This is a genomic window from Hungatella sp. L36 (assembly GCF_014288035.1).
Genome location: NZ_JACOPC010000015.1, coordinates 1 through 57,671, shown reverse-complemented (window position 1 = coordinate 57,671; position 57,671 = coordinate 1). Strand labels below are relative to the sequence as shown.

At 49.2% G+C, this 57,671-nt stretch carries 47 protein-coding genes, 1 pseudogene and 1 riboswitch (1 of these 49 running past the window's edge); of the genes and pseudogenes, 35 read left to right on the top strand and 13 right to left on the bottom strand.

Going from position 1 to position 57,671, the window contains the following annotated elements:
• Both H8S80_RS26645 and H8S80_RS26640 read right to left on the bottom strand, forming a co-directional pair.
• Positions 1 to 666 carry the beginning of a putative ABC transporter permease gene (locus H8S80_RS26645; RefSeq protein WP_117632978.1) on the bottom strand. The gene continues 678 nt to the left of window position 1, outside the view, so 666 of the gene's 1,344 nt are visible here — the first part of the coding sequence; the start codon lies at positions 664 to 666; its stop codon lies off the left edge, out of view.
• A gap of 93 nt (positions 667 to 759) precedes the next feature.
• Entirely contained in the window at positions 760 to 1,884 is a 1,125-nt protein-coding gene (locus H8S80_RS26640) for a glycoside hydrolase family 88/105 protein (RefSeq protein WP_117632979.1), read from the bottom strand.
• 331 nt (positions 1,885 to 2,215) lie between these two features.
• On the opposite strand from H8S80_RS26640, the gene H8S80_RS26635 reads away from it, so the two are divergent.
• From H8S80_RS26635 to H8S80_RS26585, 11 genes are all read left to right on the top strand, one after another.
• A complete protein-coding gene (locus H8S80_RS26635) occupies positions 2,216 to 3,622 on the top strand; it encodes an ABC transporter substrate-binding protein (protein WP_025529756.1) in 1,407 nt (468 codons plus the stop codon).
• 62 nt (positions 3,623 to 3,684) lie between these two features.
• A complete protein-coding gene (locus tag H8S80_RS26630; RefSeq protein ID WP_025529755.1) occupies positions 3,685 to 4,614 on the top strand; it encodes a carbohydrate ABC transporter permease in 930 nt (309 codons plus the stop codon).
• Positions 4,615 to 4,619: 5 nt separating this feature from the next.
• The gene (locus H8S80_RS26625) at positions 4,620 to 5,477 is read left to right on the top strand and encodes a carbohydrate ABC transporter permease (RefSeq protein WP_002605267.1); all 858 of its coding nucleotides are present in this window, start codon (positions 4,620 to 4,622) and stop codon (positions 5,475 to 5,477) included.
• Between the two features lie 200 nt (positions 5,478 to 5,677).
• Positions 5,678 to 6,670: a LacI family DNA-binding transcriptional regulator gene (locus tag H8S80_RS26620; RefSeq protein ID WP_002605266.1), complete on the top strand. Its 993-nt coding sequence runs from the start codon at positions 5,678 to 5,680 to the stop codon at positions 6,668 to 6,670.
• A 166-nt stretch (positions 6,671 to 6,836) separates the two neighbouring features.
• Positions 6,837 to 7,256 carry a MarR family winged helix-turn-helix transcriptional regulator gene (locus H8S80_RS26615; protein WP_117632980.1) on the top strand — a complete coding sequence of 140 codons (420 nt, stop codon included), beginning with the start codon at positions 6,837 to 6,839 and terminating at the stop codon, positions 7,254 to 7,256.
• Between the two features lie 13 nt (positions 7,257 to 7,269).
• Positions 7,270 to 8,622, top strand: a complete 1,353-nt coding sequence (locus H8S80_RS26610) for an MATE family efflux transporter (protein WP_117632981.1) — start codon at positions 7,270 to 7,272, stop codon at positions 8,620 to 8,622.
• A gap of 81 nt (positions 8,623 to 8,703) precedes the next feature.
• Positions 8,704 to 9,504, top strand: a complete 801-nt coding sequence (gene cbiQ, locus H8S80_RS26605; protein ID WP_243007976.1) for a cobalt ECF transporter T component CbiQ — start codon at positions 8,704 to 8,706, stop codon at positions 9,502 to 9,504.
• 49 nt (positions 9,505 to 9,553) lie between these two features.
• Complete coding sequence (locus H8S80_RS26600) at positions 9,554 to 10,441, top strand: energy-coupling factor ABC transporter ATP-binding protein (RefSeq protein ID WP_117632982.1); 888 nt, start codon at positions 9,554 to 9,556, stop codon at positions 10,439 to 10,441.
• Positions 10,442 to 10,468: 27 nt separating this feature from the next.
• A riboswitch (cobalamin riboswitch) is annotated at positions 10,469 to 10,653 on the top strand.
• Positions 10,654 to 10,823: 170 nt separating this feature from the next.
• On the top strand, positions 10,824 to 11,573 hold the full coding sequence (locus H8S80_RS26595) for an energy-coupling factor ABC transporter permease (RefSeq protein ID WP_117632983.1): 750 nt from the start codon (positions 10,824 to 10,826) through the stop codon (positions 11,571 to 11,573).
• Between the two features lies 1 nt (position 11,574).
• Complete coding sequence (locus tag H8S80_RS26590) at positions 11,575 to 11,898, top strand: energy-coupling factor ABC transporter substrate-binding protein (protein ID WP_002605259.1); 324 nt, start codon at positions 11,575 to 11,577, stop codon at positions 11,896 to 11,898.
• A 220-nt stretch (positions 11,899 to 12,118) separates the two neighbouring features.
• Positions 12,119 to 13,090: an AraC family transcriptional regulator gene (locus H8S80_RS26585; protein WP_347562430.1), complete on the top strand. Its 972-nt coding sequence runs from the start codon at positions 12,119 to 12,121 to the stop codon at positions 13,088 to 13,090.
• A gap of 89 nt (positions 13,091 to 13,179) precedes the next feature.
• Here H8S80_RS26585 and H8S80_RS26580 read toward each other — a convergent pair whose 3' ends face one another.
• On the bottom strand, positions 13,180 to 13,761 hold the full coding sequence (locus tag H8S80_RS26580; RefSeq protein ID WP_117632985.1) for a hypothetical protein: 582 nt from the start codon (positions 13,759 to 13,761) through the stop codon (positions 13,180 to 13,182).
• A 193-nt stretch (positions 13,762 to 13,954) separates the two neighbouring features.
• Between H8S80_RS26580 and H8S80_RS26575 the strand changes: the two genes are divergently transcribed.
• The 3 genes from H8S80_RS26575 to H8S80_RS26565 all read left to right on the top strand — a co-directional run bounded on the left by H8S80_RS26575 (position 13,955) and on the right by H8S80_RS26565 (position 18,518).
• Positions 13,955 to 14,710: an exodeoxyribonuclease III gene (locus H8S80_RS26575; protein WP_029467044.1), complete on the top strand. Its 756-nt coding sequence runs from the start codon at positions 13,955 to 13,957 to the stop codon at positions 14,708 to 14,710.
• 53 nt (positions 14,711 to 14,763) lie between these two features.
• A complete protein-coding gene (locus H8S80_RS26570) occupies positions 14,764 to 16,584 on the top strand; it encodes an ABC-F family ATP-binding cassette domain-containing protein (protein ID WP_025529747.1) in 1,821 nt (606 codons plus the stop codon).
• A 65-nt stretch (positions 16,585 to 16,649) separates the two neighbouring features.
• Positions 16,650 to 18,518: an alpha amylase C-terminal domain-containing protein gene (locus H8S80_RS26565; protein WP_117632986.1), complete on the top strand. Its 1,869-nt coding sequence runs from the start codon at positions 16,650 to 16,652 to the stop codon at positions 18,516 to 18,518.
• A 91-nt stretch (positions 18,519 to 18,609) separates the two neighbouring features.
• Here H8S80_RS26565 and H8S80_RS26560 read toward each other — a convergent pair whose 3' ends face one another.
• The gene (locus H8S80_RS26560; RefSeq protein ID WP_055660138.1) at positions 18,610 to 19,092 is read right to left on the bottom strand and encodes an S-ribosylhomocysteine lyase; all 483 of its coding nucleotides are present in this window, start codon (positions 19,090 to 19,092) and stop codon (positions 18,610 to 18,612) included.
• 160 nt (positions 19,093 to 19,252) lie between these two features.
• Between H8S80_RS26560 and H8S80_RS26555 the strand changes: the two genes are divergently transcribed.
• The 17 genes from H8S80_RS26555 (at position 19,253) to H8S80_RS26475 (ending at position 41,029) form a co-directional block, all read left to right on the top strand.
• The gene (locus H8S80_RS26555) at positions 19,253 to 21,859 is read left to right on the top strand and encodes a cation-translocating P-type ATPase (protein ID WP_117632987.1); all 2,607 of its coding nucleotides are present in this window, start codon (positions 19,253 to 19,255) and stop codon (positions 21,857 to 21,859) included.
• 349 nt (positions 21,860 to 22,208) lie between these two features.
• Positions 22,209 to 23,165 carry an ABC transporter permease gene (locus H8S80_RS26550; protein WP_002605251.1) on the top strand — a complete coding sequence of 319 codons (957 nt, stop codon included), beginning with the start codon at positions 22,209 to 22,211 and terminating at the stop codon, positions 23,163 to 23,165.
• 12 nt (positions 23,166 to 23,177) lie between these two features.
• Positions 23,178 to 24,041, top strand: coding sequence for an ABC transporter permease (locus tag H8S80_RS26545; protein WP_002605250.1), 864 nt, complete (start codon positions 23,178 to 23,180; stop codon positions 24,039 to 24,041).
• A gap of 37 nt (positions 24,042 to 24,078) precedes the next feature.
• The gene (locus H8S80_RS26540; protein ID WP_117632988.1) at positions 24,079 to 25,749 is read left to right on the top strand and encodes an ABC transporter substrate-binding protein; all 1,671 of its coding nucleotides are present in this window, start codon (positions 24,079 to 24,081) and stop codon (positions 25,747 to 25,749) included.
• Between the two features lie 34 nt (positions 25,750 to 25,783).
• Complete coding sequence (locus H8S80_RS26535) at positions 25,784 to 26,761, top strand: ABC transporter ATP-binding protein (RefSeq protein ID WP_002605248.1); 978 nt, start codon at positions 25,784 to 25,786, stop codon at positions 26,759 to 26,761.
• The gene (locus H8S80_RS26530) at positions 26,751 to 27,743 is read left to right on the top strand and encodes an ABC transporter ATP-binding protein (protein WP_025529743.1); all 993 of its coding nucleotides are present in this window, start codon (positions 26,751 to 26,753) and stop codon (positions 27,741 to 27,743) included. The genes H8S80_RS26535 and H8S80_RS26530 overlap by 11 nt, the downstream gene beginning before the upstream one ends.
• Positions 27,744 to 28,083: 340 nt before the next feature.
• Positions 28,084 to 29,580, top strand: coding sequence for a glycerol kinase GlpK (gene glpK / locus H8S80_RS26525; RefSeq protein ID WP_117632989.1), 1,497 nt, complete (start codon positions 28,084 to 28,086; stop codon positions 29,578 to 29,580).
• 203 nt (positions 29,581 to 29,783) lie between these two features.
• Complete coding sequence (locus H8S80_RS26520; protein ID WP_117632990.1) at positions 29,784 to 31,220, top strand: NAD(P)/FAD-dependent oxidoreductase; 1,437 nt, start codon at positions 29,784 to 29,786, stop codon at positions 31,218 to 31,220.
• 13 nt (positions 31,221 to 31,233) lie between these two features.
• Complete coding sequence (locus H8S80_RS26515) at positions 31,234 to 32,499, top strand: NAD(P)/FAD-dependent oxidoreductase (RefSeq protein WP_117632991.1); 1,266 nt, start codon at positions 31,234 to 31,236, stop codon at positions 32,497 to 32,499.
• Position 32,500: 1 nt separating this feature from the next.
• Entirely contained in the window at positions 32,501 to 32,869 is a 369-nt protein-coding gene (locus H8S80_RS26510; protein ID WP_117632992.1) for a DUF1667 domain-containing protein, read from the top strand.
• Positions 32,870 to 32,901: 32 nt separating this feature from the next.
• Entirely contained in the window at positions 32,902 to 33,531 is a 630-nt protein-coding gene (locus H8S80_RS26505) for a YesL family protein (protein ID WP_117632993.1), read from the top strand.
• 314 nt (positions 33,532 to 33,845) lie between these two features.
• A complete protein-coding gene (locus H8S80_RS26500) occupies positions 33,846 to 35,198 on the top strand; it encodes an ABC transporter substrate-binding protein (protein ID WP_025529741.1) in 1,353 nt (450 codons plus the stop codon).
• A gap of 22 nt (positions 35,199 to 35,220) precedes the next feature.
• On the top strand, positions 35,221 to 36,129 hold the full coding sequence (locus tag H8S80_RS26495) for a carbohydrate ABC transporter permease (protein WP_002605240.1): 909 nt from the start codon (positions 35,221 to 35,223) through the stop codon (positions 36,127 to 36,129).
• 11 nt (positions 36,130 to 36,140) lie between these two features.
• Positions 36,141 to 37,022, top strand: coding sequence for a carbohydrate ABC transporter permease (locus H8S80_RS26490; protein WP_002605239.1), 882 nt, complete (start codon positions 36,141 to 36,143; stop codon positions 37,020 to 37,022).
• A gap of 18 nt (positions 37,023 to 37,040) precedes the next feature.
• On the top strand, positions 37,041 to 37,769 hold the full coding sequence (locus H8S80_RS26485; protein ID WP_025529740.1) for a glycerophosphodiester phosphodiesterase: 729 nt from the start codon (positions 37,041 to 37,043) through the stop codon (positions 37,767 to 37,769).
• A 307-nt stretch (positions 37,770 to 38,076) separates the two neighbouring features.
• Complete coding sequence (locus H8S80_RS26480) at positions 38,077 to 38,973, top strand: fumarylacetoacetate hydrolase family protein (protein ID WP_002605237.1); 897 nt, start codon at positions 38,077 to 38,079, stop codon at positions 38,971 to 38,973.
• Positions 38,974 to 39,181: 208 nt separating this feature from the next.
• On the top strand, positions 39,182 to 41,029 hold the full coding sequence (locus H8S80_RS26475; protein ID WP_117632994.1) for a cation:proton antiporter: 1,848 nt from the start codon (positions 39,182 to 39,184) through the stop codon (positions 41,027 to 41,029).
• A 281-nt stretch (positions 41,030 to 41,310) separates the two neighbouring features.
• Here H8S80_RS26475 and H8S80_RS26470 read toward each other — a convergent pair whose 3' ends face one another.
• Positions 41,311 to 41,853: a DUF4368 domain-containing protein gene (locus tag H8S80_RS26470; protein WP_117632995.1), complete on the bottom strand. Its 543-nt coding sequence runs from the start codon at positions 41,851 to 41,853 to the stop codon at positions 41,311 to 41,313.
• Between the two features lie 75 nt (positions 41,854 to 41,928).
• A pseudogene (locus tag H8S80_RS35185) lies at positions 41,929 to 42,045 on the bottom strand (DUF6075 family protein); the annotation flags it as partial.
• Between the two features lie 234 nt (positions 42,046 to 42,279).
• Between H8S80_RS35185 and H8S80_RS26465 the strand changes: the two are divergent.
• A complete protein-coding gene (locus H8S80_RS26465) occupies positions 42,280 to 42,864 on the top strand; it encodes a DUF6609 family protein (protein WP_117632996.1) in 585 nt (194 codons plus the stop codon).
• Positions 42,865 to 43,108: 244 nt separating this feature from the next.
• On the opposite strand, the gene H8S80_RS26460 is transcribed toward H8S80_RS26465, so the two are convergent.
• From H8S80_RS26460 to H8S80_RS26430, 7 genes are all read right to left on the bottom strand, one after another.
• On the bottom strand, positions 43,109 to 45,679 hold the full coding sequence (locus H8S80_RS26460) for a PSP family protein (protein ID WP_117632997.1): 2,571 nt from the start codon (positions 45,677 to 45,679) through the stop codon (positions 43,109 to 43,111).
• Between the two features lie 99 nt (positions 45,680 to 45,778).
• Positions 45,779 to 45,955: a DUF6774 domain-containing protein gene (locus tag H8S80_RS26455; protein WP_002605224.1), complete on the bottom strand. Its 177-nt coding sequence runs from the start codon at positions 45,953 to 45,955 to the stop codon at positions 45,779 to 45,781.
• 209 nt (positions 45,956 to 46,164) lie between these two features.
• A complete protein-coding gene (gene rbr, locus H8S80_RS26450) occupies positions 46,165 to 46,701 on the bottom strand; it encodes a rubrerythrin (protein ID WP_002605223.1) in 537 nt (178 codons plus the stop codon).
• Positions 46,702 to 46,859: 158 nt separating this feature from the next.
• The gene (locus H8S80_RS26445; protein WP_002605222.1) at positions 46,860 to 47,402 is read right to left on the bottom strand and encodes an NADH peroxidase; all 543 of its coding nucleotides are present in this window, start codon (positions 47,400 to 47,402) and stop codon (positions 46,860 to 46,862) included.
• Between the two features lie 118 nt (positions 47,403 to 47,520).
• Positions 47,521 to 47,916: a Fur family transcriptional regulator gene (locus tag H8S80_RS26440; RefSeq protein WP_002605221.1), complete on the bottom strand. Its 396-nt coding sequence runs from the start codon at positions 47,914 to 47,916 to the stop codon at positions 47,521 to 47,523.
• Between the two features lie 139 nt (positions 47,917 to 48,055).
• Positions 48,056 to 48,994 (bottom strand): LysR family transcriptional regulator, encoded by a 939-nt coding sequence (locus H8S80_RS26435; RefSeq protein WP_117632999.1) that lies wholly within the window; start codon positions 48,992 to 48,994, stop codon positions 48,056 to 48,058.
• Positions 48,991 to 49,716 carry a phosphatase gene (locus tag H8S80_RS26430; RefSeq protein ID WP_038259048.1) on the bottom strand — a complete coding sequence of 242 codons (726 nt, stop codon included), beginning with the start codon at positions 49,714 to 49,716 and terminating at the stop codon, positions 48,991 to 48,993. The genes H8S80_RS26435 and H8S80_RS26430 overlap by 4 nt, the downstream gene beginning before the upstream one ends.
• 331 nt (positions 49,717 to 50,047) lie before the next feature.
• On the opposite strand from H8S80_RS26430, the gene H8S80_RS26425 reads away from it, so the two are divergent.
• The 3 genes from H8S80_RS26425 to H8S80_RS26415 form a co-directional block, all read left to right on the top strand.
• Entirely contained in the window at positions 50,048 to 51,238 is a 1,191-nt protein-coding gene (locus H8S80_RS26425) for a phosphopentomutase (protein ID WP_117633000.1), read from the top strand.
• Positions 51,239 to 51,568: 330 nt separating this feature from the next.
• Positions 51,569 to 52,462 (top strand): hypothetical protein, encoded by an 894-nt coding sequence (locus H8S80_RS26420; RefSeq protein WP_029467060.1) that lies wholly within the window; start codon positions 51,569 to 51,571, stop codon positions 52,460 to 52,462.
• 13 nt (positions 52,463 to 52,475) lie between these two features.
• A partial coding sequence (locus H8S80_RS26415; RefSeq protein ID WP_187049078.1) for an InlB B-repeat-containing protein occupies positions 52,476 to 57,671 on the top strand: 5,196 nt, incomplete at its 3' end.

The following is a 57,671-nucleotide window of genomic DNA, read 5'->3' as shown; positions in this document are numbered from 1 at the left end:
GACGGAGTCGGTCTCAGCCGCAGTGCTTTCCGGCGCTGCTCCGGGATGGGCCTTAGCCATTCGTCGTTCAATTCGGGTAAAAATGGAGCGCGCCAGTCTGTTGGAAATCTGCTGCATTCCCTCAGCCAGCTCTTCCACGCGGGTGTTGTATTTCTGTACCTGGAAGACCACACCGAGTACGCTGATAAAATCCATGGCCAGGATGACGAGACCGGCGATGAGGATAATCTGTCCGGCCAGCGCTGGAACCCGGCTGATGACCATATGGATCAATGGATGAATAAAACGGAGAGTAAGCGCCGCTCCCACGCCCCAAAGGGCTGAAAATGGGATACAGACGTAACCGCCCAGATTGTATTTATAATCAGAATAGTCCCACCACCGCTTCTTAAACAGCTTTTCCATCAGCGCCCCGGTGAAGAACTCCAGGATCGTGGCGATGACGGCGCTTCCGATGGCCAGGAAGACGAGACTCTCTCTCAGAGAACTGAAAAAGGTCAGAATCAGAATCATGCCGATGCCGTAAACCGGGCAGAGAGGGCCATTTAAAACGCCGCGGTTATAGAAATGCTTTTTTTTCAGAGCCGCATAGGCAATTTCCATGCACCAGCCCAGAAATGAATAGATGAAAAAATAAGAGATCAGTTGAAAAAGTGCTTCATTCATATGTACAGATCCTTTCCGCAAACCAAAGTATGGGGCTTATGGCATATGATACCATAAGCCCCATACCGTTGCAAGGGAAATGAAACCTGTAACCTACTTCCGCATCAAGATTTCAATATAAGCAAGAATGAGCGGTGCGATGCCCTTCGCTTCGTTTTTCACAATAGGCTCCCGCATATAATATTCAAAGGTGCCTTCCCGGTTCTCGGTGTTGCCGAGGCCGGCTACGAGGCAGATGCCATCCAGCTGTAATTCGCCGTTTTCTTCGGAGAGATACTTGTCACAGATGCCCTGGAATGCCTTCTCGCCAAATGGAAGATACGTGTCCGGCAGATAGCCCAGGCGGACGCTCTTCATAATTGCATAGGCGAAGATGGCGGAACCGGAGGTCTCTAAGTAATTGGGGCTGATGCCGCCGCGGTTCACGACCTGATACCACATGCCGGCCGCTTCGTCCTGGTAAGGAAGCATGGCGTCAATCAGTTCCCGATATATGGTGTTTAATTCGGTGCGCTGTTCCATTAAGGAATCCGGCATGATTTCCATGGTGTCGATGAGCGCCATGGAGAACCAGCCCAGCGCGCGGAGCCAGAAGTTATCGGAGAGTCCGGTCACCCTGTCGCACCAGAACATCTTCCGGGAGTCATCATAGGCGTGGTAGTAAAGGCCATTCAGCGGTTCCCGCATCAGCTGCCGGACATTTTTAAACTGATCAATAATGTCCATGCAGTTTTTGCAGCCATTGTATTCCACTTCATACTGCATATAGAAGGGAAGCGCCATGTAGAGCCCGTCCAGCCAGATCTGGTTGGGGTAGATCAGCTTGTGCCAGAAGTTGCCGGTAGAGGTGCGGGGCTGGCCGAGGATCTGGCTGTGCACGGTGTCGATTCCCTTCCGGTATTTCTCTTTTCCGGTCAGCTTATATAAATCGAACAGGGTCTTGCCTGCATTTACATTGTCCAGATTATATTCTTCCGGGTCGTAGGAAACAATGGAGCCGTCCTCGCGGACGAAGTGATCGATGAAGTGATCGGCGAATTCTAAGTATCTGCTGTTTTCTGTAATGTGGTAGAGTTCGAGAATGGCCTTGATCATGCAGCCATCCATATAGTTCCATTTGGCCGGAGCCGATGCATCGCTCTCTTCCTTATACCAGATCGGTGATTCAGGGGTACTCTGATCTAATAATTGATGAATATAGCGGTCCAGTATTTCCATATTGAATACTCCTTTTCTGTATATGAAAAAAATAAAAGATTGAAAATTCAAACGTTTGCAGTTTCTATTATAATATCATATATTTTAAAAAATAAAATTAGTAAATATATATAAAAAGTTGATGAAATGATATGCATAATACACAATTGACATGGGAAAAGAATGGTGATAAGATAAAAACATCAACGAGACAATGTATATTTGCTGGCAAAAAGACACAAACGAGGGGCTGGAATGTAGCAGATATGCATATTTTTAAGAAACAGGTTGCAAACCTTTGCAAAATTAAAGCAATGAGAAAAGCGCCTAAGAAAGAAAGGGAGACTGTCTTATGAGAAAGAACTGGAAAAAAGCTTTAACACTGGTAATGGCGGCTGCGATGGCAGCAGGACTGGCAGGCTGCGGCAACGGAGCAAAGCAGGCAGAGGAGACGACCGCTGCTCAGACAGAGGCTGCAAAAACAGAAGCTGCAAAAACGGAGGCGGAGACCACGGCGGAACCGGCGGAGGCGGAAGGCCTGACGGTGAACACCACAGATCCCATCGAGATTTCCTTCAGCTGGTGGGGCGGCGATTCAAGGCACGAAGCCACTCTGGCCGCGGTCGATGCGTTTATGAAGAAGTATCCGAACATTACGGTAAAGACTTCTTATTCCGCATGGGATGGCTGGGAAGATAAGATGTCCTCACAGTTTGCCACAGGCACAGCACCCGATGTAAACCAAATTAACTGGAACTGGATTACTTCCTTCAGCTCAGACGGAAGCGCATTCTATGATCTGAATAAGCTATCCGATATTCTCGATCTGTCCCAGTTCTCGGAAGATTACCTGGCACAGTGTACGGTAGCAGACAAACTGCAGGGCGTTCCGATCTCCATGACAGGCAGAATCTTCTACTGGAACAAGACTACATACGACCAGGCCGGAATTGAGACACCGAAGACCTTAGCCGACTTAAGAGCAGCAGGAAAGGTATTCCAGGAAAAGCTTGGCGACGAATACTATCCGCTGGCTATGAACGAGTATGACAGAACAATCTTCATGGTTTACTACTTAGAGTCCAAGTACGGAAAAGCCTGGGTAGAGAATAATGAGCTTCAGTACTCTGAAGATGAGATTAAGGACGGTCTGGAATTTATCCAGTCTCTGGAAGCGGATCATGTAATTCCGTCCATCGCCACCATCGCAGGCGACGGCGCGGCTTCCTTCGACAAGAATCCGAAGTGGATGGAAGGCAAATACGCAGGCATCTTCGAATGGGATTCCGCAGCTACCAAGCAGCAGGGCGCGTTAAATGAAGGCCAGGAATTCGTAGTAGGCGAGGAATTTGCCGACATGGGCGACCATAAGGGCGGTTTTGCGAAGGTTTCCATGTGCTTTGGTATTTCTGAAAACACAAAGCATCCGGCTGAGTGTGCAGCTTTAGTAAACTTCCTGTTAAATGAGGAGGAGGGCGTCAAGATTCTTGCTTCCGAGAGAGGAATTCCGTGCTCCGCAGAAGGCCTTAAGATCTGTAAGGACAACGGTCTGTTAAATGAATTAGTGGCAGAAGCAAACTCCAAGGTATTAAGCTATGTCTCCTTCCCGCTGGATCCAAAGTTTGAGGCGAGTGCGTTAAAGGCAACAAACGAGGGCGTTTACTGGGATGTAATGGCAGGCTTAAGCTACGGCGATTACGATCTTGATGAAGCAACCGAAGTACTGATTGACGGTGTCAATAAAGTTTTAAGCAAATAGTGAGTGACAATCAGCGGCCGCCGGCAACGGGGGCCGCTGCGTAAGAAAGAGGAGGTAACGGTATGAAGCAACCAGCGGCTCAGAGTACAACCGCAGAAAGAAGGAGCTTTAAGAAGATCGTAAAAGAAAACAAAGGCTTTTTCTTCATACTGCCATGGCTGATCGGATTTCTTATTTTTAAGGTATATCCGTTTGGATCATCACTTGTATACAGTTTTACGGACTATCATTTGTTTGACGGAGTTTCCAAAGTTGGCCTGATGAACTATGACGAGATTATCCATACTAAGAAGATTGTAAAAGCCTTTGTGGTTACGATGAAATACGCTTTCATGACCGTACCGCTGAAACTGGTTTTTGCGTTATTTATTGCATATATTCTGAACTTTAAGTTAAAGGGAGTCAATCTCTTCCGTACGGCTTACTATATTCCGTCGATTCTGGGCGGCTCCATCGCCATCGCCGTGCTGTGGAAAGCGGTATTTAAGGATGACGGTATTATCAACATGCTGCTGAGCTACATGGGCATCGAGGGACCGAACTGGCTGGCCAGTCCGTCTCACGCGCTGTTTGTAATCTGCCTGCTGAGAGTCTGGCAGTTTGGTTCTGCCATGGTGATCTTCCTGGCGGCCTTAAAGGGTGTCTCGGAGGATTTATATGAGGCGGCAGCCATCGATGGCGCCGGGAAATGGAGACAGTTCTTCAGCATTACGGTTCCGCTTATTACCCCGGTTATTTTCTACAACCTGGTTACCCAGCTGTGTCAGGCGTTCCAGGAATTCAACGGACCGTTCATCATTACCCAGGGCGGACCGCGTAATTCGACCATGCTGATCTCCATGCTGATTTATAACAATGCGTTCAAGAGCTACGAGATGGGTCTGGCGAGCGCTCAGGCATGGCTGCTGTTCCTGATTGTTATGACGTTTACAGGCATTGCATTCTTCAGCCAGAAGCACTGGGTCTACTATTCAGATGAGGACGGGAGGTAAAAAAGATGACGAGAGAGACAAGAAAGACTGTCAATACGATCGTGCGCTACGTAGTGCTGATCGTAGTGGGCTTCATCATGATTTATCCGCTGATCTGGATGGTTGGGGCTACCTTTAAAACGAATAATGAGATATTCAGCGGGATTGGTTTCATACCGAAGAATCCGACGCTGGACGGTTATAAGAACGCGTTGAAAAGCTATGGCGGTGATATTGATATCTTTAAAGCCATGATTAATACGTATTCCATCGTTTTGCCGAAGGTGGTATTCACGATTGTATCCGCCACCATAACGGCATACGGCTTCGCCAGGTTTGAATTCAGGGGCAAAAAGCTGCTCTTTGCAGTTCTGATGTCCACACTGTTCCTTCCCCAGGTCGTGTTAAATGTGCCGCAGTTCGTCCTGTTCAATAAGTTTGGCTGGATCGATTCCCCGATTTATCTGGCGCTGATCGTACCGACAATGTTTGCGACGGATACCTATTTCGTATTCATGCTGATTCAGTTTTTAAGAAATATTCCCAAGGAGCTGGAGGAAGCGGCTACCATCGACGGATGCGGTTCTGTCAAGACCTTATGGTATGTGATCGTGCCGATGCTAAAGCCATCAATTGTATCGTGTGCATTATTTCAGTTTATGTGGTCTTCCAATGACTTTATGGGACCATTGCTTTATGTCAACACACCGGCCCGCTACCCGGCGTCCATCTTTGTTAAGATGTCCATGGACGCAGATACCGGCTTTGAGTGGAATCGTGTGCTGGCCATGTCCCTGATTTCCATTATTCCGTCTCTGATCGTGTTCCTGCTGGCTCAGGATCAGTTTATCGACGGTATCGCGGCAGGCGGCGTAAAGGGTTAAGTGAATGGGCGGAGGCTGCTGTACCTCCGTCCTTCTTTGTTTGGTGCAGTTCACAGCCGGGCAGACCGGGAAGCAGAGACCGACCGGGCTGTAACCTCTGCCTCCCTTTAAAGTAAAACTCAGAGAATTAAGGTGTTGCAATCTTCGGACGTCAAAGGTATACTAAATCTATTACGTATTTGTGGCAGGGAGTGTGGGATATGGCAGTTACGATCAAGGATGTGGCAAAAAAAGCGGGAGTGTCTTACTCTACGGTATCCAGAGCCTTAAATGATCCGAATGCGGACAAGTCCGATAAAAAGAAACGTATTTTGAAAATCGCGGAAGAGATGGGATACGTGCCGAATCAGGCGGCGATTCAGCTGAAGATGTCACGGTCCTACGTGATTGGTCTTTACTTCTCCACCATCAGCAAGATGAGTTCCCCCTTCGTTCTGCACGATGTGCTGACCGGGGTCTACAGCGTGGTGGGGAGCAAATATAATGTCATTGTCAAAGGTATTGATATGCATGAGCCGGGAACGCTGAATCCCTCCTTTTTGGATGGAATTATCGTGCTTACGCAGAAGGACGATGATCTGGAATTCATGGATGAAGTCCTGAATAAGGGGATTCCCATGGTAGCCATCTGCCGGACGGTATTTCTGGATGTGCCTAACGTTACCACCGATGAGGCCGGAGCCATGGAAAAAGCCATGGATTGCCTTCTGGAAAACGGGCATCGGAGAATCGGCATTATCGAAGGGAATTCGAATCTGGATTCCACCAGGCTGCGTCACCGCGGCTGGCGCGCCTCCATGACAAAACACGGTCTGGATCCCGACAGTCTGCCGGTGGAACACGGTACATACCGCTATGCCAGCGGATATCAGGCGGCCAAGCGGCTTCTGGAACAGGATCTGACGGCAATTTTAAGCTTTAACGATGAGATGGCATTCGGCGCCCGGGAGGCAGTCACCGAGGTCGGCCTAAAGGTGCCGGACGACGTGTCGCTGGTGGGCTTCGACAACTGGGATCTGTCGGGCTATGCGAATATGAAGCTGACTACTGTGGAGCGGAACATGGGCGAGATCGCCCGGGAAGGGACGCGGATTCTGCTGCGCCGTCTGGAGGACGGAATCATCGATAACCGGCGGGTCTATCTGGAAAACAGACTGATAATACGGGAAACTGTGAAGAATTTAAATGCTTAGGTGCTTCGCATTGTGTGCGCCTCTCCGGCGCGGGCCTGACTCGCGGGAGAGGCGCTTTTTTTGAATCAATCTTGCACTTGACATTTACTGAAAATGTGTTATAACCTAATAGTTAGGAACCGAACTATATAGATTCCAAATTCAGCCAAGCACAGGGGGAAGCACAATGGATACAGGAAAACTGATCAATAAAATTTCCATACGCCTAAGGCGCAGATCGGAAAAGATGGGGAAAAATCTCGGAATTACAGAGGTTCAGGGGCGGATTCTGGATTTTATCCTGGTTGACGGCAGAGACCGGCCGCTGTATCAGAAAGACATTGAGAAAGAGTTCGGGCTGCGGCCATCGACGGCTACGGAGCTTCTGAAGACGCTGGAGAGCAGAAAGATGATACAGCGGGTCAGCAGTGAAGAGGATGGGAGATATAAGAAAATTCAGTTTACGGAGGCGGCTGAGGACATCCGGTTGGCGCTGCAGCAGGAGATCCAGAAGACGGAGGGACTGCTCGTTGAGGGAATCTCCCAGGAAGATTTAAATACATTTATGAAGGTTGCAGAGAAAATGCTGGAGAACCTGGAACGTTAGGAAGGAGAGAAGTATGTCAAAGCATAACACATTATCGGACGATTTTACTCAGGGAAGTATCGTGGGGAAACTTGTCAAATTTATGGTACCGGTGCTGGGAGCGTTGATCCTGCAGGCGATGTACGGCGCAGTGGATTTACTCGTCGTGGGGCAGTTTGGAACCGATGCGGGTATCTCGGCGGTGGCGACGGGGAGCAACATCATCAATCTGGTTACATTTGTGATTACCGCTCTTGTGATGGGCGTGACGGTTTTAATCAGCCGTTACCTCGGAGAGAAGCGGAACGAACGGATCGGCGGTGTAATTGGAGGAACGGTTTGTTTTTTTGTGATTTTTACGGCAGTCATCATGGCCCTGCTTCTGTTTCTGGCTCCTGTCTTTGCATCACTGCTCAATGCCCCGGAACAGGCCTACGACCTGACGGTGCAGTATGTGAGAATCTGCGGTGTGGGGATTGTATTCGTGGTAGCTTATAATGTGATCAGCGGCATCTTCCGCGGACTGGGAAATTCGAAGCTGCCGCTGATTTTTGTCCTGATCGCCTGTATCGTAAATGTTATTGGAGATCTGCTTTTCGTGGCAGTTTTTCACATGAATGTGGCGGGCGCCGCGCTGGCCACGATTCTGGCCCAGGCCGTCAGCGTGGTCCTGTCTCTGCTTATCATCCGCAGGCAGAAGCTTCCGTTCACCATTAAGAAAAGTGATATCCGCTTTAACCGTGAAATTCTGGTATTTTTAAAGCTGGGAATACCGCTGGCGCTTCAGGAAATGCTGACAAATATATCATTCTTAATTCTCTGTGCGATTGTAAATGGAATCGGCCTTGAGGCGTCCTCCGGGTATGGAATCGCCCAGAAGGTCATTTCCTTTGTCATGCTGATCCCTTCTGCGCTGATGCAGTCCATGTCGGCCTTTGTGGCTCAGAATGTGGGGGCCGGCAAAGAGGAACGGGCCAGGAAGGCAATGCTCACGGGAATGGGGCTCGGCGTCTGCGTCGGCGTGTTTATCTTTGCGGTTACGTTTTTCAGAGGGGATATCCCGGCGTCGCTGTTTACCTCCAATGAGGCTTATATTGTGCGGGGCGCGGAGTACTTAAAGGGATTCAGCCCGGAGGCCATACTTACCTGTATTGTATTCAGTTATATCGGCTACTTTAACGGCCATGGCATGTCGCTTCCCGTTATGCTGCAGGGAATAACGGCGTCGTTTCTCGTGAGGGTGCCGCTGTCGTATGTGTTCAGCCTGAAGGATGGGGCCAGCCTGTTTGATATCGGACTGGCGGTGCCGCTGGCTTCGGTGTATGGGATTGTGTTCTTTACGGTGTGGTATGGATGGTATCGGAAGCGTGAAGGGAAGAAGGGATAAATTACCATTTTATTTGCCATACGCCTCCTCCCGTTATATAATGGGTCATATCGGCCAATGCCGGTAAATAGATCAAGGGAGGTGAAACCAATTCACAGAGGTCATAAACACGATGCGGCGCATTCGATTGATTTCTATGCCTATGAGTCGCGGCTCAGAAGCTGGAATGCGGGGCTTAAGATGGCGGTGGGCATGGCGGCGCTCTGTCTGTGCATCGCGGCGGACAAGCTGTCGGTGTCGGTATTTGTAATCTTTACCATGGCCTGCATTACGGTTATGGCGGGAGGCTTATCGCCTGCACGGTATTTAAAGCTGCTTACGATTCCTCTCGCCTTTCTTTTTATGGGGACCGTGGCGATTGCCGCAGGTATTTCGCGCAGGCCCTACGGCGACTGGTATATAAGCGTTCCATGGTTTTCGCTTTATGTGACGAAGGCCGGGCTTTTGCAGGCTGTACTGCTGTTTACCAGAGCGCTGGGGGCGGTCAGTGCCATGTACATGATGACGCTTGCCACGCCGGCCAGTGAGATGATCGGAGTCTTAAAGCGCATACACGTACCGAAAATGATTGTGGAACTGATGTATCTGATTTACCGCTTTATTTTCGTTTTGAGCGACACCCACAGTCAGATGAAACAGGCCGCTGTTTCCCGGCTGGGAACCTGCGATTTTAGGACATCCTGCCGTACCTTCGGAAGCACTGCCGGCAATCTGCTGGTGGCATCGTTAAAAAGGGCGGACACGTATTATGACTCTCTATTATCCCGGTGCTACGACGGGGATCTCTGTTTCCTGGAGGAAGAGAAGCGGATCAGGGGAAGCCAGGCGGCAGCGGCAGCAGGATACTTACTGCTGATTGCGGCGGTGTGGATCTTACTGTAGTCCGACATCGGAGTGATACAGAGAAAATGAGAGAAAAGGTGGTGAGTATGTGGACGAGAACAAAGGAGATGTGATTCTGGAGACAGAGCATCTCTGCTATTCCTATGACAGCAGGAAAACGGCCCTGCAGGATGTGAACTTATCGGTCAGAAAGGGCGAGCGGATCGCGGTACTGGGTTCCAACGGAGCAGGAAAATCCACGTGTTTTCTGAATCTGAACGGCGTGCTGTCACCGGATTCCGGGAAAATCTTATACCGGGGTACCGAAATTACAAAAAAGAACCGGAATGAGCTGCGAAAGCACGTTGGAATTGTGTTTCAGGAGGCGGATAATCAGATTATCGCATCAACGGTGGCCGCGGAGGTTTCATTCGGGCCCATGAATTTAAAGCTTCCGGCCGCGGAGGTGAAACGGCGCGTGGATGAGGCCCTTGCTTGTATGAACTTAGTAGAAATGAAAGACAGGCCGCCTCACTATCTCAGCGGCGGTGAGAAGAAACGGGTCTGTATCGCGGATATTGTCGCGATGGAGTCGGAACTCTTCCTGTTTGATGAGCCGACGGCTTCGCTGGACCCTCTGAATACGGCAATATTCGAGGCAGTTCTGGATAAGCTGTGGAATATGGGGAAAACTCTTTTGATTTCTACCCATGATGTGGATTTTGCCTGGAGATGGGCGGACCGGGCGTTGGTATTTGCCGGAGGCCGTCTGATTGCGGATGACTCGCCGCGCCGCATTTTCCAGGATGAAAGCGTGGTATCGCAGGCGAACTTAAGAAAGCCGGTCCTGATGGATGTGTGCAGCCGGCTGGCGGCCCATGGGCTTGTGCCTGACGGTTCATATGCAAAAGATGCAGAGGAACTGGAACGGCTGCTGTGCCAGCAGCAGGAAGCCGGCAGTTTGAAAATGAGAGCAGACGGCGTTAAATGTATTTGACAGCCGGAGCCGTTTTCGTGTACAATACAATAGAATTACGCAAGAGGTGCCTGTGAAATTCTCCGCAGGATAATAGGGAAAAGGGTGAAAATCCCTTACGGTCCCGCCGCTGTAAAAGAGGAGCAGGGCTCGATAAATCACTGGGTAACCGGGAAGATGAGCTGCTGTGATGAACCTTGAGTCAGAAGACCTGCCTGTTGCGATACGATGCGTCCGGTTACGAGCGATGACCGGAGGCCGAAGCCTTTTTTTGCGTCCGGAAAACCGGAGATCTCTGTGAAGACAGGGGATAAGAGCGAAGAAGAGGCTGTCGTCAAAGTACCGGTCTGATGAGTGGGAATCATCGGATGAGGTGCTTATTTTTTTTGAAGGGAGAATAGAGATGATGAAGAAAGAAAAAAGAATCATGACACTTGCAGTCGCATTTGCATTTACGTTCGGCGTTATGCCGGTCTCATATGCGATGCACATTATGGAGGGGTATCTGCCTTTGGGCTACTGCCTGGTATGGGGAGCTGTCTGTGTGCCGTTCCTGGCCGCCGGATTTTTTTCCATACGCCGTACACTGGGTGAAAACAGAAAGAACATCACCGTGCTTGCCATGGCCGGGGCGTTTATTTTTGTGATTTCGTCCCTGAAGATTCCGTCTGTTACGGGCAGTTGCTCCCACATGACCGGAACCGGTCTCGGGGCGATCCTGTTTGGGCCGTCGGCAGTGAGCATCCTTGGAATTATCGTATTGATTTTCCAGGCAGTTTTACTGGCACATGGGGGACTCACCACGCTGGGTGCCAATACCTTCTCTATGGCGATTGCTGGTCCGTTCGTGGCTTTTGGGATCTATAAATTATGCGGAAAGTTAAAGGTAAACCGCTACGTATCCGTATTTCTTGCGGCTACCCTTGGCGATCTGTTTACATACTGCGTAACCAGCCTTCAGCTGGCGTTGGCCTATCCTGCAGAGCAGGGCGGTGTGGCTCTGTCTGCGGCGAAGTTTTTAGGCGTGTTTGCGCCGACACAGCTGCCGCTGGCCATCATTGAGGGACTTCTCACCACTGTTATCATCATAGCGCTGGAATCCTACGCCGGGCCGGAGCTTTCCAGTATCGGATTTGCAAAGGAGGCAAAATAAGATGGATAAGAATAAAAAAATGATTGTAACCGTTTTACTGGTCATTGCCTGCCTGATCGCAATTATTCCGCTGTTCGCGTTAAAAGGCGCAGAATTCGGCGGATCCGACGATGCGGGAAGCCAGATGGTGGCGGAGATCCGTGGAGAAGAGTATGAGCCGTGGTTCACCCCGGTAATGGAAACCCTGATTCAGGGCGAACTCCCGGGCGAGGTGGAAAGCCTGCTGTTCTGCATTCAGACCGGAATCGGCGTCGGCATCATGGCCTTTGTCATGGGACGTTTCGTAGAGCGGAAGAAATGGATGACAAAAAAAGAAAATAAATAAAACAAGCAGTTTTATAGAGCCGGGAAATTCCTTCTGATGGAATTTCCCGGCTTATTTTCTGCCTGTGGCTGCAAGCCTGACAGCCAGAATGCGAGAACGGGAGATAAAAGGAAGGAGAATGGAAAAAACTGGACTGTCGGAAAGCATGCAGGCAGCAAGAAATGTGACAAAAATGTTCTTGTTTTCTGGTATGATAGAGAAAAGACAGGAGGCGGGGATTATGGCGAGTGAATTGGAGGCTGCGAATTACGATGAGGCGGCCGATAGGAATGGTAAGATGGGGAGCAGAATGGATGACAAATGGAGTGACAAGATGAATCACACACCAACTAATATAGAAGAAATAGCTGCAGTCATTGACTATATCGAAGAACATCTGATGGAGGAGCGGCTGGATTTAGAAAGTATTGCTGTGGCTTTCAACTATTCCAGATACCATTTGCACCGCATGTTTGCATCTGTTACCGGTTTTCCCATGCATACCTATCTTATGAGGCGCAGGCTGACTGAGGCGGCCCGTATGCTGGTGTTTTCGGAACAGCCTGTTTTGGAAATTGCGCTGGCTTCCGGATACGAAACGCAGCGCTCATTTTCGAGGGCGTTTCAGAAGTATTTTAAACACAGTCCATCCCAATACCGGAAGAAGGGTGATTTCTTCCCGCTGCAGCTGAAATACGATGCCTCCCGCCGGGAAAAACTGCGGGGGGACAGGATACTTGAGGTGGCCATGACGGAGGCAAAGACGATATCCATCGTCGGCTGCTGCGGTTCCACAAAGGGCGGTTTCTCTGTAATCGGTAGGTGCTGGAGGCGGCTTCATGCGAAAAAGGACCGGATCTCCGGCCGCACGGACGAGGAATTTCTGATTGGGGTAAATGACTACTCTTATTATCCCTGCCAGGGAATGGATAAGGTGTTCCGGTATGTTGCGGGAGCAGAGGTCGCCGAAGAACACACGGTTCCCAGGGGAATGCAGGAATTTACATTCCCGGCCGGCCGTTATGCTGTGTTTTCCTTCCGCGGAAGGAATGAGGACAGCCTCCAGCCAGTGGTGGAATACATCTATGGGGAGTGGTTTCCTGAATCCACCTGTCGGTTTGACGACGGCAGACGGTATGATTTTGCAAGGTATGGGGAACGGTTGGACGAAAAGGGGGAAAGTGATATTCAGTTATGGGTGCCGGTTATCTGAGCACCCATTATTTCATCCATAGGAAAGTTTGTCCTATGAATGAAATAAACTCCGGGGGACAGCGTGCCCCCGCTCTGTTCCTCCTCAGATCAGTCAGACAAATTGATTCCCGTAATCATCATCGTTCCATTTACATCATTGAACACAACCGCCCCGTTTTCGCCCATCATCACGCCAGCGCCGTAGGAGTCAAGCTGCGATTCCTGTACTGCCGCGATGGTGTCCTTCATCTTCTGGGTAAACAGAGTATCTGAGCCGAGGGCGATCAGGTCATCCCGTGTCTCAAGCTCGCGGCCGTCCCCTGATTCCAGGGATATGTAGACCGGATAGCCGCAGAGATCTGCAAAACCTTCCAGATCAGACGATGCAACGGCCTTTTTTATTTTTAAAGCAAATGCGGCCGCTCTCCCGGATTCTGTTTCTGAAGCGTTTTCTTCCTCCGTTTCAATGGACTGCTCCGAAGGCGAAAGGGAAGCTTCCCCGGTATCATCAATTGAAGTTTCCTCGCTATCTGCTGATTCGGCGGAGATGGTTTCTCCGTTATCCGTATCTTTTTCATATGTAGAAGAGACTGTCTCGGAAGAAGCGGATGACGCCGGTGCAAACGCGCAGCCGGAAATACCCATGGATACTGACAGCGCGAGCGCGGCCAGCCTGTTTAAATGCTTCATATAGATAAGTCCTCCTTTTCATGTATTCAGTGGCAGTATATCATTCCGACAGAGCGGAATCAACTTGAGAATGAATCTTATGGATCAGATCTTATGGATTTTTCATCTGAAAATTTCCACCAAGATTAATCTTTTCTATTGTCCTGGAAAATGCTATACTAACATTATGTATTGTCTAAGGAGAGACTGTTAAATGAAAAAATTGATATCATGGAATGTTAATGGCCTGCGCGCCTGCGTAGGTAAAGGTTTTTTAGATTATTTTCACGAAGTGAAGGCGGATATTTTCTGCATACAGGAGAGCAAGCTTTCAGAGGGACAGATCGAACTGGATCTGCCGGGCTACCATCAGTACTGGAATTACGCGGAGAAGAAAGGCTATTCGGGAACCGCCATGTTTACGAAGGAGGCGCCGCTATCGGTTGCGTACGGCATCGGAATAGAGGAACACGATCATGAGGGCCGTGTAATAACGGCGGAATTTCCCGAATATTACGTTGTCACCTGCTACACCCCCAATTCCAAGGACGGGCTGGCGCGCCTGCCATACCGTATGACGTGGGAGGATGCATTTCTTCAGTATCTAAAAGGGCTGGAAGAGAAGAAGCCGGTTATTTTCTGCGGTGATTTGAATGTGGCACATAAGGAGATCGACTTGAAGAATCCGAAGACAAACCGGAAGAACGCGGGCTTCACAGACGAAGAGCGCGGCAAGTTTACAGATCTTCTGGAGGCCGGATTCATCGACACCTTCCGCTGGTTCTATCCGGACAGAGAGGAGATTTACTCCTGGTGGTCCTACCGGTTTAGTGCCAGATCCAAGAACGCAGGCTGGAGAATTGACTATTTCTGTGTATCGGAATCGTTAAAGGACAGGCTGGTCAGTGCGGATATCCATACGGAGATACTCGGATCTGACCATTGCCCGGTGGAACTGGTGATTGAATAGAAGCGTGGATTCTATACGGCGATGAATAAGGAACGGAGAGACGAATTACAAAGATGAATTTATTAACGATAGAACATTTGACAAAATCATACACCGAGCGGCTGCTCTTTGACGATGCCAGCTTCAGCATCAATGAGGGAGAGAAGATCGGCCTTATCGGGATCAACGGAACGGGGAAATCGACGCTTTTAAAGATTGTGGCAGGGCTGGAGGAACCGGACGACGGAAGCGTGGTGCGCGGACGTAATCTGGATATCCGGTTTTTGTCTCAGAATCCGAAGTTTCATGACGGCGATACGATCCTGGAAAGCATTGTCCGTGAAAATGAGGGACACGCTCATGTGTGGGACTTAGAGAGCCAGGCGAAGATGATGCTCACAAAGCTGGGCTTCACGGATTTTGACGACCGCGTGGAGACCCTTTCGGGCGGCCAGAGAAAACGGGTGGCGCTGGTAAGCGTCCTTCTTTCCACGGCGGATTTACTGGTATTGGACGAGCCGACCAACCATCTGGACAGCGCCATGGCGGACTGGCTGGAGACGTATCTGCGCCGGTTTAACGGAGCGCTCTTAATGGTAACCCATGACCGGTATTTCCTGGACAGTGTGACGAACCGGATCGTGGAGCTGGACAAGGGCAAACTATACAGCTATCAGGCCAATTACGAGGGCTATCTGGAACTGAAGGCCCAGCGCCTCGATATGGAACAGGCCACGGAACGCAAACGCCAGTCCCTCTTAAGGGTGGAGCTGGAATGGATGCAGCGCGGCGCACGGGCCAGGTCAACCAAGCAGAAGGCCCATATTGAGCGGTTTGAGACACTGAGAGACCAGAAGGGGCCGGAGGCGGATCAGAACGTGGAGCTGGACTCCGTTTCCAGCCGGCTGGGCCGCACGACAGTGGAGCTGGAGGACATCAGCAAGGCCTTTGGCGACAAGGTTTTGATGAAGGATTTCACCTATATTTTCCTGAAAAATGATCGCATCGGCATCATCGGTCCCAATGGAAGCGGAAAATCCACGCTGATGAAGATTATAGCCGGATGGCTGGAGCCGGACGCGGGTAATGTGACCGTCGGACAGACCGTCAAGATGGGATATTTCTCCCAGGAAAATGAAGCTATGGACGGAAGTGTCAAGGTAATCGACTATATTCGCGGGGCCGCAGAGTATGTGAAGACAAAGGACGGCAGCATCAGCGCGTCTCAGATGCTGGAGCGCTTTCTCTTCCCATCCAGTGTGCAGTATACGGTGATCGACAAACTTTCGGGAGGAGAGAAACGGCGGTTATACCTGCTTCGCATCCTGATGGAAGCGCCGAATATCCTGCTTCTGGATGAGCCGACCAATGACCTGGACATTCAGACGCTGACGATTCTCGAGGATTATTTGGACAGCTTTCAGGGAATTGTTATCACGGTCTCCCATGACCGGTATTTCTTGGACCGTGTGGTACGGCGGATTTTCGCATTCGAGGGCGAGGGCCGGGTGACTCAGTATGAGGGCGGCTACACGGATTATCAGGCGGCTTTCGCGGAGAAGTATCCGGAGGGGATGCTGCCGGCGGGAATAGGGGCCGGCAAGAAGTCTTCCGATGGAAAAGAGGGGAAGAAGACCACCGAAAAGCCCAAGGGAGAGAAGAAACTCCGATTCTCATTTAAAGAACAGAGAGAATGGGACACAATAGAGGATACCATAGCAGCTGTGGAAGAAAAGATCGCCGATCTGGATGCACAGATAGAAAAAAGTGCCAGCAATTATACGAAATTGAATGAATTGATGGAAGAAAAGAGAATACAGGAACAGCTTCTTGAAGAAAAGATGGAACGCTGGATGATTCTTAACGACCTGGCGGAACAGATAGAGAAGCAGTAACTCGTCTTATGGCGGACCGCCGGAACGAGAAATGAGACCACCGGCAGATAGAGGAGATAAGCGGTATGGAAGGATATAGAATTGCTAAGCAGGACAACAGAATTTATTCCATGGGACTTACCGGAGTTGATGGCGGGATTCATATGTGTGTAGCCGCACAGGGAGAGGTGTGTGATCTTCTTTTATACCGCAGCGGGGAGGAGACAGAATATGCACGGCTGCATTTCCCGCAGGAGGGAAAGCGCGGAGATGTCTGGAACATGACCGTTCTTGGCGATTTTTCAGGACTGGAGTACTGCTTCGAGCTTGATGGAAAGCCGCTTGCCGACCCTTACGGAAAACAGTTTACCGGAAGAGAGGTCTGGGGTGATTTATCTGCGGCAGAGCGTCCCATGAGATCGCCGGTCGTTGCGGAGGACTTCGACTGGGAGGGAGATAAGCCTTTAAAGATTCCATATGAAGAGATGATTCTTTACCGGGCGCATGTGAGGGGATTTACTAAAAATCCCGCTTCCAAAGCGAAAGACAAGGGGACTTTCCGCGCGCTGATTGAGAAGATCCCGTATCTAAAAGAGCTGGGCGTCACGAGTCTGGAGCTTCTCCCTGTAAATGAATTTTCGGAGCTGATGATGCCGGAGCATGTGGATGGAAATCCCTACGCTGTGGATAAACCCACTGGAAAATTGAATTATTGGGGATATACCACCGGTTATTATTTTGCACCGAAGGCTTCCTATTGTTCGGGAAAAGAAAAACATCCGGTAACGGAGTTCAAAAACCTTGTGAAGTCGTTTCATAAAGAGGGCCTGGAACTGATTATAGAGCTTTACTTTACCGGAAAGGAAAATCCTGCGTTTGTCCTCGATGCGGTCCGTTACTGGACGGAGGAATTTCATGTAGATGGAGTTCATCTGGTGGGATTTACCCCCAATGATCTGATTGGACGCGACCCGTATCTGAGCGGCACAAAGCTGTTTGCCACCTCCTGGCTTGGTGTTCCGGGCGGGCATGAGAAGCATCTGGCAGAGTATAACGATGGTTTTCTGGTAGACATGCGCCGGGCCTTAAAGGGCGATGAGGATGAGATGAATCATCTGATTTTCCGAAGCAGGCGTAATCCTGCGGAGTTCGGTGTGGTCAATTATATGGCCAATACCAACGGATTTACGATGATGGACATGGTGTCGTATGATACGAAGCATAATGAGGCTAACGGCGAGGGCAATCAGGACGGCAATCCCTATAATTACTCCTGGAACTGCGGTGTGGAAGGGCACACAAGGCGAAAGAAGATTGTGGAGCTGCGGAAGAAGCAGATCAGGAATGCACTCCTGATGCTGTTCTTAAGCCAGGGAACGCCGCTTCTGCTGGCCGGAGACGAGTTCGGCAATTCCAAGGACGGCAACAACAATTCCTACTGCCAGGATAATGAGGTCTCGTGGCTGAACTGGAATCTTCTGAAAACCAACCGGGATATCTATGAATTTACGAAGGCGGTGATCGCCTTCCGGAAAAGCCATCCGGTATTCCATATGGCCACAGAGCCGAAGGTTATGGATTACTTATCCTGCGGCAGGCCGGATGTTTCCTACCATGGCGTAAAGGCGTGGCGGCCGGAATTTGAGAATTTCCGGAGGCAGATCGGCATTATGTACTGCGGGGAATATGGAAAGAGACCGGATGGGACCGCGGACGACAGCTTCTTTGTCGCATATAATATGCACTGGGAGCCCCATGCGTTTGATTTGCCCAATCTGCCTAAGAAGCAGAAATGGCATATTGTGTTTAATACCGACGAAAAAGACAGCAATGGAATGTATTCGGAGGGATCAGTGTCTGCGGATGGCGGTGAGCTGGACGGTGGAATGCCGGTGATGGAGACCAGACAGTTTGAGGTTCCGCCGAGGACGATTGTGGTGTTTGTGGGTAGATGATGGCGGTAAACGCTTAACAAAGAAGAGCAGGCTTAAGTCTGGACAGATACCAATCTGTCGGGAGCTCAGCCTGCTCTTCTTTCTGACTTTTTTAGTCTTCCGGATACACAAGATGCTTCTCATCAATGCCATATAAAACCTGATCCAGGTATTTCCCCGCGATATACTTCGCCATCCCCAGATTCATATCGAGGTAGTTTCCGCAGTCTCTGGCAGCGGCCCCGGGGACCTCGCCTTCAAAATCGCGGATGAACTCGAAAAGCTCTGTCATGAGCGGGACGATGTCCTTTGACTCATAATCCCCGGACAGGAGCAGGTAGAAACCGGTGCGGCAGCCCATGGGGCCGAAATAGAGGACACGGGAGCTGTACTCCGCGTGATTCCTTAAAAATGTTGCGCCCAAATGTTCTATGGTATGAATTTCAGCGGTATTGATAACCGGCTCGTAATTCGGCCGGGTCATGCGTAGATCAAAGGTCGTGACGGTATGGCCGCCGACGGTATCTTTCCTCGAGACATAGATGCCCGGAAGAAGTTTTAAATGATTGATGGTAAAGCTCGTTATTTTATCCATAAAACGTCTCCTTTCAGCAGTTCATAAATACTTGCCTGTATCAGTATAACGGATGGAAACGGGAAATGGAAGGGCAGCTGTCCGCTTTTATTAAATTTCATGCATGAAAAGCAATTTTTGACTCATACCATAGTAGGAGAGATGGGGAAGGAGCGTCAGCATGGAAGAATGGTTTCATTTATCAGAAGAAGAAGCACTGGGGCGCTTAGAGGCGGCGAGATCCGGGCTTTCTTCCCGGGAAGCGGCAGTGCGGAAGGAGGAATTTGGGCCGAATGCCCTTCGGGCGGGGGAAAAACGGAGTGCCCTCCAGGTATTTCTGGACCAGTTTAAGGATCTTCTGGTCATCATTTTAATCATAGCGGCAGTCATCTCCATGATATCGGGAGATGTGGAGAGCACCGCAGTCATATTCGCGGTGCTCCTTTTAAATGCGGTTCTGGGCACCGTGGAACACCAGAAAGCAGAAAAGTCTTTAGACAGTTTAAAATCCCTCTCCGCGCCCATGGCGGGGGTCCTTCGTGACGGCCGGAGACAGGAAATTCTGTCCTCCGACGTGGTACCGGGAGATATTCTCCTGTTGGAGGCCGGGGATATGGTGGCGGCAGACGGGCGTCTCCTGGAGACGTATTCCCTGTTAGTGAACGAGAGTTCCCTGACGGGAGAATCCATCAATGTGGAAAAGAAGACAGGAAAGATCAGGACTGAAAAGGTACCGCTGGCAGAACAGCACAATATGGTATTTTCCGGCTCTCTGGTGGCGGCGGGGCGCGGCACCGTTCTGGTCACCGGCACCGGCATGAACACCGAGATCGGAAGAATCGCCGCGCTGATGAACGGCACAGGGGAGAAGAAGACGCCTCTTCAGATCAGTCTGGATCAGTTCGGCAGCCACCTGGCGGCGGGAATCCTGATCATCTGCGCTCTGGTCTTCGGACTCAGCATTTACCGCAAGATGCCGGTGCTGGATTCGCTGATGTTCGCGGTGGCGCTGGCGGTGGCGGCCATCCCGGAGGCGCTCAGCTCCATTGTCACCATCGTGCAGGCCATGGGAACGCAGAAGATGGCGAAGGAACACGCGATTATCAAGGACTTAAAGGCCGTGGAGAGCCTGGGATGCGTCTCGGTTATCTGCTCCGACAAGACGGGAACCCTGACACAGAACAGAATGACGGTGGAGGAAGTTTATGTAAACAACCGCCTCTATCCGCCGGAAAATCTCAGCCTGGAAAATCTGGTTCAGCGGTACTTACTTTATGATGCGGTCCTGACGAATGATGCTTCCTGCGCGGATGGGAAAATGCTGGGTGACCCAACGGAGGCGGCCCTCGTCGTCATGGGGCGGAAGCTCGGAATCCAGGAAACAGAGCTGAGGCATTCCATGCCGAGAATCGGAGAGCTTCCGTTTGACTCTGACAGGAAGCTGATGACCACCGTGCACCGCGTTGACGGCGTGCGGGTGATGTTTACCAAGGGAGCCCTGGACATTCTGCTTCCACGCTGTGAATCGATCCTGACAGGAGAAGGCGTCCGCGTGATGCGGGAAAATGACCGCCAGCGGATCAACGCGCAAAATCTCGATTTTTCACGGCAGGGGCTGCGCGTTCTCACCTTTGTATACAAAAAAATGGGAGAAAAGGAGATTCTGACGGAGAAGTCGGAAGCCGGATACATATTTTTAGGAATGACAGCCATGATGGACCCGCCGAGACCGGAATCGAAAAATGCGGTCTTAAATGCCAGACGTGCCGGAATCAGGCCGGTCATGATTACGGGGGATCATAAGATCACGGCGGCGGCCATTGCAGAGAAGATCGGAATATTAAATGAAGGCGGAATCGCCGTGAGCGGTCCTGAGCTGGACGACATGGCGGATGAGGAGCTGGACCGGAATCTGGAACGGATCAACGTGTACGCCCGGGTATCCCCGGAGCATAAGATCAGAATCGTCAGCGCATGGCAGCGAAAGGGCCATATTGTGGCCATGACGGGAGATGGCGTCAATGATGCGCCCGCTCTTAAAAAGGCTGACATCGGCGTGGCCATGGGAAAGATGGGAACGGAGGTCTCCAAAGACGCCGCTTCCATGATCCTGACGGATGATAACTTTGCCACTATCATCAAGGCCGTAGCCAACGGACGAAATGTATACCGCAATATCCGAAATGCAATCAAATTCCTGCTGTCCGGCAACATGGCGGGGATTTTAAGCGTCTTGTATACATCCCTGATGGCGCTGCCGACGCCATTTGCGCCGGTGCACCTCCTGTTTATCAACCTGGTGACGGATTCCCTTCCGGCCATTGCCATCGGAATGGAGAAGGCGGAGCCGGGACTTCTGACGAAAAAACCGAGAAATCCAAAGGAAGGGATCCTGACGAAACGGTTCATCCTACAGCTTCTCCTCCAGGGTGCGCTCATAGCGGTCTGCACGATGACCGCCTATCATACCGGCCTGGCCACGGGCAGCGAGGCGGCGGCCAGTACCATGGCGTTTTCCACCCTGACCCTGGCGAGACTGTTCCATGGCTTCAACTGCCGCAGCTCTCACTCCATCTTTAAGATTGGTCTGATGAGCAACTTATACAGTATCATGGCGTTTGAGGCGGGGGTGGTGCTTCTGGCCGCAGTTCTGTTTGTGCCTGGGCTTCAGACCCTGTTCTCCGTAGCTGATCTATCAGTGAGGCAGCTGCTCACTATTGTTATATTTGCGGTGGTGCCGACACTGGTGATCCAGGCGTTTAAGACGGTGCGGGAGAGTATGCGGTAAAGTCGGGAATCTGCTGTATGCTTATTAAGCTGCTGTGCTTTAAAAAATAACAGGCGTTCCGGAAATTGGTTTCGGAACGCCTTTCTGCGGCAAAATAGTACTAAAATCCGCTGGTTTCCAATGCCAGAAATGCTCATATCACCCTTTTTCAGGAGATGTCTGTAAATTTTAGAAACTACTTGAGAAAAAACACAAAATGCGATACGATAATACTATTATAGTTTTATTCTGTAACGTGGTTATTCAGCCTTCAGGAACGGACAGTCCGGGGGAGGAGAAGGGGCCGGAATGCGCGGTGGTCCCGGTAAAATGAAGATTTCGTGACAGGATTACGAAAGGACAAGAGAAGATGAAGTGGAAATACATAGCAAAACGGCTTCTGATTGCCATACCTACTTTTTTAGGGATTACGGTGCTGGCCTATTTTATTCTGAATCTGGCCCCCGGATCACCTCTGGACGCACTTCTTGCGGATCCCAAGATATCTCCTGCGGAACTGGAACGAAAACGGATTGCCCTCGGGCTTGACAAGCCTGTGGTCATCCAGTATTTCAGCTGGCTGAATCTGCTGCTTCATGGGGACTTAGGTTTCTCCTACAGCACCCAGAGACCGGTGGCAGCCATGATCGGAGAGCGTCTTCCGGCTACGGCATGTCTGGCAGGAGCATCGATTCTGCTGTCTCTGATTGTAGCGATTCCCCTGGGAATTTATGCGGCATCCAAACCGAATTCAAAGAGAGATTACGTTTCGGGCGGTATTTCACTCTTAATGATGGCGACTCCGAACTTTTTTGTGGGTCTGGTGTTTATCTATCTGTTTGCCATCGTATTCAAGATTCTTCCCTCAGGAGGAATGTACGATTCGGCGGGAGTGAAATCAGGCGCGGCACTGATGCGCCACATGATCATGCCCTGTCTTGTGCTGTCCTTCCAGCAGATCGGCGGGTGGGTCCGCCACATGCGCAGCAGTATGCTGGAGGTCATGCAGGAGGACTATATCCGGACCGCTCGTTCCAAGGGTCTGAAAAAATGGGGCGTTATCTACAAACATGGATTGAAAAACGCATTGATTCCGGTAATCACGGTGGTGGGTATGTCCATCCCGTCGCTGGTCGGCGGCGCCGTTATTACGGAGCAGGTATTCGGATGGCCAGGTGTCGGGTCTTTGATGGTTACCGCCATTAATGGCCGGGATTATCCGGTTATTATGGGAATCACCGTCATGATTGCGGCGGCGGTTCTGATCGCCAATATCTTAACCGATGTGGCCTACGGGCTTTTAGATCCGCGTATCAGCTATAAATAGGAGGGTAGACGAATGAAAAAAAGAGAGAATGAAAGCTACCTTTCCGAGGTACTTAGCAAACTGACGGAGCACAAGATGGCCATGGTTGGACTTTTTGTCATCACACTGGAGATCATTCTTGTGGTGGTGCTCCCGTTTATCATGCATTTAAATCCTTACGATTCGGATTATACGGCATTTTCCGCGGCGCCGAGCGGTATCCATATTCTCGGCACGGATGCCATCGGGCGCGATATCTTTGCCCGACTGGTTTACGGAGGCAGGACCTCCCTTCTGGTAGGCTTATTGTCCACCATCATCAGCTGCGCGATCGGCGTTCCGCTGGGACTGATCGCAGGTTACTTCAGGGGCAAGGCGGAGATCGCCATCATGCGTGTGGCGGATATCTTCATGTCCTTCCCATCCATCGTCTTAATCCTGGTGCTGGTGGCGGTGATCGGACCGTCCATCTGGTCGGTTACCATCGTAATCGGCGTGCTGGGATGGACCCAGTTTGCCAGACTGATCTATGCCAATGTGCTTTCCGTCTCGGAAAAGGAATATGTGGAGTCTGCGAGGGCGATCGGTACTTCCAATTATAAGATTATCACGAAGTACATTTTGCCTAACTCCTTCGCCCCGATTCTGATCGCCATTACCTTTCAGATGGCCAGCGCGATCTTAATGGAATCATCTTTAAGCTTCCTTGGAATGGGCGTACAGCCGCCGGGAGCCAGCTGGGGCAATATGCTTTATGACGCCCAGTCGATTACGGTTCTTTCCAAACGGCTCTGGATCTGGATGCCGCCGGGAATTGCGCTGCTTATTACGGTGCTCAGCATCAATTTCCTGGGAGACGGAATCCGGGATGCTCTGGATCCGAAGATCAAAATTTAATACAGGTAGTTATATCTACACATAAAAGGAGGACTCTATGAGAAAAAGTAAGAGTAAAATAACAAGATTGACAGCCATCGTCATGGCGGGGGCCATGGTACTGGGGCTGAGCGCCTGCGGCGGCAAGAGTGCTGACAATGGTACGACGGCAGCAGGAAATACCGGAACCACTCAGGCAGCGGGAGAAACCACCGCGGCACAGGGGGCGACAGCGGGTGAGAAGGTGATCACGGCTGCGATCAGCACCGCATGGGATACCATGATGCCGCTTAATACTACCAGCAACTATACCCGTATGATCTGCGATCAGATTTACGATCGTCTGACACAGTCCAACGCAGACGGAACGTATGAGGGACGTCTTGCCAAATCCTGGAGCGTGAATGAGGATTCCAGCGCGGTAACATTTGAACTGTATGACAACGCCGTATGGTCTGACGGAGAACCGGTTACGGCCGAGGATGTTGTGTTCAGCTATCAGATGTATTCCGATCCTAACGTAGACGCCAAGAGCCGCTACCATTTAGAGTATATTGCCGGCGTGGATGATTCCGGCGCGGAGCTTTCCGAGGATTCCATCGAAGTAACTGCAAACGGTGATTATGAGGTTACCTTCCAGCTAAAGAGCTCCATGTTCGTGGACACCTTCCTTCAGGATATCGATACGGTTTTCATCATCCCGAAGCACATTTTTGAAGGCAAGACGGCGCAGGAGATCAACTCCCCTGATTTATGGGCAAAGCCTGTAGGCTCCGGTCCATTTATCTATGACAGCGAGATCAACGGTGAGAGAATGGAATTTGTCAAGAATCCGAACTACCACTTAGGCGCGCCGAAGATTGACCGTCTCGTAATCCGTGTGACCGATTCCGCCAGTATGCTGGCCGGCTTAATCAACGGAGATCTGGATTTGATCGGCTACGGCTCCATTCTGATCGATGACTGGGATCTGGCCAATGAGCAGGAAAATCTGGTTGCGGAGTCCATTCCTACGACTTCCTATACCACACTGATCTTTAACACACAGAAACCGTATCTGACACAGGAAGTACGCCAGGCCCTGAGCATGGCGATCAACCGTCAGGTTCTCGTAGACGCCCTGCTGCAGGGCCAGGGCCAGCAGGTCATCACTCCGATTGCACCGATGAGCCCGTATTACAACAAAGATGTAACGGTATGGTACGATCCTGACAAGGCGAAGTCCATGCTGGAAGAAGCGAAGTTCCCGTTTGATCAGACTCTGACCTTCTATATTGCGGCAGGAAACAGCATTACCGAGCGTACAGCGGCCCTGATCGTACAGGATTTACAGAAGGTCGGCGTTAAGGTTCAGATTGAACAGGTAGACTTCCCGACACTTATGAGCAACATGTTAGACGGCAAGCATGATATGGGAACCATCGGATCCGGCGGAACCTTAGACCCCAGCGAGAGCCGTGAGATGATCCATCCGGAGAGCTCCGTCAACTTCTGCCAGTTAAGAGATACCGAGATGACAGATGTTATCGACAAGGGCAACGCAGAGCTTACCTTTGAAGCCAGAAAACCGTACTTCGATGAGTATCAGGTGATGGTTAAAGAGCGTTCCGCTATGGCTTATCTGTATACAAAGAATACATTAACTGTTCATAACAAGAGAATCACAGGCATCAACGCAGAGAATTTCGATTCCCTGAACTGGTCGACCTGGAACTGGGATGTACAGTAAGGAACTTAAGAATAAAAGTTAAGAGGGAAAATTTATGGATTCATTGCTTACGGTGGACAATTTACAGGTTCAGTTTAATACAAAAAAAGGAATTAATACAGCGGTTGACGGCATCAGCTTTTCGGTTGGAAAAGGCGAGATACTGGGAATCGTGGGAGAATCGGGCTGCGGTAAGAGCGTAACCAGTTTGTCGATCCTGCGGCTTTTGGGAACGAACGCCCGGATATCCCAGGGAAGTGTTAAGCTGGAAGGCAGGGAGCTGCTCTCCCTGTCTGAAGATGATATGTGTAAGATCCGGGGCAATGAGATCGCCATGATTTTCCAGGACCCGATGACGGCGCTTAATCCGACTCTGACCATCGGCGACCAGCTGATCGAGCCTCTGGTGATTCACCAGGGCTTCAACAAGAAGGACGCCAGGAAGGAGGCGGTCGAGGTTCTGAAAAAAGTAGGAATCTCGGCGCCGGAAAAGCGGCTGAAGGAGTATCCTCACCAGCTCTCTGGCGGTATGCGCCAGAGGGTCATGATCGCCATGGCCGTGTCCTGTGCGCCCAAGCTTCTGATCGCGGACGAGCCGACCACGGCGCTTGACGTGACGATTCAGGCTCAGATTCTGGAGCTTATGCTGGATTTAAGGCAGAAGATGGATACGGCGGTCATTCTCATCACCCATGACATGGGCGTAGTGGCCGAGACCGCGGATAACATCCTGGTTCTTTACGCGGGCAAGGTTGTGGAATACGGATCGGTGAAAGAGATATTCAATACCCCCAAGCATCCGTATACAAAGGGGCTTTTAAGCTCCATACCGCCTTTGGAAGAGGATGTGGAGGAACTGAACACCATAGAGGGAACGGTGCCCGGGCCAGGACAGATGCCGGTCGGCTGCCGTTTCAGCCCAAGATGCCCTTATGCGGATGAACGGTGTGTGAAGGAACAGCCGGGAATCTATGAGGCAGGCGGTGCGAAGGTGAGCTGCTTTAGATATGAGGGTGATAACTATGAGAAGTGAGAATCAGGTTTTACTGGAAACGAAAGATTTGAGAAAATATTTTAGCGGGAAAAAGGGGCTGTTTAACTTAAATCCCCCGGTGGTAAAGGCGGTCGACGATATCAACCTGAAGATTCACAAGGGCGAGACGCTCGGCCTGGTCGGTGAATCCGGCTGCGGAAAATCCACTCTCGGCAGAACGATCTTAAAGCTGATTCCCATGACCTCTGGTCAGGTGATTTACAACGGGGAAGACATTGCCGCCTATGACAAGAAGCAGATGTGGGAGATGCGCAAGCGGATGCAGATCATCTTCCAGGATCCCTACAGCTCGCTGAATCCGCGAATGACGGTGTATGATCTGGTCAGTGCTCCTCTGGAGGTCTACGGGATCGGAAGCGCCGCAGAGCGGAAGGAGATGGTTATATCCATCTTAAACGATGTGGGACTGGACAAACAGTACTTGAACCGTTTTCCTCATGAATTCTCAGGAGGCCAGCGTCAGAGAATCGGCATAGCCAGGGCTCTGATTCTGAACCCGGAGTTCGTGGTCTGCGACGAGGCGGTATCGGCCCTCGACGTGTCTGTGCGGGCGCAGGTGCTGAACCTGATGAAAAAGATGCAGCAGAAGAGGAATCTCACCTATTTATTCATATCCCACGATTTGAGCGTGGTTCGCCACGTCAGCGACCGTGTGGCGGTTATGTATCTGGGAAGTGTGGTTGAGATCGCTGACAAGCAGGATTTATACGGAGCGCCGCTCCATCCCTATACCAGGGCGCTGCTCTCCGCCATCCCCATTCCGGACGCCAACAGAAAGCGCAACCGCATTATATTGGAGGGAGACGTTCCCAGCGCCTATAATCCGCCTTCCGGCTGTAAGTTCCACACCCGCTGTCCCTATGCGACAGACCGGTGCAGGGAAGAGGTTCCGGCATTAAGAGATATGGGCGGCGGCCATAGTGTGGCGTGCCACTTTCCGCTGAATGAAGGTTTTTCTTGACATAAGCCCGAACCCGGTGGTACTATAATCATAGTTTATATAGAAACCTTAGAGATGACAGAGCAGGTTAAACACGCGGGGCCGTAAACCCCGTTGTTTTGCCGGCTCTTTCCTTGTTTATCAGGTGCTGCACGCTTCTTGGGTGCTGCATGCTGTTTGGGTGCTGCATACTGTTTGGGTGCTGCATGCTGCTAAAACGGGAAAAGCCGCGGGGATATGGCCGTCCGTTATACGGGGACCAGGCGGTCATCTCAGAAACGGCCGTGACGGCTGCCATTTATTATTACAGCAACCTGTGCGCAGAGTGTGCGGGGGCGCGTTACCAGAAGGGAGAAGAAATATGGGGAAGTATGTCATTGCATTGGACCAGGGGACGACAAGCTCCAGATGTATCCTGTTTGATGAGCAGGGAATGATCTGCAGCGTGGCGCAGAAGGAATTTACACAGATCTTTCCGCAGCCGGGCTGGGTGGAGCATAATCCGATGGAGATCTGGTCATCCCAGCTGTCCGTAACCATGGAGGCAATGGGGAAAATAGGAGCGCATTACAGCGACATTGCAGCCATCGGCATCACGAATCAGCGTGAGACGACCATCGTATGGGATAAGGAGACCGGAGAACCGGTTTACAACGCCATCGTGTGGCAGTGCCGCAGGACGGCGGACCGCATTGAAGAATTGAAAAAAGACGAGCTTGCGAACCGGATTCGGGAGAAGACCGGCCTGATTCCGGATGCCTATTTTTCGGGAAGCAAGATCGAGTGGATCTTAAATCACGTGGAAGGCGCCAGGGAACGGGCAGAGCGGGGAGAGCTGCTGTTTGGAACCGTGGATACGTGGCTGATCTGGAACCTGACCAAGGGCTGTATCCATGTGACCGATTATACGAACGCATCGAGAACCATGCTGTTTGACATTCACAGGAGATGCTGGGATGACGAGATTCTGGAGTATTTCGGAATTCCCAGGTGCATGCTTCCGGATGTGAAGCCTTCCAGCTGCGTTTATGGCTATACATCCTCCGATGTGATGGGCGGAAAGATTCCGATCGCCGGAGCGGCCGGAGATCAGCAGGCGGCGCTGTTCGGCCAGTGCTGTTTCGACGAGGGCGAAGTGAAGAATACATATGGAACCGGATGCTTTCTGCTTATGAATACAGGGGAAAAAGCGGTTCACTCACAGAATGGCCTTCTTACCACCATTGCGGCCAGCGACGGGAACGAGGTGCGTTACGCGCTGGAGGGCAGTGTCTTCGTGGCGGGAGCCGCGGTACAGTGGCTGAGAGACGAGATGCGTATGGTGAGAAGCGCGCCGCAGACGGAGGAATACTGCACTGCGGTAGCCGATACGGGCGGCGTCTATGTGGTGCCTGCTTTTGCCGGCCTGGGAGCGCCCTATTGGGACCAGTATGCCAGGGGGACCATCGTAGGGGTGACCCGCGGTACCAGCAAGGAGCAGTTTATCCGTGCCACCGTGGAATCCATGGCATACCAGGTGTACGATTTAATCGAGGCCATGCAGCAGGATTCGGGTATCTGCTTAAGACAGCTTCGGGTAGACGGCGGTGCCTGCGCCAATAACTTCCTGATGCAGTTCCAGGCAGACCTTCTGAATACCGCCATTATCCGTCCGGACTGTATCGAGACCACCGCGCTGGGAGCTGCCTATCTGGCGGGTCTTGCCGTGGGTTACTGGAAGGACAAGGAAGAGATCAGAAAGAACTGGAAGGTGTCCAGGGCGTTTGAGTGTGGCATGGAGGAGGATCAGCGCCGCCGCCTCGTAAAGGGCTGGAAGCGGGCGATCAAGTGCGCGCTGTGCTGGGCAGAGGAAGAGTAAAGTAAGAAGCATTTGTACTTGACACCGGTCACCGGGTGTGATAGCATGAAACTAAATATGAAACCTTGAGACGACAGAGTAAGGTAGATAGACGGAGGTAATCCGTTTGTTTCCCTTACTCTTTTTGCGTAGAAGGAAAAGGTTCTTACTCCGCAAAATGCTTCGTTTCACAGGAACGAGAGGATCAATCAGGAGGAATGAAAATGGAAAGTTTGAATTACGATGCGGTCATTATTGGCGGCGGGGTAACCGGATGCGCGGTAGCCAGGGAACTGTCCCGCTACGAGCTGTCGGTCTGTGTACTGGAAAAGGAAGAGGATGTGTGCTCGGGAACATCGAAAGCCAACAGCGCCATCGCTCACGCCGGGCATGATGCCACACCAGGCTCCTTAAAGGCGAAATTCAATGTACAGGGAAGCCAGATGATGGAACCGCTCTCGAAGGAACTGGATTTTGATTACGTGAGAAATGGTTCTCTCGTTCTCTGCTTCTCAAACGACGATCTCCCGGCGCTGGAAGAGCTACTGGAAAAGGGAAAACGCAATGGGGTCCAGGGACTGGAGATTATCTCCGGCGATGAAGTCAGAAGGATGGAGCCTAACGTGACAGATACCGTGGTGGCGGCACTCTACGCGCCGACCGGCGGAATTGTCTGCCCCTTTGGCCTTACCATCGCGCTGGCCGAAAACGCAGCGGACAACGGAGTGGAATTCAAATTTTTGACTGAAGTAAATGAGATTAAGAAAGACGGAGAAGGCTACATCCTGGAGACAGGAAAGGGAGCCATAACGACGAAATATATTATCAATGCCGCAGGCGTTTACGCGGACCGCTTCCACAACATGGTCAGCGGAAATAAGATACATATTACCCCGCGTAAGGGCGACTACTGCCTGCTGGACAAAGAAGCGGGCGGCCATGTGAGCCATACCATTTTCCAGCTTCCGGGTAAATTGGGAAAGGGCGTTCTGGTATCACCGACGGTCCATGGCAACCTGCTTACCGGACCGACTGCCGTGGATCTTGAGGATAAGGAAGGCAACGCTACAACGGCGGAAGAGCTGGCATTTGTCATAGAGAAGTCTTCCATCGGCGTAAAGAACGTTCCGTTCCGCCAGGTTATTACATCGTTCTCCGGTCTCCGAGCCCATGAGGATGGCGATGATTTTATTATCGGTGAAGCGGAGGATGCACCGGGGTTCTTCGACGCGGCAGGCATCGAATCTCCGGGTCTTACCAGTGCACCGGCCATCGGCGTCTATCTGGCAGAGCTTGTAGCCGGCAGGGCGGGAGCCGTTCAGAAGAAGGACTGGAAGCGGGAGCGCAGAGGCATTGTCCGTCCGGAGAAGATGAGTGTGGAAGAGAGAGCGGAGCTGATCCGTCAGAGACCGGAATACGGCACGATCATCTGCCGCTGCGAAGGTGTCAGCGAAGGTGAGATCATAGATTCCATAAGAAGAACGCTGGGAGCGGTGTCGCTGGACGGTGTGAAGCGCAGAGTCAGACAGGGCATGGGAAGATGCCAGGCCGGCTTCTGTACGCCGAGGACCATGGAGATCCTGTCCCGAGAGCTTGGAATCACAATGGAAGAAGTCTGCAAAAATGCGCCCGGATCCAATATGCTGACCGGTCAGAAATAAGGGGGAGAATGATATGACACAACATGATATCGTAATCATCGGAGGCGGCCCGGCCGGGCTGGCGGCAGCGGTTGCCGCAAAACGGGCAGGAGCGGAAGATATCCTGATTCTGGAGAGGGACAGCTGCCTGGGAGGTATCTTAAACCAGTGTATCCACAACGGATTCGGACTTCACACGTTCAAGGAAGAGCTGACCGGACCGGAGTATGCGGCGCGCTATATTGACATGGTAAAAGAGGAGAGGATCCCTTACAAATTAAATACCATGGTCATTGATATCAATAAAGAGAAGGAAATCACCGTCATCAACCGGGAAGACGGACTGCATGTAATCAAGGCAAAGGCCATCATCCTGGCCATGGGCTGCCGGGAACGTCCCCGCGGCGCCTTAAACATCCCGGGTTACCGTCCGGCGGGAATCTACTCGGCGGGCACGGCGCAGCGTCTCATGAACATCGAGGGCTTCAGCGTGGGCCGTGAGGTCGTGATCCTGGGTTCCGGCGATATCGGACTTATTATGGCAAGAAGAATGACGCTGGAAGGTGCAAAGGTGAAGGTCGTTGCGGAGCTGATGCCTTATTCCGGCGGCTTAAAGAGAAATATCGTTCAGTGCCTCGACGATTACGGCATCCCGCTGAAGCTCAGCCACACCGTGATCGATATCCAGGGAAAAGAGCGGGTAACCGGAATTACCCTGGCAAAGGTAGACGAGAACCGGAAACCGATCCCGGGAACAGAGGAATACTACAGCTGTGATACCCTTCTGCTCTCCGTGGGACTGATCCCGGAAAATGAGCTTACCAAGGGCATCGGCGCATCCATGAACCGGGTAACTCAGGGACCGAATGTCAACGATCAGCTGGAAACGGATACCAGCGGCGTGTTTGCCTGCGGCAACGTGCTTCATGTACATGATCTGGTTGATTACGTTTCCGAGGAGGCGACTCTGGCCGGCTCCAATGCCGCAGCGTATGTGGGAGCGGGAAGCGAAAAGCAGACGGGTCATATCGCTGTGCTGAAAGCGGAGAACGGGGTTCGTTACACGGTTCCCCAGGCGATTGATATCGATCATATGAATGACAAGGTTACGGTGAGATTCCGTGTGGCCGATGTCTATAAGGACCGCTTTATCAGCGTCTATTACGACGGCGTGCGCGTGTCGAAGAAGAAGAAAAAAGTCCTCGCGCCAGGTGAGATGGAGCAGGTCGTGTTAAAGAAAGATAGCTTTTCCGGCTGCCCCGACTTAAAAAATATTGTGATTTGTACGGAGGTGGAGTAAAATGGAGGTTAGAGAGTTAATCTGTATCGGCTGCCCGCTTGGCTGTCCCCTGACGGTTCGTCTGGAAGGAGGCGAGGTGGAGGTCTCCGGCAATACCTGTGTGAGAGGCGCCGATTACGCAAAGAAGGAAGTGTTAAGCCCCACCAGGATCGTTACCTCTTCCGTTCACGTGGATGGCGGGACCATCGAGATGGTATCCGTTAAGACGGAACATGATATACCGAAGGGTAAGATCTTCGAATGCATGGATGAGATACGTAAGGTGACGATTCCGGCCCCTGTGAAGATCGGTGATGTGGTGATAGCGGACTGCGCCGGAACGGGAGTATCCATCGTGGCGACGAAGAACGTGGAGTCGGTAATGGCATAAAAGACCTAAAGCAGAAAGGAATCAGAAGACATATGAGATGGAATATCAACAGATTTTTTAATCCGGAGAACCGGTTCTGGGCATTTATGGAGAGGGTGACGGATATCTGTGTTCTCAGTTTCTTCTGGTTCCTTTTCAGCATCCCGGTGGTGACTGCGGGCGCGGCGACCACCGCCCTGTTTCAGTATACGCTTCGTCTGACGGCGGACGAGGAGGGATACGTCTGGAAGACCTTCCGGGAGGGCTTTAAGAAGAACTTTGGTCAGGCCACCATTCTCTGGATCGGCGCAGTCCTTGTGGGGGCATTTCTGGTGTTTGATTTATGGTGCTGCCAGTTTCTCGCCCCTCTGGGGGCGGTTCGCTTCTTTGCATTTTTCCTGTTGATCGGCGCTATTTTCGTCTATTTATTAACAATAATTTATCTGTTTCCCCTGCTCGCTTTCTTTCATGTCGATACCAGAAAGGTGATAAGGGATTCTTTCGTCATGTCCGTCGGAAATCTTCACGTTTCTATAACAATCCTTGTGATATATGGAATTACAGCAGTTGTAACGTATTTCTTCCCCATGCTTTTTATGTTCTGGTTTGCCCTTGGCAGCTATGTGGCATCATTTTTTTACCGTTTTATTTTCTATAAATACATAAAAGATGACGAAGAGTAAGTGGAAAAAATTGTTAAAAAAAAGTCAATTTTTATGAAAAGGAAATAAAAAGACATAAGAAAAAATAAAAAAATTATGCAAAATAGATAAAGAATTACTTGCATAATGGAATAATCTATGATACCATAGTTCTATCAGAAAAGAATATGGGTTGCTTGAGAGAGACTGAGATCGGAGCAAGTGTAGGATGCATATGAGCAATATGCTTTCGGCGCATGCACAATCTCTTTTTTATTGCTGTTTTTTCGCCGGGAGGAGTCGTAACCTTCAGGCGGAAGGGTCTCAGAGGGCAACGGAAGGGAGTTGTAAAAGACATGAAAAAAAGGGGTATCGCATTATTAATGGTGGCTGCAATGATGGCAGGAACACTGAGTGGTTGCAGCGGCGGAGGTTCCACCGGCAAGGCTGGGGCAGGCGCGCAGACAGAGGCACAGACCGTGGCGGAGGTAGATCCGTCCCTGTATGAGGTGACGGAGCCGATCACCATCAAGTGGTGGCACGCGCTGGAGGAACAGTATTCTGAGACTGTGCAGAAGGTCGTGGACGACTTCAACAAATCACAGGATATGATCACAGTGGAAGCGGAGTACATCGGAAGCTACAAGAAATTAAATGAGGCTCTGGTAGCGGCCCATGCGGCGGGGACTGATCTTCCGGCAATTACGGTTGCCAATACTCCTTACGTGGCGGAATACGGTGCAGGCGGTCTGACTGAGGACTTAACACCCTATATCCAGGCCAGCGGCTATGATTTAAAGGACTTCGGCGAAGGCATGATTACGGCTTCCAGCTACAACGGCAAGCAGGTATCCCTTCCCTTCCTGATCTCCACGCAGATCGTTTACTACAACAAGGATATGGCGGACGAGATGGGCATTGAGATTCCGGAGAAGTGGGATGACATGGATGCGTTCCTTGAGAAGACCTCCAAGGTCAACGCGGACGGAACGACGGCGGTGTACGGAACCATTATGCCGGGTTGGGATCAGTGGTATTACGAGACCTTCTACTTAAATCAGGGTGTGAAGATCATCAATGATGACCAGGTAACCACGGACTTAGGCGATGAGAAGGCGGTGGAGATCGCGGCCAAGATTAAAGAATGGTGCGATAAGGGCTATACATACTGGACAGGAACCGCGGATGACGCGTCCTCCATCATGCGTCAGCACTTTATCGACGGCGAGGCATTTTCCGTTGTACATACAAGCTCCCTGTATACGAACTATTTGAGCCAGTGTAATTTCGAGATCGGTATGGCATGGCTTCCGGGCGGCGAGACGAAGAACCAGGAGATCGGCGGCTGCGTGCTGTTAATCCCATCCAAGAACGATCAGGCTACGAAGAACGCGGCATGGCAGTTTATGCAGTACTTATGCAGCAAGGAAGTAAACTTAACATGGGCAAGAGGAACCGGATATATCCCGACCAGAAAGTCCGTACTGACAACCGATGAAGGCAAGGCATTCTTAGAGGAGAAGCCGGCATTCCAGTGTATTTTCGATAATCTGGACCTGATTCAGCCGAGAATCCAGCACAAGGCATGGTCCCAGATGGCTAATATCTGGAAGAACGACATGGCACAGCTCATGCTGGAGGGCGGAGACGCGCAGGAATCCATGGAAAAGATGGCCGAGGAAATTGATGACGTATTAGGAGATTCCTGATGCAGTTTGGCGGGGGTATCATATGAAAGAGAAAAAACATATCAATCCAAGAAAAGTATCCGCGATGAAGGATTTTGCCTGTGTACTTCCGGTACTGATTTTTCTGGCGGTATTTACCTACTATCCGATCGCGGAGCTGTTCCGGATCAGCTTTACCGACTGGAACATGTTAAATGATACGTGGCACTATGTAGGCTTTAAGAACTGGAAATGGCTGTTTGGGGGTTCCGGTACCAAGTATCTATGGAACTCCCTGAAGGTCACGATTCTCTATTCGGCCGGCGAGATCTTCATCACGCTGGTGGGGGGCATGATCTTCGCCCTGATCTTTAACCGTATGACGAAGGGGTTCTCCGCCATGAGAGCCATCGTCTTTATGCCGAAATACGTGGCGATGTCCTCCGCGGCCGTTGTGTTCTTATGGATTTTAAATACGGACGGCGGTATCTTAAACTACCTTTTATCCCTGGTTGGAATCAGTAAAGTGGACTGGCTGGGCAACCGCCACACAGCCCTGCTTTCGGTCCTGATGCTGACCGGATGGCGGTGCGTGGGATATGGAATGATGGTGTATTTGTCTGCCATGATGGGTATTTCCACGGACTATTACGAAGCGGCCTCCCTGGATGGGGCCAATGCGATACAGCGGTTCTTTAAGATCACGATTCCGATGCTGTCGCCGACCACACTGTTTTTATTTGTCACCACCTTCCTTTCTTCCATGAAGGTGTTCCAGTCTGTAGATATCCTGACACAGGGCGGCCCGTACCGTTCGACCGAAGTGTTCGTGTATAACATTTACCGTTATGCGATGGAAGATTTCCGGATGGACCGCGCTTCCACAGTGGCGATCTTCTTCTTCCTGCTTCTGCTGGTGGTGACGGTGGCTACCATGAAGGTATCTAACGGCAACGTGACGTACGATTCATAGGGGGGGACAACATGGAGAAACATACAATGAAGGACGGACGGGATATTAACCGTACCGCCAGGAGAAAAAAGGCGACGATTACGGCAGTCCAGTGGGTTCTTGCCATCATCGTCCTGATTATCATCGTGTTCCCGATCTACTGGATGCTGGTATCCTCCGTGAAATCCCAGGAGGAGATTCTGCTTCCGGTACCGACCTTATGGCCGAAGGAATTCCACTTCGAGAACTACATCAATGTATTAAAAAAGGGCAATTTCGCCAGATACTATTTCAATACGGCTGTCATGACGGCCGGCATCCTGATCGGACAGGTCCTGACCGGTATCTTCGCAGGCTATGGATTTTCCAAGGGCAGATTTAAAGGCCAGAACTTCTGCTTTATCATCGTTCTGGGCGCCCTGATGATTCCGCTCCAGGTTACGTTTATTCCGATCTATATCATGATGGCAAACTGGGGAATGTCAGATACCTTCTTAGGTCTGATTCTTCCGGAAGCCGTGTCGCCGTATTACATCTTCATGCTGCGCCAGACCTTTATGGCGATTGACGACAGCTATATCGAGGCGGCCAGAATCGACGGGCTGGGCCGTGTGGGAATTATCACGAAGATCTTGGCTCCCATGTGCCGCTCCACGTTATTTACGGTTACGCTGGTGACCTTTACCAATGGCTGGAACGCTTACTTCTGGCCGAAGATCATCGCCAAGGGCGAGAAGCGCCGTGTGCTTACAGTCGGACTTGCCTATTTAAAGAATACCTTTGCCGGTGCTGAATCCATGAACAACCATGAGATCATGGCCGGCGCGGTGATGGCGGTTGTACCTGTCATCATCCTGTTCTTCATTTTCCAGAAATACATGCTGACCGGATACTCCAAGGCAGCCATGAAATAAGAAACCGAGGGAATCAACATGAAAGTATACGCACACAGAGGTTACAGCGGAAGATATCCGGAGAACACCATGCTGTCGTTTCAGAAGGCGGCGGAGACCGGATGCGACGGAATCGAGCTGGATGTACAGCTGACCAGGGACGGTACCGTGGTGGTGATCCATGACGAAGCTGTTGACCGGACGACAGACGGAACGGGCCTGGTGAAGGATTATACCTTTGAGGAGTTAAGAAAGCTGGACGCAGGAACAATTAAGGGAGGCCGATACGGCTTCTGCCCGGTTCCTTCCTTTGAGGAGTACTGTGAATGGGCCAGCCAGTACGGGTTTGTGACAAATGTGGAGATTAAGACCGGGGTGTACTATTATGAAGATATTGAGGAAAAGACCCTGGAGATTATTAAGAAGTACCATTTAGAGGACAGAGTCATGTTCTCGTCCTTCAACCACCTGTCTCTGGAGCGGCTGAAGGAGCTTGCGCCGGATATTCCGCGCGGAGCCTTACTGGAGCATGCCGGCTTAGGAAATGCGGGGTATTACTGCAGCCGCTGCGGCTATGCCTGTTACCACCCGGGGATCAGGGGACTCACGGAGGAGACCGTCAGAAACTGCAGGGACCATGGAATCGGTGTAAATGTCTGGACCATCAACGACATGGAAAGCCTGGAAAACACTTACGAGTGGGGATGCAGCGGAATCTTCACGAACTACCCGGAGATCTGCAAGAGCTGGCTGGATCATAAAGGCTGACTGCAGAGACCGGAAGCTGCCGGTTAAAAAATAAAAGAAATAAGGATTTAAGACGATTCAACCGTTTTAAATCCTTATTTGATATGAGAAAGGGACTTTATATGAAACGCGGTACGGAAGTACGGAGCTTTTTGTGCAGGCAATTTTCACAGAAATGACAAAAATTCGGATTCTTACTTGACTCTGTGGAGAAGGATTGCTAAAGTATAAGAAGTTGGGAAAAATTTTCCGGCCGTCTTCGGATGCGCCGCGGACGCGGTTTCGCCGTATACGGGAAAACCGTGGTTCATGTAAGGGAGGAAGTACGTTGAAGTTACTGACATATGAAGTTGACAGAAGAAAAGATATCGGGGTTATGAGCAAGGATGAGATGTGGGTATATCCGCTTCGGGCATTCGGCATGGAATATACGAGTATGATGGAAGTCGTAAAGGGGTTCAGCCAGTCGGAAAAGGATCTGCTGGAGCACGTATCCGGTTTGGAACCGTACGGCATCACAGGGGCGGCTATGCGCTCTGAGGTGAGGCTTCTGGCTCCGATCGAGGTGCCGGAACAGGATATTATCTGTCTTGGGCTTAACTACATGGAGCATGCGGAAGAATCCGCCAGATTTAAGAAGGAAGCATTTGACGGAGTGCGGAAGGAAGCGGTCTATTTCTCCAAGAGGGTAAACCGGACGGTTGGTCCGGATGGGGAGATTTCCAGTCACAGCGATATCGTGGACAGTCTCGATTATGAGGCGGAGCTTGGCGTGATTATCGGAAAAGAGGCTTACCGGGTTCCGAAGGAGCAGGTCAGGGACCACATCTTTGGATACACAATTATTAACGATGTGAGCGCGCGCAATGTACAGAACGCCCACAAGCAGTGGTATTTTGGAAAGAGTCTGGACGGTTTTACACCGATGGGACCGTGTATTCTGACCGCAGACAGCGTGGAATACCCGCCGAAGTTCCCGATCCGCTCCCTCGTAAATGGTGAGGTGCGGCAGGAGAGCAATACGGAGCGGATGATTTTTGATATCGATCATATTGTAAGTGAGTTATCCATGGGAATGACGCTGAAGGCGGGGACTATCATTTCCACAGGAACGCCATCCGGAGTAGGAATGGGCTTTACGCCGCCGAAGTTTTTAAAGGCCGGCGATGTGGTGGAGTGTGTAATCGAGGGGATCGGTTCTATAAAGAATACGGTTTCTGAGTAGATTAGAGCGTGTCTGAAAATTGCTTTCCGTCACGTTCAAGAGCAGTCTAAAAAGAATAGAATAAAAACCTTTGAGAGAAAGAGTAAGGGATAGAAACGAATGGATTTCGTTTTATTTCCTTGCTCTTTTTTGACGTTTCCGTGCAGTGGGATGCGTGCTGCCGGTCATGGGGGAACAGTTACTATAAATGGGAACAGGGGGCAAAAAAATGCAGGGATATTTAGCAGGGGTAAGTGAAGGCACCAGGGTATTGCTGATTCTGTCAGTGATCCTGTTTGCCGGTTTTATTATGACGCGGCTGACCAATACGCTGAATTTGCCAAAGGTCAGCGGTTATATTATGGCGGGAATCTTAATCGGGCCATGCGGGTTAAATCTAATCCCGGTAGAGATTATCGGCCACATGGGGTTTGTCAGCGATCTGGCGCTGGCGTTTATTGCGTTCGGAGTCGGAAAGTTTTTTAAGAAGGAAGTGCTGTTAAAGACGGGAAGCAGGATTATCATCATCACGCTCTTCGAGGCTCTGCTGGCCGGCGTGCTGGTAACGCTGTTCTGTGTGGGCGTCTTCAAGATGGAGTGGAATTTTGCGTTGATTCTGGGCGCAATCGCGACGGCGACGGCACCAGCCAGCACGATGATGACGATCAACCAGTATAAGGCAAAGGGAGAATTTGTCAATACGCTGCTGCAGATCGTGGCGCTGGATGATGTGGTCTGCCTTCTGGCGTTCAGTATTGTGGCAGGCATTGCCGGACGAACGGGAAATGAAGAGCTGACCATGTCCACGGTCCTGATGCCGGTGGTCTATAATATCCTGGCTCTGGGACTGGGATTTTTCTGCGGTTACTTCTTGAGCCGGCTTCTGATACCGGCCAGAAGCAAGGACAACAGGCTGATTCTGGCTATTGCCATGCTTCTGGGGATCTCTGGTATCTGCGCGTCTCTCGATATTTCGCCGCTGCTGTCCTGCATGATCTTCGGCGCGTCGTATATCAATCTTACCAGCGATAAGAAGCTGTACCGGCAGATTAATAACTTTACGCCTCCGGTCATGTCCATATTCTTTATCATGTCGGGCATGAATCTGGATCTGTCTGCGCTGACGACCGTGGGCACGGTGGGTCTGGCATACTTTATCGTGAGAATTATCGGAAAGTATCTGGGAACGTATATCAGCTGCCTGATTACGGGAACCAGCAGGGAAATTCGAAATTATATGGGCCTGGCTCTGATCCCTCAGGCCGGTGTCGCCATCGGTCTGGCGTTTCTGGGACAGAGGCTGCTCCCCGAGGAGATGGGGAAACTGCTTCTGACCATTATTCTCTCTTCTTCCGTCCTCTACGAGATGGTAGGGCCGGTCTGCGCCAAGATGTCCCTGTTCCTCTCCGGCAGCATTACTACGGATAAAATGAAGGAAGTGGCAAAGGAGAGGGAGGATGAGATTCACGAGGAGAACCTGATCGCATCGGAGAATGAGGAACATGAGGAAGACGATGGGAGTTGGGAAGATGGAAGTGAAAATGAGAGTGAAGATGGGAGTGATGATGGGGGGGAAAATGAGAGTGAAGATGAGGGGGAAGATGAGAGTGAAAATGAGAGTGAAGATGAGAGTGACGGAGAACGTGATACGGATGGAAAACTCGAATCTGACGTAAATGAAAGCGGCGAAATGGAGGAGGAAGACGGGAACTGTAATGGGGAGGGCAGATCCAGTAAAGACGGCATAGAATGCAGCTCAAAGAAATCGTCAAAAAGAAAAAAGGAGTATGGGGAAGAGGATAATTCCAAAGCAGACCTACATAAAATGACTGACCAGCCGAATGGTGACAGCAACGGAAAAAAGACGGGAAATGGAAAAGGCCGGAAAAATACGGATACTCGCAAAAAAAAAGAAATGTCAGACGAGGAACTCCTGCAGCATGAGCTTTTAGAGCAGATTAAGGAACTGGAGGCGGGCGTCGAAGATCAGGAAGAAGACTACGATATCGAACGCGAAATCGAGCCGGAAAAAGAGAAAGCCGCGAGGAAGGGGAAGGCGAGAAAGAAAAAGAAATAAGAATAGAAGAGAGTGGTAAGAATCGTATAAAGAAATTGCAGGAGGGAACCGCAGGCAAGACACATGTCTGCGGTTCCCTTTTCGCTGCCAATTGAGCCTCAGTCAGCGCCCTAATAAACCAGTTTTTTACCCTCATCTTTCGTCCCTCTAAAACCGCAGGGCAGATGGCCGCTTTCATATACCATAAGGAGTTCGCAGAAAAAATTGGGTATTTTAACAATGTCTTTATTGGGGGACTATCAGAATACACAACTGATAGTCACCCCACATTTTAAGGCGCGTTATCCGGTACTTTTGAGTTCACAGATTTCTTGTTCGACAAGCGCCTGTCCCTTTTCAAATTCGTCCTGAAACTTGAAGTGAATCGTGATACGTTTGCCTTCATGCACGTCAATTTGCTCAATCAAATCGGTAACAAGCCGTCTATCAAGCGTTTCAATTTCCCTGTACTTCCGAAATCGCTCTATCCATTCATTTTGCAGCATTTCTTGGCTGTCAAGAGTTTGGCGTTCTTCCCGATGTGATGAAATTTGCTCCGCCAGTGTGTTCGCTTGCTTGGCATAGCCGGATTTCAGTGAAACATAATCAGCCTCGGACAGCAAGCCCTTTTTCAAATCCGTGTACAGACCCAGCTTGATTTGTTCAATGCCATTTTCCAGTATTGTGGTGATGCTTTGTGCGCTCCAAAGCCAAACCATTCGCTTTGTATACTCGCGGGGGCGTTCTCTTGCATCCTGCATAAACCGCTGTGTTGCGGGGGCTGGAACACCCGGACCATTCAGCTTTTGGCGATAGGCGTCTTGCCAAGCCCCTCTTTGTACCATCTGAAAATATCCCCGATCGTATCGGCGGTTTCGGTGTCTACAATAAGCCTGGTTTTGTCCTTTGTTTTTTAGGCAGCAATAGTTGTTGTAGAGGTTAAAGCCCAAACGGACAAGAGATCGTCCGCTGGAGCAAAAGTCTACGCTGCCGTTATCAAGACCGTGGCGGATGCTGTGACCTGAAAAGTCATAGATGTAGTTTCCTCCGCTTTTTTGAAATTAAAGGTGGTAAAACGACAATAGGGTGTCTGCAGAAACTTTACAAAGTTCTGATTTACTATCTGAGTGCATTTTGTTATACTGAATATAAAAAATAATCTCTGTCACTATTCTTTAGGGTGTGAGATGGGAATTAATTATATTTGACGCAATACGCCTTTGACGGATAAGGCGTACCATACGGTTACTACATAGGAGATGTATACAGTAATGAAATCAATATTGATAAAACTAGGATACAATGGGGAAGTTTATGATTATGCAACGAAGAAGACTTGCGGCATATGGTTTGCCATAATTGGGTTAGTCATAATCGTATCTTCTCTGTTGGGGTATGACCTGTGTGTCAATCCAATCATATTTGTTGTTGGCTATGGTATAGGATTTTATTTGTGTTATGGAAATAAAAAAATAATTTTTAATAGATTAGCAAGCAGCCAGCCATCTTGCTTTCAGAAAAAAATGTCAAACGTTGCGTTGGGGTCACTTGGATTGTTTTGCGCCTTGTTCGGAAGCTTTTGCTGGCTCACTCACCAAAGTATGCGAACTATATGGCTTTTTCTATTTATCGCCGCGGCATTGCATTTTTTTGTTTTCTATTTTGTGCATGGTAAAAGCGTAGTAATGTTGGGAATATTGTGTTTGGCGTACGGTGTAATTGGGTTGCTGTTTGCTAATATCCCCTTTCTGTATATTGCAATTTTGGATGGGATTACAAAAATTATTATTGGAGCAGCCATGATTTTTCAAAAACCTGGCAACAACAAAAACACTTTTTATTGTAAATTATTTTGATTGGTGATTATGCCGCCTTGCGAGCTTCCTGATACCCAATGAGCTTTACCCTGGTCTGCTCACTGGGGTAAATATCTCCATTGAATAATCGTTCCAATATACTCTGCATTTTGTACCTCTACTAAACTTATTCAGCCGCCGTAAGTCCGGCAGTTTAAGTATTTCTGTGAGTTGTGTATTTTTGTGTCTACCATGCCCAAACCAGCCTTTAGAAGCTTTTCCTTCCAGTTATCGTTTCCCTCTGCTATTCCTTATAGAAATCTTTGAAAAATTCCTCATAAGTCTCAGGCTCGGGCGTTTCGCTGCGGGCTTCCTGCAGCAGGCCGAATAGTTCCTCCCACAGTTTTTGACTCACCTCCACGTCGGAATAGTCCGTTGTTGATATATAGTAGGACTCACTGCTCCCAACATCATCATCCCAATGAAAGACTGTCTTAAATCCCGCAAAAACCCGGTTGCCGTTCCTGTCCTCTGACTCGTAGCTATACATATCCTTGCTGGCGAGGCAGGGATTGTGCCAGAATATTTGTCCGGCCCCCATGAAGTAGCCGTAACTGCTGTAGACCGACAGAAACAGATAGACCTGGTCCTGTTCCGGATCGTATTTTAATCCGTAGAGTCCCATATTCCGAACGATCAGTTCCGGCAGACCATCGCCGTCATAGTCCGTATAATAGTAGCTGGAGTCCTGTTTCAGTTCCTGTCTCAGAAACTCCTGATCACTTAGATATTCGCTTCGAAGGATATTCTGATACGTATCTTCTTCGTAATCCAGAGACCGGTACGCCCTGCAAAGCACCGGTTTCTGGTTGGTTACAGCCTTGTAAAAGGCCTCCCTGTAGATTTTATCTGCCGCCGCGTCGTACAGAGAATCGTTGATCGGGAACTGCCTGACGTGAAAATCTATCGCCCGGATCTGGTCGCTGGCTGCTTTGATAAGCGCCCTGGAATCGAGTAAATCGCCCAGATCCGGCTGGTCCTTCTTATACCAGGTGTTTTCATATTCTTCCCATTGCCCGGTATATTCCTGATCGTCCTCCTCGTGATCCTCATAGGGCCAGAAGCCGGCTTTCATGATATACATTCGTTCCATGCCGCTGTCCCATTTGAGAAGGGTATACGCGGCTCCCAGCCCATCGGAGCGCCCATAGAGATACGTATACTGGGCAGTCATAATTTCAAAGACGCCGTCGCCGTCTGCGTCCACAGGTGTGAAGAGATAGAAATAAGGATCCGCACTCAGCCAGTCCGTTTCATTGTTCTCCCTGCCTTCGTCGGTGAGATTTCCTTCCGCGTCAAAGTAGGGATTTCCTTCCGGGCCTTTGCGTGTGAAAGTGGTGTAAAACCCTGTAGAACCGTTTTGCACCGTATGGGTATATCCTTCCGACAGATGAAGGGTAAAATACGTATCGAAATAATTATCGCCATCCCACTCCGGGCTGCCGAATATTTTGGCCGGACTGCCGTCGGATATCCGATAGATGTCACTCTCATAGGCGCCAGCCCCTCCGGTGATACTGATTAAATGATGCATCAGAAGCTCGTCCTGACCGTCTCCGTCAATATCCGCCAGATACCATTCATCTCCATAGGAGCCGTCACAGAGAACCGTACAGGAGGTGCCGCCATCTCCACTGATGACAAGGACAGGAATCCCATATAATGGGCTATTGCAAAACATGGCCCGGTAACATATAAGTGTAAGCTCCGTTCCGTCTGCTGCGTGCACCTTTTCGGTCATCGCAGTTCTTATGTAAGGCACGGCAGAATGATCGTATCCCAGAGTATCCGCAGCCAGCGTCTTGAACTGATCGTAACCGGGGAGCTCTTCGGGGAATTCCTCCCGGGATGCAGAATCTTCAAGCGAAAGGGGAAGAGACAGCGACGAAACCATTTTCAGGATCAGATGAAGGTCAGGGCAGATGACGATATAGCTTTCAGAGCCAGGCCGTTTGTAATACTCGGCATCTGACGGGATGTCCCATGTAAAACCGGAGGTCTTTAAGTCCTCCCACCAGCCCGGATCGACCTGCTCCGGCAGAATTTTCTTCATGTCCTTTGTCCAGAGGGAGAGATCGTCCGCCTCCACTGTGAAGGCCGCCCTGATATCGTAATCAGAAGGACCCGGGACTCTTCCTTTGGAATTATCCTGATAAACAATGTGATAGGCTGCATCGATCATCTCAGAGGGCATTTCAAGATATCTGGAGAGGAAGGCCAGCTTCTCATCTCTGTCTTGAAAAACAGTGCTTCTCGTATCGGTGGTATAATCCTCTGGTAATTCCCCGGAACTATCTGTATTCGGGAAAATGATCCTGACCTCAGGAGCGCCTCTCGTAGTCAGCTCCATCGCGCTTTCGTGGTCCACCGCTGTGACTCTTACAGACAGGGTGGTATTGCCCGGTATCTCCATTACGGTATCCGGAAGTTCGCGAAATGTTCCCTCCTCATCTTTCACATACAGGTGCTCTATATCAAATGTGAAATGTTTTTCTGACAGGAGAAGGTCATAAGTAATCTGAAACGTGACGCTTTGGGTCTTAGAAGAAGGGTTTTTAATGGAAAAGGATGCCTGGGCAGTATTTCGATTCCCATTGTCGCTGTCCGGCCAGATCATTCCGACCGGTTTGCTGTCGAGGACAACCGGACGGATGGGTTCTTTATGATTACCTGCTTTGTAATAAAGCAGCAGTAGAATGAGCAGAAACAGCGGGAGTAAAATCAGGATTAAGCGTTTTTTACGGACAGGCGGGCATCTATCGGGGAACCTGGGTTTTCGCGTGCGATCCTGTCTTTTGTTATCCTGCTCTTGCATGTGGCAGTTCCTCAGTCTTTCTCTTTAGAATATACGTTAAATGGTGAAGTTAGAATTTATTTGATATACTGCTTTGTATACTTCTATTGTAGCATACTTTTACTTTTTTGTATCCTCCGGCGGACAGCATAAAGCCTGATGTGCGGAAATCGTGGCAAGCGTATCGCCCAGCTGTGAGAGGATAGACGCGAGAAGTGCAATTTCATCGGCACTTTTTCCTTCGGCAATGCAGCAGGCCAGACTCGATATGGAGATTACTAATTCACAGGATTGCATATGGATCACCTCCTGACAGATTATGCAGTTCAGATCAGAAATAGAATGCAGAATCAGACGGGACGGGCCTTACCGCAGAAAAAAAATAACTCCCTGTGGAAACGGATCCGTCTATTACGATCCTTTCCCGTAGGGAGTTATTTTTCAAAGATACTGGTTATTCCGCCGCCTGCACAGCGGATTCCTCAGTCGCTTTTATGGATTAAGAATTAATAATTCTCAACTTTTCTTTCAAAATAAGCCTTCGGATGTGCACATGTCGGGCATACTTCAGGAGCTTCCGGTCCTTCGTGTACGTATCCGCAGTTACGGCATTTCCAGCCAAGAGGAGCGTCGCCCTTGAAGGTCTTATCGTTCTTTAAGCTGTCAAGAAGCTTTAAGTAACGTTTCTCATGAGCAGCTTCCACTTTTCCAACAAACTCAAATTTGATGGCTAACTCTTCGAAGCCTTCTTCTCTGGCTTCCTCAGCCATTCTCTTGTACATATCGGTCCACTCGTAGTTTTCACCTTCCGCTGCGTCTGCAAGGTTTTCTTCAACGCTGCCGATGCCATGGAATTCTTTGAACCACATTTTAGCGTGCTCTTTTTCCTGATCTGCTGTCTCTAAGTATAAAGCAGCCATCTGCTCGTAGCCAGCTTTTTTCGCTACAGAAGCATAATATGTATATTTATTTCTTGCCTGAGACTCGCCTGCGAAAGCGTCCATTAAGTTCTTTTCTGTTTTTGTTCCTGCATATTTAGACATGTGATAACCCTCCTGATTATTTTTTTTCTTTGGTATCAATGAACCCGACTGTTCAATGAGTGAATTCGTTCCCGATCCGGATCTCCCGGTGGAAAACCAGGGAACGGTATAATCAAGCTATGCCGTTCCCTGAAGATGGTGAAGTGAATATTTATGAATTAGCCAAAGTATCTGTCAAGCAGACCCTTGAATGCTTTGCCATGGCGAGCTTCGTCTCTTGCCATCTCATGTACGGTATCATGAATTGCATCAAGGTTTAACTCTTTAGCACGTTTTGCTAAGTCAACTTTACCTGCAGTAGCGCCGTTCTCAGCAGCAACTCTTAATTCAAGGTTCTTCTTTGTGCTTGCAGTTACACACTCGCCAAGTAATTCAGCGAATCTGGAAGCGTGATCAGCCTCTTCGTAAGCTGCCTGCTTGTAGTACATGCCAACTTCCGGATAGCCTTCTCTGAAAGCGACTCTGGACATAGCTAAGTACATACCAACCTCAGAACATTCACCCTCGAAGTTTGCTCTTAAATCTTTGATGATATCTTCACGAACGCCCTGAGCTACTCCTAATTCATGCTCAGCTGCCCATGACATATCCTCTTCCTGTAATTTGAACTTCTCAGCTGGTACCTTACATACTGGACAAAATTCCGGAGCAGTCTCTCCTTCGTGAACATAACCGCATACTGTACAAACCCATTTCTTCATAATTCATGTCTCCTTTTCATTTTTATATATTTGTTTTTATTGAACTTGTTTTGTTGTAATCAATAACAGTAATGATTACTGATATTAATTTAGCACATCTTTCTGCTTCTGTCAATACTTATTGCAAATTTTTTTCTAAACAATTTTTGCAGGTACCGTAGAAAAAGATTGTATGGCTGTCAACATGGCCGTCCGCATATTCCTGAGCCAGTTGATTGATGTTATCCAGGGTTTTTAAAGGCAGGTCGTAGACCTGGCCGCAGTCCCTGCATACGAAATGATAGTGCGGTGAAGTGTCTGCATCAAAATGATCTGCCCCATCTCCACATGTCAGCTTCTGAATTTCCCCCAACTCCACCAGCAGGTTTAAATTGCGGTAGACAGTCCCAAGGCTGATGTTTGGATATTCTTCGCGGATTGATGTGTATAGGGCGTCGGCAGTCGGATGGTCATGCCTGGCCATCAAACAAGATTTGATGGATTCCCGCTGACGGCTATACTTCAATGTCTTCATAGCAGCTCCTTTGCATTAAAATAGTAATAATACTGATAATGGTTACTATTTAATAATACACCACCAAATGGTGATTGTCAATGCTGTGAAGGTCGAAAATACAGGTAAAAACGTAGTTTTTTCTATATTAAATCAGTTTTTATATGTTTTCCCTGGCGATCCGGATAAATTCTTCCGTAGCCTGGGACAGATAGCGGCCTTTATGGTAGCCGAAGGCCAGAATCCCGTGGGTGCGCCCTTTTGGAAGGGAATAGAAATTGAGTCCCTTTTTATTCTTTGGCAGATCGGTCATGAGCCCGGTTCCTGACATAAACATCTTGGGATAAAATGTGATTCCCATCCCTTTGCCCGCCAGAGCCAGTACGGTTTCGATATTTTCCGTTTCAAGAACAATGGAGGGCGTGATCTGTGCATCCTCAAAAATTTCGTCGGCAATGGTCCGGACGCGGTTTCCTTTGTTAATAAGAAGATATGGACAATCTTTTAACAAACGCACGTCCGCATTTTCTTCCAGCTGACTCTTAATTTCCTCCTGGTGGCCGGGGAAAAAGCTGTCCAGGATCTGATCGGGAACGATGAGAAGAATCTCTTCTTCACAGATCGTGACGGTCTCCACGTTTTCTGCTTTAAATGGAAGCAGGTCAATAATTAAGTCGATGTCTCCCCGGATCAGGGAAGTACTTAACTCCGACGAATTGCCTTCTACCAGGTGAAGCTCGATGTTCGGAAACTTTTCACGGTAGACCGGCAGGATGGCGGGAAGGAGAAAACGTCCCCGCGTGTGAGAAACCCCGATGGATATCTGACCAGTGGTAAAATCCTTAATATCGGCCAGCTGTCGGTACGTCTCATCCTTTAGTTCCAGCAGCTGTTTGGCGCGCAGCTTCAGCGCTCTTCCGGCATAGGTGAGTGTCAGCGGTGTCGTCCGGTTGAACAGCTGGACGTCAAACTCCTTTTCCAGATTGGAAATATGATTGCTTAATGACTGCTGGGATATATAGAGGCGTTTGGCTGCCCGGGTGATGTTAAGTTCCTCGGCCGCTGCCAGAAAATATTCCAGATTCAGAAAGTTTATCATAAGCACTCCTTCAGCCTGGGGATATACGGAAGCAGACGGTCCAGAGAACCGTTTACAATCAGCTCTTCCGGGAAGCCGGTCTCGCAGATGAGCTCCCAGGCAAGTTTATGATTTCCCACATCAGCCTCGATGTGGGCGTCGCTGTCAATGATGACAGATGCTTTATAGTGTTTACATAAATCCAGCATGATCCGGTAGTTTTCTTTTGCGTGGAGCCGCATGCTTGTCGAATGCAGCGAGCTGCTGTTGAGCTCCAGCAGCGTGTGGTGTTCCGCGGCGGCGGCTACGACCGTGTCGTAATCAATAGGAAACCGTCCGTCATCCGGGTGGCCGATGATTTTAACATAAGGATTTTTGATGGCCCCTAAATAGGCATTTGTATTTTCTGCAATGGTACCGCATTTGTAGCAGGGCTCGTGGATGCTAGCGATGGTGTAATCGAGACGTTCCAGTATGCCTTCCCTTAAATCAATGCGGCCGGTATAATCCAGAATGTTGAGTTCGGACCCCATCAGTATCTTTACGCCGAACAGGGTGCGCGGTATGACTTTAAAATTAATAAAATAAAATTCATGACAGGTTCCCGGCATCTTCGGTGCATGATCTGTCGAACCGAAAAGCGTGAGACCTTTCTCTGAGGCAGAGCGTGCCATCTCATAAAGTGTGTTGTATGCATGGCCGCTTGCGGTGGTATGGGTGTGTAAATCCATGATATCTTTCATAAATAACGTATGGAGGCCTGCGCCTCATCTCCTTTTTGTTATACAATTTGTGTCTGTCTAAAATGTAATCTTTCTAATTACAAATATACCATATTCTGGATAAAAGTAAACAGAATTGTCACCAAAAAAGCAGAGAAATCAAGAGGCAGCGCGCTGTATACAAGATGCCTGCCTGCTCAGCGGCAGCTCTCACGGCTTATCTTTCCCCAATCATATTAGAAAAAATAATTCATTAAGACATTTGTCCTTTTATAAAATGAATTTTATGGAGTATAATACCAATATCGAACCAATATAAATAGTGTTGCAGACAGAAGGAGAATGATACAATATGGAAAAATATCGCAGAATTTTTACCATTGTGCTGGATTCCCTGGGAATCGGAGCGATGGATAATGCGGCGGAGTATGGCGACGTGGGGACGGATACGCTGGGACATATCGATGAGCGGATGGAGAGCTTCCACATACCGAATCTTGCAAAAATGGGAATTGCAAACCTGCATCCCTTAATTCATGCAGAGCCGGCAGAGAAGCCGCTGGCCTATTACACAGAACTGAATGAAGCCAGTACCGGCAAGGACACGATGACCGGACACTGGGAGATGATGGGACTTCATATTACGAAGCCGTTTCAGACATTTACCGAGCACGGATTTCCGAAGGAACTGATTGAGGAGCTGGAAAAGCGCACGGGACATAAGATCGTGGGTAATAAATCGGCCAGCGGAACAGAGATTTTAGATGAGTATGGCGAGCATGAGATTGCGACCGGAGACATGATCGTCTACACCTCTGCCGATTCTGTGCTTCAGATCTGCGGAAACGAGGAGACCTTCGGACTTGACGAGCTGTACCGCTGTTGCGAGATCGCCAGGGAGCTGACGATGAGAGACGAGTGGAAGGTGGGCCGCGTGATTGCCAGACCGTATGTGGGCAGGAAGAAGGGCGAGTTCAAACGGACTCCTAACCGCCATGACTATGCGTTAAAGCCCTACGGACCAACCGCGCTGGATGCCTTAAAGGCAGCAGGATACGATGTGATAAGTATCGGCAAGATTAAGGATATCTTTGACGGTGAAGGAATTACGGAGGCTTATAAGTCACAGAGCAGCGTACATGGAATGGAGCAGACCATCGAAGTCATGGATAAGGATTTCCACGGCCTGTGCTTTGTAAATCTGGTGGATTTCGACGCGCTGTGGGGACACCGCCGCGACCCGATCGGTTACGGTAAAGAGATCGAGCGGTTTGATGAGAAGCTGCAGATCGTTCTGAGCAAGTTAAAAGAAGATGATTTACTGATCTTAACGGCTGATCACGGCAATGACCCGACTTATACCGGTACGGATCATACGAAAGAGAAAGTACCATTTCTGGCATACTCTCCTTCCATGAGCGGAAGCGGAAGAATCCCGTCAGAAGATACCTTCGCCGTAATCGGAGCTACCATCACAGACAATTTCGGGGTTACAATGCCGGAAGGAACGATTGGAAAATCGATACTTCAGGAATTAAAATAGAAGTGATGCGCCGAGACTTGTAACCGTCCATGAGAACAAAACTGAATAAAAGCTTTTAAATGAGCGCCGGAAATACGTGAGGAGATGTAATCTCCCGGTATTTCCGGCGCTTTTTGCGTGTTCAGACACCAGTTTCATGCAGTTTTTAAGGTTACGGTTACACATTACAAATAATTTTAAATTATTTTCAAAAAAACTTAAAATGTAACCAATTTGTAACCGATCTGGTATATACTGGTTACAGACACTGGGTAAAACTATATTTATTTGAAGAAAATGTAATAAAAATAGAGAAACAAAAGCTCTGAACAGAGGGAGAAGGAAAAATTTATGACGATAGCAAAGATGAGTATGAACCGCAACTCTTCCCGCTACTTCAAAATATCGGTAAATGGCTTTGAGAATGGCTGTATGAGCGGCATTATATATCACGCAGGCACGGCGCCGGGGATCCGGTTTGAGAATTACCTGGAGATGATGCTTCACATGAACCGGATATTCGATGAGTTGGCGAATCCGAAGAGAACGATGGATTACCGGAGATTTGGCGGAACGAAGCTTCCTGAACCTCCTGTACAGGAATATGATCAGCTGGAAGATGGAACGCTGGCCACATTTAAACTCAACGTAAAGTTCAGATACAACACGAGCTGGCAGGGAGAGATCTCCTGGCTGGAAGGGCAGGAAAAACAGGAATTTGAGAGTTTTCTGCAGATGACCTACTGGATAGAACGGGTGCTGAACGGACCGGGCGAGCGGAGGCAGTCACAAAAGACCTCAAATGTCTGTCAGATCGCCGTAGACTCCTTCGAGGGCGGTCTGCTGGCTGGAAGCGTTCAGAACGCCTTCCTCAATTATCTGGAAGATTTTACGGGGACCATAGCCCTGGCTGATGCCATGGGGCACTTTATCGGACTTGGCAGTCTGAGGGAAGACGATTCCGGAGGACAGAACGAAGACATCAGGATCATACCGGATAAGATGTGGTCTGTTTACCGGGAAGGCGGGAAAGAAGCCACCTTTCTGATAAAGATCCTGTTCCGGGAACATTCGACCTGGCAGGGCGTTATACGCTGGAGGGAAACCGGTGAAAAACAGGCCTTCCGAAGTTTCATGGAGCTGGTGCTCCTGATGACCTCCGCACTGGAGAGCAGTGACGGACGGATTTTATATGAAGACAGATATCTGCATAAAAATAGAGAGAGTGCCCTGATGGAAGGGTAAGAGAGGGGAAGCTATGAAGGGATTAAAGAAAAAGTTAAGAAGAGGTTTGGCGGGATTCCTGTCATTTGTTCTTACAATGACCTCATTTAACATGGTGTCATGGGCGGATGTGGCCGCTGCTTTTGAGAAAGAGAATGCTACATTTGTGATGAGCGGAGAGGATTTGAGAGACTCTGCGCAGGCAGCCATTGATAATGGCGATGAATTTAATTTTGAGGACCTCGGCGTGGATACATCCGACCGAAGCCTTGCAAAGGAATATCAGAGGCTGTTTGAAACAGGTTCTGTATTTGAGTTTGCACCGGCTTACGATATGGACGAAGAGGAATATGCAGACGGAGCAGAGCTTCGTATGTTTATTCGTATTAACGGCGATCCCGAAGGATATCAGATTACAGGCGATGAGGATATCATTTTCCTGTATATCAATGATTCTGATGCGAGAGTGACATTCCGTTCCAGAATTGACGGATATACGACTCAGAAGGTAACGGTAAAGGGGAATTCCACTTTACTGGATGCGGAAGCACCGACAGCACCGGTTGGCGGTGAAGGTAACGGAAACGGAGCCGGAAACGGAGCCGGAGGCGCTGGAGTTAATGGCGGAGCTGGCAGCGAAGTGCAGAATCCCGATGGCAATGCCGGCGGCGGAGACGGAGCAGTTGACGGAACCGTTCAGAACCCTGACGGAGATGCAAATATGGGCGAAGCGGCTGACGGCAATGGTACCACAAACGGCGATGTACAGAACCCGGATGGAAATGCAGGCGGAGCGATTGACGGAGAAGGCGCGGCAAACGGTGATGTTCAGAATCCAGATGCAGGCTTAGACGGAGAAAATGGAAATGCAGCAAATGACGTTCAGAATCCGGATGCTAATGTAAGTGATGGAAACGGAACAAATGACGGAACGGTTCAGAACCCGGATGCAAACGCAGATGGGGAAAATACCGACCATTCCAATACAAATACAGGAAAAGAAGAGCAGGTTCAGAAGCCGGAAGACCATACCGGAACGAACGGCGGCGTACAGAATAGTGATACGAACAAGACCGAAGACGGCGGAAAGGCCGAAGCGGGGAATTCTGAGAGTGGGTCTTCGAACAGTGGGGCGGCATCTGATGGCGGAGCTTCCAATAGTGGGGCGTCTGATGGCGGGGCTTCGAACAGTGGGGCTTCGAATAATGGAGCATCTGATAGCGGATCTTCGAACAGCGGGGCGTCTGACAGCGGCTCTTCTGACAGCGGTTCCGATCAGGGGGACTCTCTGGTATCGGCAGCGACTTTGAACCGTCATTATACTCATATTCTTACAACTGCAGTCAATGGGGATGCAGGAAGTAAGGAGAGCGACAAGGTATCTTCTGATGAAGGTAAGGAAGATAAAGTTGATGCCGCAGATAAAACCGATAAGGCTGATAACACAGATACCAGTGATAAGCATGATAGCGAAGATGTTAATAGCGATACAAATACAGAAGACGGCAGCAACGGCAGCAACGGCGGCAATGCTGATAAAGATGCTGTGGTGACTCCTGATGGAGAAGAAGGAAACAGCGCTGTTGAGGACAATAAGGCAGATGCTGTGACTCCTGACAACGGAGAAAACCAGGATCCTTCTGATGATAAGGCAGATGACCAGGGCGAAGTATCCAAACCGGACGACGGCCAGGGCGATGCTGTAATTGATGATAATTCTGATAAGGATAATGCTGATAAAGATAATGCAGACAAAAATGCTGCGGAAGATAATAAGGCAGACGATACAACAGTTGATGGAAAGGATCATGCTGCTAACGGAGAAGACGGAAAGAAGAACGATTCTCTGGTAGTGGATCCTGAAGCTGACGAAAAAGAAGAAGTATCGAAAACAGGAACCACCAGCGGCAAGACCTATGGCCAGGTAGTATTGGATGAGTCCTATTATGCAAAGGCCTATGTTACTACTTTGAATAAGCTGCATATCGACGTGTCTAAAGAAGGCTATGCCGTTACTTATACGGTTACACCAGTTGGTACGGCTGCTGTAAAGGGCGCTAAGAATGTAGAAGAAGGAAAAGATTTAACATTTACCGTAAAACCACAGGTTGGCTATGTCATTGACCATGTAACTGCAAATGGGGAAAGCCTTGAAGCAGTAGAAGATGACGAAGCTACTGCTTCTAATGCAGATACAGGCGTAAAACGGTTTGTTGTTCCGGAGATTGAGGAAGAACAGGAAATCGTTGTGGTGATGGCGGAGATTGGGGAGCATCCGGAATTTAATTTCAGCAAGACTCTGGGCGATGTAGTCGTGAGCCTTCATGCAGAAGAAGGAATTCTGCCGGCAGGAACTGTGGCGAAGGTGACGGAAGTTACGGAGAAGGTTGAGGAGGCTGTTAAGGAAAAGACGGCAAAGGAGACTGGTGAAGATACTTCTGCGAATACGGTTCTGGCTTATGATATTAAGCTGTTTGTGGAGAATGAAGCAGGCGAACTGGAGGCTCTGGATAATAGCTGGAGTGAAAATGGATATGTAGAAGTTACATTTGCAGGTAAGGCGATTGAAGAGAAGAGTGCGGAAGCTGAAAAGGTAGAGATTACTCATATTGATACCGGTGATGTTGATGTGACATCTGAAAACGTTGAAATAGTTAGGGTTGAAGAAGTCCGGGAGATTGAATCTGTAGCTGAAACGGTTAATGTAACTGGAGGTGATTCGGTTAATGCGATTTCTTTTGATGCAGAGCATTTCTCAATCTATGCATTATGTTTTTCTAATGGACTGGTGGCTACAATTATTCGAACTATGAGTACAGATGGTAAGTCTATAGGCACAAAGAATTATTATGAAGATTGGCGGAGTAAGTATACAATTTCTAACTCGAGTCGTTTGACTTCAGATATAGCAGCAAATATAATGAATAATGAAAGTGATGCATTTAAGTCTTACAGATTTGTAAAAGCTACTATTGGAAATCATTATGAAGATGGTGATTCCGTTCTTAGGGTACGTCAACAGCGGGATTCTAGTTGGGAATATAAATTAGAATATTCTCTGGAAAAATCGGGTAATAATAATTGGAAACGCTACAATGGAACAGAAGACTTATATTTTTGGTTTGAGCCAATAACAATAACGGTGACCTTTGATCCTAATGAGGATTATGGAGGCACTGGTGAACCATTTACCGTGATAGTGGGTGATGAGGGGAAAATTATAACACCTGATAATCCTTTTACAAATAAAAAAGGATATGAGTTTGTTGGTTGGCATGGTGAAAAGTCTGGCCATCATAGTGGTACAGAAATGCTTCAACAGACATTTATTGAAGGCGTACAGTATCCGCCGAATATTGATAATAAAACGAATACTATTACCAGTGATATAACACTATATGCTACGTGGCTTAATAAGAAAGGAACAGATGGCCAGGAGGCTAAATTCTTTATTAGAACAGATGGAAAAGCTCCTTTTGAACCTAATGGATATGGAGCAAGTGATTATTATCCGTCAACCACACAGACACAGTTAACTGGTACCTTAAGGAATAAAATAGAAATAAATAATAACCCTGAAATGGTTGCAGCTAATATTTTAATAGAACCTTTTGGTACAGATATAGCGGCAGCGGCCAAAAAAGCAGGAAAAAGTTTTAATCCAGATACGCAGAAAGTTCTATGGTACGTAATTAAAGATCAGGGAGATTGGCATGTCGACGGTATTGTAGTAGATAAAAATACTTATTCTGTAAGATATTGGCCAAATGGTGGTAACGAAAATGTTCCGCCTACGCAGAATTATAGCGAGGGAACCACTGTGCGTGTAAATTATAATAATATACCTACCCGCATAGGATATGAATTCTTAGGCTGGGATACAGATAAAGCATCGACATCACCTCGATATGTATCAAATGGCACAAATAATTCTTTTGTAATTAAAGATGCTAATGTTGACCTGTATGCAATCTGGAAACCAAAAGATGGTATTCCATTCACTGTAGAACATTATACACAGCAGTTAGATAAAAGTTATCCACAAAAAGCGACTGTAGTAGCAACCAAATATTCTACTACAGGAACTATTGTAAAGGATGATGATTATAAGAAAACAATGCCGGGATTTACGTATGTTTCCGGAATTGTGGATAATATTACAGAGGCAGAAGTGCAAGGTGATGGTAGTACTGTATTGAAGCTATATTATACCAGGAATACAGATACTCCTTACACAATAGAACACTATCAGCAGTCCGTTGAAAATCCTGAGGAATATAAATTAGTAGAGACTGACACAGAGACTGGTTCAGGAGTAACTGGAGAGAAGGCCGCATTTACGCCGAAAGATTACACAAACGACGGATTTGAGTATAATGCTGCTTTGACAATGCCTGAAGACAGAACAATTACAGGTGACGGAAAACTGGTTGTTAAATTGTATTATGACAGGAAAAGTTATAGTGTAAAGTATGAATATACAGGAAACGTACCAGATGGTGTTAGCTCTTTACCTCAGACAAAAACATACAGAGTCGGGGAAGATGTAACAATTGCCGCCGATGCAGCTGCCAAAGGATATAGCTTTAGCGGTTGGAAAATTAATGGTAAAGATGCTGAAATGTTTAAGATGCCTGCTCACGATATAAAGATAACGGGAAGCTTTGGCGTTAATAGTTATACAGTAACCTATAAAGTAGACAATTCCACATACGGTGCAGTAGAAACGTATCAATATGGCGAAAATGTTTCTTTAAGAGAAAAACCAGTAAAGGAAGGATATTCTTTTAAAGGCTGGAGTCGTGACAGTGGATTTACAATGCCTGCAGAGAACGTGGTAATCGAAGGGCACTTTGAGATCAACAAATATACGGTAAGATATGAAGTAGATGGAGCTCTCTACGGGGAAGAAGAATCGTATGACTTTGGCGAAATGGTTGAGATTAGAGAAGAACCGACAAAAGACGGGTATACGTTCAGCCATTGGAGTCAAAAAGAAGCATTTACGATGCCTGCAAATGATGTTGTAATTAAGGGAAATTTCAGTATTAACAGCTACAAAGTGACATATAAGGTAGATGGAGTCCAGTATGGAGATACCGAGACTCATGAGTATGGAAGCGCAGTAACGCTGAGGGCTGAACCTGAGACGGAAGGTTACACATTTAGTGGCTGGAATCGTGAAAATAACTTTACGATGCCTGCAGAGGATGTAGTAATCGAAGGAAAC

Bases quoted from the DNA above. Each gene is read 5' to 3' on its own strand.
- H8S80_RS26640 (WP_117632979.1), bottom strand. From the start codon at position 1,884: ATGGAAATACTGGACCGCTATATTCATCAATTATTAGATCAGAGTACC.
- H8S80_RS26635 (WP_025529756.1), top strand. From the start codon at position 2,216: ATGAGAAAGAACTGGAAAAAAGCTTTAACACTGGTAATGGCGGCTGCG.
- H8S80_RS26630 (WP_025529755.1), top strand. From the start codon at position 3,685: ATGAAGCAACCAGCGGCTCAGAGTACAACCGCAGAAAGAAGGAGCTTT.
- H8S80_RS26625 (WP_002605267.1), top strand. From the start codon at position 4,620: ATGACGAGAGAGACAAGAAAGACTGTCAATACGATCGTGCGCTACGTA.
- H8S80_RS26620 (WP_002605266.1), top strand. From the start codon at position 5,678: ATGGCAGTTACGATCAAGGATGTGGCAAAAAAAGCGGGAGTGTCTTAC.
- H8S80_RS26615 (WP_117632980.1), top strand. From the start codon at position 6,837: ATGGATACAGGAAAACTGATCAATAAAATTTCCATACGCCTAAGGCGC.
- H8S80_RS26610 (WP_117632981.1), top strand. From the start codon at position 7,270: ATGTCAAAGCATAACACATTATCGGACGATTTTACTCAGGGAAGTATC.
- H8S80_RS26595 (WP_117632983.1), top strand. From the start codon at position 10,824: ATGATGAAGAAAGAAAAAAGAATCATGACACTTGCAGTCGCATTTGCA.
- H8S80_RS26590 (WP_002605259.1), top strand. From the start codon at position 11,575: ATGGATAAGAATAAAAAAATGATTGTAACCGTTTTACTGGTCATTGCC.
- H8S80_RS26585 (WP_347562430.1), top strand. From the start codon at position 12,119: ATGGCGAGTGAATTGGAGGCTGCGAATTACGATGAGGCGGCCGATAGG.
- H8S80_RS26580 (WP_117632985.1), bottom strand. From the start codon at position 13,761: ATGAAGCATTTAAACAGGCTGGCCGCGCTCGCGCTGTCAGTATCCATG.
- H8S80_RS26575 (WP_029467044.1), top strand. From the start codon at position 13,955: ATGAAAAAATTGATATCATGGAATGTTAATGGCCTGCGCGCCTGCGTA.
- H8S80_RS26570 (WP_025529747.1), top strand. From the start codon at position 14,764: ATGAATTTATTAACGATAGAACATTTGACAAAATCATACACCGAGCGG.
- H8S80_RS26565 (WP_117632986.1), top strand. From the start codon at position 16,650: ATGGAAGGATATAGAATTGCTAAGCAGGACAACAGAATTTATTCCATG.
- H8S80_RS26560 (WP_055660138.1), bottom strand. From the start codon at position 19,092: ATGGATAAAATAACGAGCTTTACCATCAATCATTTAAAACTTCTTCCG.
- H8S80_RS26555 (WP_117632987.1), top strand. From the start codon at position 19,253: ATGGAAGAATGGTTTCATTTATCAGAAGAAGAAGCACTGGGGCGCTTA.
- H8S80_RS26550 (WP_002605251.1), top strand. From the start codon at position 22,209: ATGAAGTGGAAATACATAGCAAAACGGCTTCTGATTGCCATACCTACT.
- H8S80_RS26545 (WP_002605250.1), top strand. From the start codon at position 23,178: ATGAAAAAAAGAGAGAATGAAAGCTACCTTTCCGAGGTACTTAGCAAA.
- H8S80_RS26540 (WP_117632988.1), top strand. From the start codon at position 24,079: ATGAGAAAAAGTAAGAGTAAAATAACAAGATTGACAGCCATCGTCATG.
- H8S80_RS26535 (WP_002605248.1), top strand. From the start codon at position 25,784: ATGGATTCATTGCTTACGGTGGACAATTTACAGGTTCAGTTTAATACA.
- H8S80_RS26530 (WP_025529743.1), top strand. From the start codon at position 26,751: ATGAGAAGTGAGAATCAGGTTTTACTGGAAACGAAAGATTTGAGAAAA.
- glpK (WP_117632989.1), top strand. From the start codon at position 28,084: ATGGGGAAGTATGTCATTGCATTGGACCAGGGGACGACAAGCTCCAGA.
- H8S80_RS26520 (WP_117632990.1), top strand. From the start codon at position 29,784: ATGGAAAGTTTGAATTACGATGCGGTCATTATTGGCGGCGGGGTAACC.
- H8S80_RS26515 (WP_117632991.1), top strand. From the start codon at position 31,234: ATGACACAACATGATATCGTAATCATCGGAGGCGGCCCGGCCGGGCTG.
- H8S80_RS26510 (WP_117632992.1), top strand. From the start codon at position 32,501: ATGGAGGTTAGAGAGTTAATCTGTATCGGCTGCCCGCTTGGCTGTCCC.
- H8S80_RS26505 (WP_117632993.1), top strand. From the start codon at position 32,902: ATGAGATGGAATATCAACAGATTTTTTAATCCGGAGAACCGGTTCTGG.
- H8S80_RS26500 (WP_025529741.1), top strand. From the start codon at position 33,846: ATGAAAAAAAGGGGTATCGCATTATTAATGGTGGCTGCAATGATGGCA.
- H8S80_RS26495 (WP_002605240.1), top strand. From the start codon at position 35,221: ATGAAAGAGAAAAAACATATCAATCCAAGAAAAGTATCCGCGATGAAG.
- H8S80_RS26490 (WP_002605239.1), top strand. From the start codon at position 36,141: ATGGAGAAACATACAATGAAGGACGGACGGGATATTAACCGTACCGCC.
- H8S80_RS26485 (WP_025529740.1), top strand. From the start codon at position 37,041: ATGAAAGTATACGCACACAGAGGTTACAGCGGAAGATATCCGGAGAAC.
- H8S80_RS26475 (WP_117632994.1), top strand. From the start codon at position 39,182: ATGCAGGGATATTTAGCAGGGGTAAGTGAAGGCACCAGGGTATTGCTG.
- H8S80_RS26470 (WP_117632995.1), bottom strand. From the start codon at position 41,853: ATGGTACAAAGAGGGGCTTGGCAAGACGCCTATCGCCAAAAGCTGAAT.
- H8S80_RS26465 (WP_117632996.1), top strand. From the start codon at position 42,280: ATGAAATCAATATTGATAAAACTAGGATACAATGGGGAAGTTTATGAT.
- H8S80_RS26460 (WP_117632997.1), bottom strand. From the start codon at position 45,679: ATGCAAGAGCAGGATAACAAAAGACAGGATCGCACGCGAAAACCCAGG.
- H8S80_RS26455 (WP_002605224.1), bottom strand. From the start codon at position 45,955: ATGCAATCCTGTGAATTAGTAATCTCCATATCGAGTCTGGCCTGCTGC.
- rbr (WP_002605223.1), bottom strand. From the start codon at position 46,701: ATGTCTAAATATGCAGGAACAAAAACAGAAAAGAACTTAATGGACGCT.
- H8S80_RS26445 (WP_002605222.1), bottom strand. From the start codon at position 47,402: ATGAAGAAATGGGTTTGTACAGTATGCGGTTATGTTCACGAAGGAGAG.
- H8S80_RS26440 (WP_002605221.1), bottom strand. From the start codon at position 47,916: ATGAAGACATTGAAGTATAGCCGTCAGCGGGAATCCATCAAATCTTGT.
- H8S80_RS26435 (WP_117632999.1), bottom strand. From the start codon at position 48,994: ATGATAAACTTTCTGAATCTGGAATATTTTCTGGCAGCGGCCGAGGAA.
- H8S80_RS26430 (WP_038259048.1), bottom strand. From the start codon at position 49,716: ATGAAAGATATCATGGATTTACACACCCATACCACCGCAAGCGGCCAT.
- H8S80_RS26425 (WP_117633000.1), top strand. From the start codon at position 50,048: ATGGAAAAATATCGCAGAATTTTTACCATTGTGCTGGATTCCCTGGGA.
- H8S80_RS26420 (WP_029467060.1), top strand. From the start codon at position 51,569: ATGACGATAGCAAAGATGAGTATGAACCGCAACTCTTCCCGCTACTTC.